Raw genomic sequence first — 55064 nt, 5'->3', positions numbered from 1 at the left:
AGGGACGTCCGGCAAGATCCTCTTGATCGCCCGGTTGCTCGCCGACAAACACGATCTCCGCGTCGGCGGGCCCCTCGCCGAACACGGTCTGCGTCGCCTTCGCATGTAGCGGGCATTGGCTGCAAGTGGCCGCTTCCTGTCGCAACGCCTCCAGCGTCCCGGCCGGCGCCAGCTTCGGAGCCGGAATGCGGGCAGCCGCTTCCTGTATCCTGCGGTGATACGGCAGCGGCGTTGTTGCCTCCCGCTCGGCCATAGAGAGCATCTTCGCCTCGGCATCGGCGATCAGCCCCGGAATGAGATCGGCCTCTGGCAGGTTCTTCCAGTATTTCTTCGGCATCTCGGCCTGCATCGCTTTCACTTTCAGCCGTGCAGGATTGAAGATGCTGGCATAGTAGATGCGCCAAAGATCGTCGGTCGCATCACTGATATCGGGCTTCTCACACGGCGCACTGCTTAGCGTCAGCCGCTCACCGTCCCAGGCAGCCGAGCCCTTGGGCGTTGCGATCAGCCAGTCCATATCGGTGAAGCGGCGCTGGAAGAAGGGCGCCTTGCGGGCGACGATATAGTGGTCCGGCTCGAACCACGCGATGAACTTTCGCCGCCCGCCAGCAGGAGCCGCGAGCTCCTTGAAACGCACGAAGGCCGTCATCTTGTGCGCATCGCGATGCACGCTCTTCTGCATCAGTCGCGCCCGCGATACTTCTTCGTCAGAGGCCAGATCCAGCAGGTCGCGGTTTTCCTGCAGCCGCCAGAGCAGGCTGTAGAGCAGCGAAAAGCGCCTGGGATCGCTATGGCAGATCACCGCCTCGGCCAATGCCATGAAATCAGCCGGAACGCTCATCTGCCCGGCGCCGGCGGACGGATCGGGCGGCAAGGCATCGCGCTGGAAGGCAAAGCCGGGCTCGCGGCTCTTTTCGTGCCAGTCGATCTCATCAGGCAGAATTCCGGCCGCAGCGAAGGCGCGGGCCGCCCTGCGCCACTCCTCAAAATTCCCCCTGCCCTCCAGAACCACGCGGCGCATCATAACAAGGACAATTGTTCGGGCTGCGGTTCGAACATGGCGCGCAAATCCGGCCGGTCGACAAGCCGATGCGGCGTCCAGCCCTCGGCGCTGACGAAGGCCTGCACTTTGCGGATGGAAACGCCAAGCCGCGACAGATCCTCGAGCCGTAGCCGGCGTTGCCGCCGCTCGGTCAGGATCGCCTTCACCGACTTCGTGCCAAGCCCTGGCACGCGCAACAGCTTCTCACGATCGGCGCGGTTGACGTCGACAGGAAAGTCGCCTCGATGGCCGAGCGCCCAGGCGAGCTTGGGATCGAGATTGAGATCCAGCATGCCTCCCTCCTGCGTTGCAGTGATCTCATCGATGCCGAACCCATAAAAACGATAGAGCCAGTCGGCCTGATAGAGCCGGTGCTCGCGCATCAGCGGTGGCCTGATGAGCGGCAGGTTCTTCGAACTGTCCGGTATCGGGCTGAAGGCGGAATAGTAGACTCGCTTCAAGCCATAGCTGCTGTAGAGCTGGCCGCTGGTCGACAAAATCGTTGCATCATTGGCCCCATCGGCACCCACGATCATCTGCGTGCTCTGGCCTGCCGGCACGAAGCGCTTACGCTTCTTCGTCTGCAGCGTCGGCTCCTGGGCCGCCTCGATCTTCAGCCGGAGATCGCCCATCGAGCGGCGGATGCTGGCCGGCTTTTTCTCGGGCGCGAACCGCCTGATGCCGCTGTCGGTGGGAAGTTCAATGTTGAGCGACAGACGGTCCGCATAAAGCCCCGCCTCTTCAATCAGATGCGGCGAAGCCTCGGGAATGGACTTCAGATGGATATAGCCGCGGAAATTATGCGAGATCCGCAGCTCCCGCACAATCCGCACCATCTCCTCCATCGTGTGATCGGAAGAGCGGATGATGCCGGAGGAGAGAAAAAGTCCCTCGATATAGTTGCGCCGGTAAAACTCCAGCGTCAACCAGACGACTTCCTCCGGCGTGAAACGGGCGCGTTCGACATTGCTCGACGATCGGTTGATGCAATAGGCACAATCGTAGATGCAGAAATTGGTGAGCAGGATTTTCAGAAGCGAGATGCATCGGCCATCCGGCGCATAGGCATGGCAGATGCCTGAACCCTCGGTCGAACCCAATCCGCCGGAGCCTGCCGAATCCCGTTTGATGGTACCGCTGGAGGCGCAGGAGGCATCATACTTTGCGGCGTCGGAGAGGATCGCCAATCGTTCCTTAAGCGACTTCTTCATAATATGTTCACTAAATGTTCACTTCGGCAAAATCAAGATGAAGAATTAGTTCTCCATGCAACTTTCCTTCAAAAGCAGGCACTTCAACGGGATGTAAAAAGCATCGTTACGAATTTTATGGAAATTGCGCGGGTCGATCTGCTATAAGCAACGAACTAGGATTGTAACACGGTTCCGAAGTTCCCCTTCGGGACCTGTTTTCTTTTGTGTCTGCGCGAACTGCGGATACAGGGAGAGAAGGACGAAAAAATGGTTGATAAGGTACCGATGACACAGGGTGGTTTCGTCAAGCTGCAGGAAGAACTGCGCTGGCGTCAGCAGGAAGAGCGCCCGCGAATCATCGAGGCAATTGCGGAAGCGCGTGCTCATGGCGACCTCTCCGAAAATGCCGAGTACCATGCCGCCAAGGAAGCGCAGAGCCACAATGAAGGCCGCATCACCGAGCTCGAAGACTTGACGGCACGCGCCGAAGTCATCGACCTCAGCAAAATGTCGGGCGACAAGGTCAAGTTCGGCGCCAAGGTGAAGCTCGTCGACGAGGACACCGAAGAGGAACGAACCTACCAGATCGTCGGCGATCAGGAAGCCGACGTGAAGCAGGGCCGCATCTCCATCTCCTCCCCGATCGCCCGTGCGCTGATCGGCAAGGAAGTCGGCGACTCCATCGAAGTCATCGCGCCCGGCGGTTCGAAGGCTTACGAAATCCTTTCCGTTTCCTGGGGCTGATCGCCCGCACCTCTCTTAAAAAGAGCAGCCAGTGCCGGATACCCGTGACGTCGAGATCATCGCGCCCAATCTGAAACGCCGGCTCTCCGGCGTCACGTCCACGATCGTCCAGCTTATCCCCTGTCAGATTCGGCTAGGGGTCAGGATCGCTGCCTTCGGCCCTGGCCTCCCGCCGGAACTTCCGCGCTTGAAATGGCCGCAGCTCGCCGGCCTCTGGCGCCCGCCGGCCGGACATCGCCATCGTGTCTGGCACGCGCGCCGCAACAATGAAATGGCGACGGGCATCCTTCTGCGCCAGGTGTTGCGCATGCCGCTGAAGCTCGTCTTCACCTCGGCTGCCCAGCGTCGTCACACGTCTTACACGCGCTGGCTCATCCGCCGGATGGATGCCGTGATCGCAACCAGCAGCCGCTCTGGCTCCTTCCTCAAGGTGCCGCATACGGTTATCCAGCACGGCGTCGATCTTGAGCTTTTTCATCCGCCCGAAGGGCCTGACGATACGATCGCCGCAACTGGCCTGCCTGGCCGCTATCTCGTCGGCTGCTTCGGCCGCGTCCGCCACCAGAAGGGCACCGACCTCTTCGTTCGGGCAATGATTGCGCTTTTGCCGCAGCATCCGGACTGGACCGCTGTCATTTCCGGTCGCGTCACGCCTGAACATACCGCATTTGCCGACAAGCTGAAGGCCGATATCGCTGCCGCCGGCCTCACCGATCGGATCGTCTTCATTGGCGAAGTACCCGATATCAAGATCTGGTACCGCCGCCTGACACTCTATGTCGCCCCATCTCGCAACGAGGGTTTCGGCCTGACACCGCTTGAGGCCATGGCCTCGAAAACACCGGTAGTGGCATCCGACGCCGGTGCCTATGCGGAAATGATAGTCACCGGAGAGAATGGAATTATTGTGCCGCCGGGCGATGGCGACGCGCTTACGGCAGCGATTGCTACCTATCTTGCCGATCCTGCGCTGACATCAGCACAGGGCGAAACGGCCCTGCGGCACGTGCGGGAAAATTTCGCGCTGGAAAAGGAAGCAATGGCGATCAACCGCATTTACCAGCAGCTCCTCGGAACGTAAGCCCGTTCGTCGGGCAATCGCGGCGGACCATACAGCGAAGGTAGAGACACATAGATGTCGACCGCAAACAACAACGAAAACTTGGTCAACGTGCTCTGCATGAAATGGGGAACGCTCTATGGCCCCGAATATGTCAACAACCTCTACCGAGGCGTCAAACGGCACCTGAAGCGCCCGCATCGTTTCGTCTGCTTCACCGACAACGCGGCAGGCCTTGACGAGGGTATCGAAACCCTCCCTCTGCCCGAGCTCGGTCTGCCGGCCGGATCCAAGGACCGTCGCTGGCAGAAACTTGCACTTTTCCGCCGCGAGCTTGCCGATCTCAAGGGCATTGGCCTCTTCCTCGATCTCGACCTCGTCATCGTCGATGATCTGGAACCGCTTTTCCAGCACCCCGGCAAGTTCCTCATCATCCGCGACGACGATCTCTTCCGCCCGAAGCCGCTGCGCAAGATCAACCCTTCTCGCGACAAATTCCTGGCCTCGGTCGGCAACAGTTCGGTCTTCCGCTATGAGATCGGCGCGCACGCCTATATTCTGGACGCCTATGTCGCCGATCCGATGGCCGCCATGTCAAAATACGAGATCTCCCAGCAGTTTCAGAGCGCGCAGCTGGAAGCGCATGGACACCTGCAATACTGGCCGCGCGAATGGTGCGTGAGCTTCAAGAACGCCTGCGTGCCCCGCCATATCAGGAGCTTCTGGCGCGATCCCGAACTGCCGCCGGAAGCAAAGATCGTGGTCTTCGCCGGCAATCCGAAAATGAGCGAGGTTTTCGAAGGCGGTGGGCAGAAATGGTATCGCCGCATCGGCAACACGGAATGGCTGAGCAAGGCCTGGCGCGAATAAACTGTCCTCACCAGCATTCCGGACGGAAAACTGCTTCACACTTTTCCTGGAAATGCTTCTAGAGTTCGACCAGCCCGAGCTTCTTCACCTGACGGATCGTCAGCATGGTGCGAACGGTATCGACATGCTCGTTGGCGGTCAGCACTTCGATGACGAAGTCCTGGAAGCGGGTAAGGTTCTGAGCCACGCAATGCAGCAGGAAATCGCTGTCGCCGGATACCATCCATGCCTGACGCACCAGCGGCCACTCGGCGGTGGCGGCGGCAAAGGCCTTCAGATTGGCTTCCGACTGGTGCTTCAGGCCGACCATGCAGAAGGCGACGAGATCGAGCCCGAGCTTCGGGCTGTTCAGCATCGCATGGTAGCCTTCGATGACGCCGGCCTCTTCGAGCTTGCGCACCCGGCGCAGGCAAGGGGGCGCAGAAATTCCCACCCGGTCGGCAAGCTCCACATTGGTCATGCGGCCGTCTGCCTGCAGTTCCCGCAATATCTTTATGTCGATAACGTCAAGTTCAGCGCGAACCACGCTTAGGCCTTTCTTTAATTCCCCGCGGGCAGCTTCTATATAAAGCCACGGAATACGCAAGAAAGTTTCAGTCGGATGACGGAATCTTGCACAGCGGCTGCATTTGCCTTGTTGGTAATGCAAGGCTGCCCTTGAATAAAAGCATTGGTCGTTCATAAATGGCGCAGGGATCGCGAAACGGCCTCATTCGCCTCTTAGCCGCCGCATCCTGCCAGTCGAAAGGAAATTCTATGTCTGCCCGCCATACCAAGGTGCTCATCGTCGGTTCCGGACCTGCCGGCTATACGGCAGCGGTCTATGCCGCGCGCGCCATGCTGAAACCGGTTTTGATCGCCGGTCTGGAGCAGGGCGGCCAGCTCATGATCACCACCGATGTCGAGAACTATCCGGGCTTTGCCGATCCGATTCAGGGCCCTTGGCTGATGGATCAGATGCTGCAGCAGGCCCAGCATGTCGGTGCCGAAATCGTCAACGACCTCGTGACCGAAGTCGACCTCAATCAGCGCCCCTTCATCGCCCGCACCGATAGCGGCCAGGTCTGGACCGCCGATACGCTGATTATCGCGACCGGCGCCAAGGCAAAGTGGCTAGGCATCGAAAGCGAGCAGCATTTCCAGGGGTTCGGTGTCTCTGCCTGCGCCACCTGCGACGGCTTCTTCTATCGTAACAAGGATGTGATCGTGGTCGGCGGCGGCAACAGCGCGGTCGAGGAAGCGCTTTATCTCTCCAACATCGCGAAGTCCGTCACCGTCGTGCATCGCCGAGATGAATTCCGCGCGGAAAAAATCCTGCAGGAACGTCTCTTCGCCAAGGAGAACGTCAAGGTTCTCTGGAACACTGAGGTCGCCGAAATCACGGGTACGCCGGCAAAGCCCCCCATGCCGCCGTCCGTTTCCGGCGCCCGCCTGCGCGATACGCGCACCGGCGCCTTCACCGATGTCGCCATTGACGGCGTCTTCGTGGCAATCGGCCACGCGCCGGCAACCGAACTTTTCAAGGGCAAGCTGAAGCTGAAGGACAATGGCTATCTCTGGACAGCACCGGATTCGACTGCGACCAGCCTGGAGGGAGTCTATGCCGCAGGCGACGTGACGGACGACACGTTCCGCCAGGCGATCACTGCCGCAGGCATGGGATGCATGGCCGCCCTCGAGGCAGAACGTTATCTGACGGGCCATATGCCCGTTGCCGTAGCAGCGGAGTAATCGTGGCATGAGGGGTGGGGGAATGCCATTGGACTGGGATAAGCTGCGTATTTTCCACGCAGCTGCCGAAGCCGGATCGTTTACGCATGCGGCCGACAAGCTGCATCTGTCCCAGTCGGCCATCAGCCGTCAGGTCAGCGCGCTCGAGCAGGATGTGGGCACAAAGCTCTTCCACCGCCATGCGCGCGGCCTGATCCTCACCGAGCAGGGTGAGCTGCTTTACCGTACCGCGCATGACGTGCTGCTGAAGCTCGAAACCGTGAAGATGCAGCTGACCGAGACGACGGAAACGCCGTCCGGCAAGCTGCGCGTCACAACCACCGTCGGCCTCGGCCAGGGCTGGCTGACCGACAAGATCCAGGAATTTCTGCAGCTCTATCCTGACGTCCAGATCCAGCTCATCCTCGACAACGAGGAAGTGGATGTGAACATGCGCCATGCCGATTGCGCCATTCGCCTTCGCCAGCCGCAGCAGTCCGACCTCATCCAGCGCAAGCTCTTCACCGTGCATATGCACGTCTACGCGGCTCCCTCCTACATCAACCGCCATGGCGAGCCGCAGACGATGGAGGATCTCGACAACCACCGCATCATCACCTTCGGCGAACCGGCGCCGAGTTATCTGCTCGACGTCAACTGGCTGGAAATCGCCGGCCGCTCGTCGGATAACAAGCGCATTCCACATCTGCAGATCAACAGCCAGACGTCGATCAAGCGCGCATGCCTGCTCGGCATCGGCATCGCCTGCCTGCCCGACTATATCGTCGGCCGCGACCCGGGTCTGATCCAGCTTGCGATCAACGCCGACGTCCCCTCCTTCGATACTTATTTCTGCTATCCGGACGAGATCAAGAATGCCGCCAAGCTGAAAGCCTTCCGCGATTTCATCGTCAGCAAGGCCCGCAATTGGAACTTCTGATTTCCATTTTTATAGAATGAATTTCAAATCATGCAGCCCATGCATGACTGACATGCACAAAAAAGGGTTGCCGTTTGCTCATTAAAGCACCATATCGCACATAGCTGATGCACACGGTGGCTTTTCCTCCCAGTTCCACCGCATTAGCTGTTCCCCTCTGGAGGTTTTTGACCTTCACACTTATAAGGGCCCTGGTTTTTCCGGTGGCCCTCTTTTTTTGCCCGAATTATGCTTCTTTGCCTGAACTTTATCGGCAGATACCGCAATGCGGAATATTTTTGTGCAGTGCATGGCTGACATGCACAAAAAACTATTGAAAGCTGCACAAAGAAGCACCATATCAACTTCAGCTGATGCATTTCGTGGCTTCTCTCCCAGTGCCACCGCGTTGGCTGTTCCCCTCTGGAGGTTTTTTTGACCTTCACACTTATAGGGCCCTGGTTTTCCAGCGGCCCTCTTTTTTTGCTTAAACTTTAAGCGGAATGAAAAGCGCCGCCCCTCACGCCTCCGTGATTTGCATATCGAAAATCTTCGAACCATATATCGAAAAAATTCGATTTATAGTTCGATGAAAGACGATGGACAAAGACGAGATTCTCAAAGCGCTGGCCAATCCAGCCCGAATGGACATCCTCAACTGGCTGAAGAACCCGGAAGAACATTTTCCGACGCAGGAGCATCCATTTGAGATGGGCGTCTGCGCCAGCCAGTTCGAACGCTGCGGCCTCTCCCAATCCACCGTTTCCGCCCATCTCGGCACCCTTCACCGCGCCGGCCTCGTCACCAGCAAGCGCGTCGGTCAGTGGATCTTCTACAAGCGTAACGAAGAAACGATCGCTGCCTTCCTCCAGCAGCTAACGCAGGATCTTTAAACCATGCCCCTTGCCCTGGTCGTTCTCGCCTTGAGCTCTTTTGCGATAGGCACCACCGAATTCGTCATCATGGGCCTCCTGCCCGAAGTCGCAGCCGATCTCTCCGTCACGATCCCTCAGGCGGGCTGGCTGGTCACAGGTTATGCGCTGGCTGTCGCGCTCGGCGCTCCCATCATGGCAGTCTCGACCGCCAAGCTGAAGCGTCGCTCCGCCCTTATCATGCTGATGGCCTTCTTCATTGCCGGCAACCTGCTTTGCGCCATCGCCCCGAACTACTGGGTACTGATGATCGCCCGCATTGTCACGGCCCTTTGCCATGGCGCCTTCTTCGGCATCGGCTCGGTTGTTGCCGCCAATCTCGTCAGCGAGGATCGCAAGGCCCGCGCCGTCGCCCTGATGTTCACCGGCCTGACGCTCGCAAACGTGCTCGGGGTGCCTCTCGGCACCGCCATCGGCCAGGCTTTCGGCTGGCGCTCCACCTTCTGGGTGGTCACTGCGATCGGCGTCATCACTATTGCGGGCCTGATCGCCATCCTGCCACGGGATAGACAGGAAAAGCCAAGCAGCATGCTGCGCGAGATCGCGGCATTGAGGAACGCACGCCTCTGGATGGCGCTGTCGGTCACCGTCTTCTTCTCAGCCTCGATGTTCACTCTCTTCACTTACATCGCCCCGCTGCTGCGTGATGTGACGGGCATCTCACCAGAAGGCGTCACCTGGACACTGTTCCTGATCGGCATCGGCCTCACGGTCGGAAACTTGATCGGCGGCAAGCTCGCCGACTGGCGCCTCGGCACGACACTCGCCGGCGTATTCGCAGCGATCGCGCTGACCTCGGCGATCTTCTTCTATACGAGCCGCTTCTTCATCCCCGCCGAGATCACCCTGTTCCTGTGGGCAGCCGCAACTTTCGCCGCGGTTCCCGCCCTGCAGGTCGGTGTCGTCAGCTTCGGCAAGGATGCTCCGAACCTCGTCTCGACCATCAACATCGGCGCGTTCAATACTGGCAATGCGCTGGGCGCCTGGGTCGGCGGCATAGTCATCGATGCCGGGTTCAATCTTGACCGCGTTCCCCTCGCCGGAGCTGCCATGGCCCTGATCGGCCTTGCCGCCACGGCACTCACCTATCTCTCCGGTCGGGTGCAGACTGCTCCCACTGCCGCCGAGTGATCCTCCAAGCAGAAAGGACCTTTTATGGGCAAGCTTTTCCAGCCAACGCAGATCGGCGATATCGCTCTGAAGAACCATATCGTCATGGCGCCGCTCACCCGGAATCGTTCACCGGGCGCGATCCCGAACGATCTCAACGTCGAATATTATCGCCAGCGCGCTACGGCCGGCCTCATCATCACCGAAGCAACCGCCATCACGCATCAGGGCCAAGGTTATGCCAACGTTCCCGGCCTCTACAGCAAGGAAGCCCTCGATGGCTGGAAGCGAGTGACGGACGCCGTTCACGCCGAAGGCGGCAAGATCGTCGTGCAGATGTGGCATGTCGGCCGTATCTCCCACACCGAATTGCAGCCGAACGGCGGTAAGCCGGTCTCCTCGACCAACCGCATCGCCAAGGCCAAGACCTATCTCGTCAACCCTGACGGCACTGGCGCCTTTACCGACACCTCCGAGCCGCGCGCGCTCGAAACTTTCGAGATTCCCGGGATCGTCGAGGATTACCGAAAGGCCGCACGCGCAGCGATCGACGCAGGCTTCGACGGTGTCGAAATCCACGGCGCCAATGGTTACCTGCTCGACCAGTTCATGCGCGACGGCGTCAACGACCGCACCGACGAATATGGCGGCTCGATCGAAAACCGCGCTCGCTTCACCTTCCAGGTCGTCGAAGCGGTAACAAGGGAAATCGGCGCCCGTCGCACCGCAATCCGCATTTCGCCGGTCACCCCCTCGGGCGAATCCTATGATTCCAACCCGCAGGCGCTCTTCACGCATGTCGTAGAAGGCCTCGCAAAGTACGATCTCGCTTATATTCACATCGTTGAAGGCCAGACCGGTGGCGAGCGCGATTATCGCCAGGGCGACAACCCGTCCTTCGATTACAAAGCACTGCGCGCAGCCTATGAGAAGGCAGGCGGCAAGGCTGCCTGGATGGTCAACAACGGCTACAACAGAGACATGGCGATCGAAGCCGTCGAAAGCGGCTGCGCCGATCTCGTTGCCTTCGGCAAGCCCTTCATCTCCAATCCGGATCTCGTCGAGCGACTGGAAAAGAACCTGGCGCTCAACACGCCGGATCAATCCACTTTCTATGGTGGTAACGCAAAAGGCTATGTCGATTATCCGACCCTCGAAAAGGTCGCCTGATCATTTTCAGCAAACAGAAATCCCGCCATCCGGCGGGATTTCCATTTCAGGGCATTGCCGCTAGCATAGGCCCATGTTCTCGCCCTATCTCGAACGCTGGTCGCTGACATCGGACGGCGAACCGATCATCACCCATTCAAGCCGCCTCCTGCCGGTCACCTGGCAGGACAAACCGGCCATGCTGAAAGTCGCAACCGACAGCAGCGAGCGCGAAGGCGCCTTGCTGATGAAATGGTGGGATGGCGACGGCGCCGCCCGCGTTTATGCGCAGGAAAATGACGCTATCCTTCTGGAGCGTGCAGTGGACAAATACTCACTGCTGGAAATGGCGCTGAACGGCGAGGACGATGAGGCAAGCCGCATCATGGTGCGCACTGCAGCAAGGTTGCACGCGCCACGCCCCACGCCTCTTCACGATTCGCCAACGCTTGAGCGCTGGTTCCGCGGTCTGGAGCCGGCAGCACGTAACCATGGCGGCACCTTTACCGATTGCTGGAAGATAGCAAGCACCCTGCTCGCTGCGCCACAGCAGCTCAGCATACTGCACGGCGACATCCATCACCGCAACATCCTCGATTTCGGCGACCGAGGCTGGCTGGCGATCGATCCCAAGCGGATCTATGGCGAACGCGGCTATGACTTTGCCAATATCTTCGCTAATGAAGATCTGCCGACGACGACGGATCCCAAACGCCTCCAGCGTCAGCTTCCGATCGTCTCCAAGGAAGCGGATATCGAGCCGTCAAGGCTGTTGAAGTGGATCGCCGCCTATTCCGGCCTCTCGTCCGCCTGGTTTCTTGAAGATGGCGACCATGCCTCCGCGGAAAAGCCTCTGACGGTCGCCCGTATCGCGCTCGCAGAGCTTGCCTAATCTGCATTTAGAGCCTTGGCGAGAGGCACTGCCGAGCCATGCATCTCCGGCAGCGAGTCCTGCGCTATCAAAGTCGCACGCACGGCCTCGTCGATCGGCGTATGCGGCTCGGTTCCGAGTTCGGCCACCAGCCTGTCATTCTTCATGCGCAACGGCACTTTCCAGAGATAGCGCATCTCTTTCATCTCCCGCATCAGCGTCATGAAAGGAGCAAGCAACGGCACGATGAACCAAGGGAAGAGGCCGATCTTCGCCTTGCCGCCGGAAACACGCCGGACCGCCTCGGCCATCTGCCGGCCATCGCCATCCCAGAAGCCGTTCATGTGATAGCAGGCGAACGCCGGCAGCCGCTCGGCCCGCTCGACGAGCTGCACCATCGTCTCGGCGACATCGGGCAGATAGGCCCAATGGTGCCCGATACCGGGCAGCGCCGGATTTCTGATCGTATCAACTGGCTTGCCCGGGGTGGCGAAAGCGGCTGAGAACCAGCTATTGCTGGTGGCGCCTGGTCCGAAGAAATCGCCTGCGCGGACGATGATAACGCCGGTTCCGGTCTCGGAAGCAGCCTTCAGGCGCTTCTCCATCTCGACACGGATGTTGCCCTTTTTCGTCACCGGACGCTGCGGACTATCTTCCGTCACGACTGGAAAGGCGTCTGGCCCGAAATTATAGACGGTACCCGGCAGCAGGATGCGCGCCCCGACGGCGCGAGCCGCGGCAATCGTATTATCCAGCATCGGCAGAACCAGCTTCTCCCAATCGCGATAGCCGGGTGGATTGACGGCGTGAACGACGAGATCGGCACCTTCCGCCGCCTTGCGGACATCGGCTGCATTCATCGCGTCTCCCCGCACCCACTCGAAGCCCTGCCCGCTCGCGGATGCCTTGGCAGCATTGCGATTGAGCGCCCTGATCGTCCAGCCGCGTGCCTGCAGCTTGCGGGCAACCGCGCCGCCGATGCCACCGGTCGCGCCGAGAACGAGCGCCTGTTTCTTGTCCTGATATTCGCTGCTCATGATCATCTCCTTGTTCGATGAGACGACTATGACCTGAGCGGGAGATAAACAAAATTGACGAAATAAGTTCCATCGCTATACATAAATATATGGATATAGAACCGAGTTGGGATTTCTACCGTTCCTTCCTCACCGTGCTGCGCCACGGATCGCTCTCTGCCGCCGCTCGCGAACTCGGCCTGACGCAGCCCACGATCGGGCGCCATATCGATGCGCTCGAAGAGGCTGTCAGAGCAGAGCTTTTCATCCGCTCTTCAAACGGCCTGCTGCCGACCGATGTGGCGCTCGATCTGCAGCCCTATGCCGAGACACTGGCAACGACGGCCGCGGCTTTCCTGCGCACGGCCTCCAGCCGGCGAGACAAGGTCGAAGGTACCGTGCGCATCAGCGCCAGCGAAGTGGTCGGCGTGGAAGTGCTGCCGCCGATCATTGCCGATCTGCAGGAGGCTCATCCCGGTTTGCAGGTGGAATTGTCTGCTTCCGATACGCTGGAAGATCTCATGAACCGGGAAGCGGATATTGCCGTGCGTATGACCGAGCCGCAGCAGGATGCGCTGGTCGTGCGTCGCCTCGGCGATATCCCGCTCGGCTTCCATGCCCATCGTCGCTATCTGGAACGCCACGGTACGCCACAAACCCTGGCCGATCTTGCCGCCCACCGCATCATCGGCTTTGACCGGCAGACGGCCTATATCCGCATGATGCGAAAACGCTACCCCGCCGTTGACGAACTCACTGCAACCTTCCGCACCAGCAATCATCTGGCCCATTACACGGCTATCCGTGCAGGCATAGGCATCGGAATCTGCCAGACCGGACTTGCTCGCCCGAATCCCGATCTCATCCACATTCTGGCAAATGAATTCGAAATCCCGCTCGGTACGTGGGTCGCCATGCACGAAAGCCTAAAGACCTCGCCGCGCTGCCGCGTCACCTTCGACGCACTCGTCAAGGGTCTGCTGAACTACATCAAATCATGCAAGGGAACGCGCGCCTGACGACGCGCTGAAGACGAAGGAAAGCCGGCGGAAATCAGGGCTCCGGGGAAACCTCGGGCGAACGGCCCTTGGTAAATCCGTCCACGACTTCGGTCTCGGGACGATCGCCACCTTCTGCATATTCCTCGTGCCACTTGCCTTGCGCATCCTGCCAGCTGATCTCGGCGGAATCGCCGCCAACCTGCTGTTCGGCTGCAACGATACGGGCTGCTTCGAGCGCTTCGGAGTGGGTCGGAAATGCCTCGGAATAAACGTCTCCAAGCTTGTAGGCCCAGCCGCCGTCATGCGGTACGACTTCGTAGACCACCTTGACCATGCAATATCTCCTCTTCTTCTCCTTGCGCATCCGTAGGCTTCCGGCTCATGTCCGGTTCAGCGCGGGCCGCTTGAGAAGATTTCGAGGACGCCGCGATCTGGGTTCCGGCTGCCGTATGAAAAGCAGTATTCCATTAATCGCCACAGACTGCAAATTTCATCAGCGGCGAGTCCGCTTGCACAGAAAAATCATCGGCTTAGAGTCCCGAAGGAATCAAAATCGCGGCTGGTAGCAGGTATGACATCGCATCTTAAGGAAGAAAAATTCTTGATCGTGGCGTTCGTCGTCGCGATCATCGCCTATTTGACGGAACATTCGGTCATGGAGGCCGGCCGGGGGATGGCCCTTGTCGCGGCCGCCGCCCTGATCGTGACCATCGTGCTCGCCTCCATGCGTGTCGCCCATCATGCCGAACTGCTGGCCGTCAAGGTTGGCGACCCCTATGGCACGATGATCCTGACACTTTCTGCCGTCGCCGTCGAAGTCATCATCCTCGCCATCATGATGGGCGGCGAGGAAACCTCGCCTACGCTGGTGCGCGACACCATCTATTCGGCGCTCATGCTCGACATCAACGGCATCCTCGGCCTCGCCGCCCTCCTCGGCGGCCTGAAACACGGTGAGCAGCCGTATAACGACAATTCCGGCAAGACCTATGGCGTGATGATCCTGACGGCCATGGGCATCTCGATGATCGTGCCGGAATTCGTGCCCAGGGACAAATGGCACTATTATTCCGGCTTCACCATCATCGCGATGATCGCCCTCTACGGCCTCTTCCTGCGCATGCAGGTCGGTCAGCACAGCTACTTCTTCTCCTACAGCTATCCGCGCTCGGAGCGGCAGAAGGAACATCCCGACAAACACCACCACGAGGAGGGATCGGTCTCGACCTCGATCGCAATCATTCTCATCGGCGTGGTCATCATCGGCGCGCTCGCCGAATTCATGTCAGGCTTCATGAGCGAGGGCCTGCGCGACAGTGGCGCTCCCGTAGCCGTGACCGCGATCGTGGTTGCCGCGATCTCTGCCGCACCGGAAATCCTGACCGCTCTGAGGGCAGCTTTGCGCAACCGCATGCAGGCAACCGTCAACATCGCCATGGGCGCCTCTCTCTCGACGGTCATTCTTACGGTGCCGGTCATGGAGGGTATCGCGCTCTATACCGGCCAACCGTTCATCATGGCCATGTCGCCGGTTCAGACGGTGATGGTTGCGATCACGCTGATTGCAGCAGCCATCAACCTCAATGACGGTGAGACGAACGCCATCGAGGGCATGACGCATTTCATCCTCTTCGCCACCTTCATCATGCTGACCGCGATCGGACTTTGAATCTGAAATCAGCGACTTGGCGGCAAAAGCGGAATCATTTTCGCAGCACGTTGAAGTGAAAACGAGACAACAAAAAAGCCCGCCATCTCTGGCGAGCTCTTCGAATGGGGCTGATGCCGCCGATTACTTGCAGGCTGCGCAGAAGCGCTGGATACGGCGGCAAGCTTCTTCGAGCAGCTCTTCAGACGTCGCATAGGAAATGCGGAAGTTCGGCCCAAGACCGAAGGCCGAGCCATGAACGACGGCTACGCCCTCCGATTCCAGGAGCTCCGTGACGAAGTCCTCATCATTCTCGATAACCTTGCCCGACGGAGCGGTCTTGCCGATCAGGCCCTTGCATGACGGATAGACGTAGAAGGCCCCTTCCGGGACCGGGCAGGAAATGCCCTTGGCCTGGTTCAGCATGGATACGACGAGATCGCGGCGGCCTTCGAAGATCTTCTTGTTCTTCGGAATGAAATCTTGCGTACCGTTGAGCGCTTCAACGGCTGCCCACTGGGCAATCGAGGTCGTACCCGAAGTCTGCTGGCCCTGGATCATGTCCATCGCCTTGATGAGCTGGATCGGGCCGGCCGCATAGCCGATACGCCAGCCGGTCATGGCATAGGCCTTGGACACGCCGTTCATCGTCAGCGTGCGGTCATACAGCGACGGCTCGACTTCGACCGGCGTGGCAAACTTGAAGTCGCCATAGGTCAGATGCTCGTACATGTCGTCGGTCAGCACCCAGACATGCGGATGCTTGACGAGCACGTCCGTCAGCCCCTTCAGCTCGTCATGCGTATAGGCAGCGCCCGACGGGTTGGACGGCGAGTTGAACATGAACCACTTGGTCTTCGGCGTGATCGCCTTTTCGAGATCGGCGGGCTGAAGCTTGAAATTATTCTCCTGCGTCGTCGCAACGAACACCGGCGTGCCGCCGCAAAGGGCGACGATCTCGGGATAGGAAACCCAATAGGGTGTCGGGATGATCACTTCGTCGCCGGCATTCAGCGTCGCCATGAAGGCGTTGAACAGAATGTGCTTGCCGCCGGTACCGACGATCGTCTGTTCCCAAGTGTAGTCGAGATTGTTCTCGCGCTTGAACTTGGCGGCAATCGCCTTACGCAGTTCCGGAATGCCGGAAATCGGCGTGTACTTGGTTTCGCCGCGGCGGATCGCATCGATTGCCGCTTCCTTGATATTATCCGGCGTATCGAAATCCGGCTCACCGGCACCTAGCCCGATCACGTCACGTCCTTTGGCTTTCAGCTCGCGCGCTTTCTGAGCGACGGCGATGGTGGCTGAAGGCTTCACACGGGAAAGGGCATCGGCAAGGAAGGCCATAATATCGGTCCTACAAGGTTGAAACGGGCAGAAGGCCGGGACCGGAGTTCTGCGCTAAGCTCTATGTCCAATGTATGACATCATTTCAAGCGCAAAGGCGTGATGGCGACAATGATTCTTATTGATCAATTGCCGCAGCTGCGCCTGGAATTTTGAACCAAGCTTCGACGGGGCAATGCAAGCAGCCGATCCAGCCTTACGGGAAGCTGAATCAGTTTCTGAAGCCGGCCTCATTTTATCCCTAAAAATCAAGGTTATCGCCCGTTTACCATTTGCCACGAATAAGCCGCAACAAATGCCGCGGCGTGCCGCAATTCGGTCGTCAGAGCGCCGAGATGGAAACGGTATTCTTCCGCCATCCGACACTGGTTATTGAGGGCATACCATGTTTCTGGAAGACGAGCGCGTGGCGGGACGCCTGCGCGCAGGCCGGATTTCTTTATCGCTGATGGTCGCAGTCGTGGCTTTTGCATGCTGCGTCGTGGTGACGTTTGGCCTCCTTTCGGTCGCCGAGGCGGGGCCGGCAATGGCTTCCAGCTCTCTCCAAACAACCCATGCCGACCAAAAGATCACGGACGGCGTAGCGATGCTTTTCGCCGCATTCGTCGCGGCAAATGGGCTTGCGATCTGGCTGCGCCGCATTAAGGGTCTCGTCCTCTCGGGAGGCCGGCGCGATGGCCGCTAAACCGCAAAGCTCCGGCTGGAGCGAGGAAACGGAAACCTACGAGCCGCTGCCGACCTACATGGAGCTTGCCATGGCCGCAGCGTCTGCCCATGACGCACCGCCGGCCACGCAAACACCTCGTCTGCCCGGGCTTTCGGTCGTCGAAAAAGTGGTCGCCGTCGGGATTGTCTGCCTCGCCTTTTACGGCATGGCACTGATCGGTTGCGGGCTCTTCTTGAAAGCCGAAGCAAAGCGCACAGGCTTCATGACCCGGCCGATGATGAGCGCTGGTCTGCAATATGCCGACTTCGACATTCGCACCCTCCCCGCAAGATCAACTGACGACCTCCTTTCAGCCTGAGAACACAAAACCGTTATGGAGCGCCGAACATGGTTGAAGCGCCCCATACCCGCGCCACCTTTCCCCGAAACTCACGATGGGGACTAGGATGGACGCCATTTCAACATTCCGTTTCGCCGCCCTGCTCGCAGGCGTAGGTGCTTTGGCAGGTCCCGCCCTTGCCCAAAGCGGGGGTATCATCAAGACGCAGGAAGTCTCGGTTCGTGTCGAGAAGCTCGCTGAGGGACTGGAGCACCCCTGGGCAGTCGAGGTCCTGCCTGATGGCAGTTATATCGTCACGGAGCGGCCGGGACGACTGCGCATTATCCGCGATGGCAAGATCTCCGATCCGGTTGGCGGCGTGCCCGAGGTCAACGCCCGCGGTCAGGGCGGCCTTATGGATATTGCGCTCGCTCCCGATTTTGCCACCAGCCGCAAACTCTATCTGACTGCCGCGACCACCAATAACAGGGGCTCTGGTACGGAAGCCTTCAGCGCCACGCTGTCATCAGATGAAAAGCGCCTCGAAAACGTCACGCCGATTTTCACCATGCGGCGTTTTACCCGCGGCAACATCCAGTACGGGTCGCGTATTGCCATCGCACCCGACGGCTCGCTGTTCATTAGTGTCGGTGACCGCGGCGATCGTGACCGTTCGCAGGACTGGAAGGATGATGCCGGCTCCATCGTCCATCTCAACGCCGATGGCAGCATCCCCGCCGATAATCCCTTCAAGCACGGCGGCAAGGCCCTGCCGGAAATCTGGTCCAAGGGTCATCGCAACCCGCAGGGCATCACCTTCGATAGCGCCGACGGCAAACTCTACACCGTCGAGCATGGCGCGCGCGGCGGCGATGAGATCAACAATCCCGAGCCCGGCAAAAATTACGGCTGGCCGATCATCACCTATGGCCGCGACTATTCCGGTGCCAAGATCGGAGAAGGAACCGCCAAGGAAGGCCTGGAACAGCCGCTGCATTATTGGGATCCGTCGATCGCTCCAGGCGCTCTCGTCGTCTATCGCGGCAAGATGTTCCCGGAATGGAACGGCAACTTCATGGTAGCAGCCCTGAAATTCCAATTGCTGTCGCGCATGCAGCGGGATTCAACTGGCGCCTTCACGACCGAGGAACGCATGTTCGAAGGCGATTATGGACGCATCCGCGATGTCATCGTCGCTCCCGACGGCGCGCTGCTGATGGTGACCGACGAGGATGACGGTGCGTTGCTTCGAGTTTCTCGCGCCGACGACAGCGCTGGCTAAAGTAAGCCTCGCAATTCCCTGCGGATCATGAATTTCAGCCCCGACCAAGTCTCGTCCACGGCGCAGACCTTGACGTCGACGAGACCGGTCGGCAGCAGGATCTCGCGCAATGCATCTTCGGTGATGCTGGTCGGCACCTTCGAACTCTTCTTCGGCCACGATATCCAGATCATGCCATCCGGCTTGATTGCGCAAAACAGGGCCGCCGCTATCTCTTCCAGCACCGCGCGCCGCGTTTCGAAGATATGGACGTAATCAAATTGCCGGGCAGAAACCGTCGGCAAGACGCGCTGAACCGAAGCAAAACCCTCGAATGTGCCGATGTAGCCAAGCGCAACGGGAACATTGACGAGCAAGGCCGTCTGCCCCGATTTAAGTCCCAGCTTCTTTGCGAGCGGAGTGCCGGAATATCCTGTCGTCATTGGCGCTTCCACACGAGCGGCCATGTTGCCGGACCGCCGTCGGCTCTGGCTTCGCATTCTTCCTTGATGCGCACTTCCTCAAGAACAAGGAAACCCATACGCCCCGGTTCGGCAGCACGCCACGCATAATAACTGCCGCAATCGCCCATGCCCCGCCCCTTTGCAAAGGAGGTGAAGCGCATTTCCAGCTCATCATAGCGGACGTTGAAAGCCGTATCGCCGATCGTTTCGGAAAACTTCAGTGGAAAGGCCGTTCGGGAAATCCGGCTGCCATAACCGCCATAGATCGCAAAGGGCATGTTGTAGGCACCGGTCTGGCCGCAGGGCACGATGATCAGTCGCATCCCTGTCTCACTGACGACCTCGAAGGCATCACCATCGGCAAGACGCTGTTCTTCGATATGGCAATCGCCGTTGTAAGGCTCGATGTCTGCCCGCACGGACTGCGGCAGATCGGCAAAACGCAAAATCGGACGGACGGAAGAGGCAGCCAGCGCCGAAGCGCACCCAAGCCCCACCAGAAGCCGCCACCGTGACAGCAATCAATCGCCTCCTCATCAGATACCTCCGGACCATTTGAGGAATCCTCATCCTTGCCGAAAAGAAATGCAACTGCTAACCCGTCAGCCTAACTCTTAGACGCTTCCCAACATCGAGGGTGAAATGACGCGCGTTCAGGCGAACCTCCTTCTATTGCTCGCTGCTGCCATTTGGGGCGGAGGCTTCGTCGCCCAGTCGACGGCAATGAAGGCGATTGGCCCCTTCTGGTTCATCGGCCTGCGTTTTGCCATCGCTGCGCTTGCCACCTTGCCCTTCACGCTCCTCGAAGCGCGCAAGGCACAGGCTGCAACCAGCCGCAGACATCTCGGCCTCTACCTGCTGATCGGCCTGGCGCTCTTCGGTGGCGCATCGACACAGCAGATCGGCCTGCAGACGACGACCGTCACGAATTCCAGCTTCATCACCGGCCTCTACGTCATCTTCGTGCCGCTAATCGCCGTCTTCGTGCTGCGCCGTTCGCCGCACTGGATCATCTGGCCGGGTGCAATCATGGCCGTGGCTGGCATCTATCTTCTCTCCGGCGGTCAGCTCTCGGCCCTCACGATCGGCGATCTGCTGACGGTCGTCTGCGCTGTCTTCTGGTCGGTACAGATCACGCTCGCCGGAACAACAGTAGGCGAAACCGGCCGGCCGCTTGCCCTGTCCAGCACCCAGTTCGCAATCACGGCGGCCTGCGCACTCATCGTCGCCGCCATATGCGAGCCGATCAGTCTGGCAGATATCCGCGCGGCAGCGCCCCAAATCCTCTACGTCGGCATCTTCTCTTCCGGCGTCGCTTTCGTGCTGCAGGTCGTCGCCCAGCGCTATACGACGCCGTCGCAGGCGGCGATCTTCCTGTCCGCCGAGGCCTTGTTCGGCGCCACGCTCGCAGCCCTTCTCCTCGGCGAAAGCATGCCGCCACTTGGTTACATCGGTTGCGCGCTTATGTTTACCGCTATGCTTGTAGTCGAGCTTGTCCCCGAAATGACCCGCCGACGTGCGCAGACAGTGTGAACACGCGTCCATTTGTGGGCTATTTAAGGCTTTTCAAAAATTTTTTTAAGCACGCGGAGGGACGCGCTATCGTTGCATTTTTGGTAAAATCTGCCCGGAACTTATATTGCAGACGATATAAAACGTTAATCATTTGCTACTGATGGAGGATTTTTTGCGTTTTCGCGAAAACAGGCCACATTTGCGAGTGTGTTCTTAGGAACACGTTAAAAAACTTTTGCTTGCCAAAATCCGCCAAACGCAGCACTCTTCGCGCGTTCGGGCATTTTGCGAGCATGGGAAGTCCTTAAGAATTTGCGCGCCGGAAACGCTAATATTCCGGTCAGCCGGTTCCAAAAAAATGCAGGTTTTAAATCCTGTCTGGAGCCGGCGGAGGTAGAGGGGACCTTTTTCTCACATTTCAAGATTTGCCTGTCGGAGTCTTCGCAAGAAGGCAATACTGTAATGCTGCCCGTGTGGATGGCGGGCGGAGACAAAAGGACCTGAGGCATGGCCGAGACTGGCACTGTAAAATTCTTCAATACCGACAAGGGCTTCGGCTTTATCAAGCCGGACAAGGGCGGCGCCGATATCTTCGTTCACATTTCTGCCGTTCAGGCTTCCGGCCTGGCCGGTCTGACGGAAAATCAGAAAGTAAGCTTCGACACGGAGCCGGATCGCCGCGGCAAGGGCCCGAAGGCCGTCAATCTGCAGATTTCAGGCTGAACCTTCGCATAGGCGTGGAATTCGAGTTGAAGCCCGGCAGTGATGCCGGGTTTTGTCGTTCAGCCTTCGTTCAGCATGACGCCGCTACCTTCAGAACCATAGAGAAGGGACCGCTTCCGGTTCCCGATACCGGGATTTTACGCGATGAACAGGCTTACAAAGACCATTCTTCTGACGGCAACCGCCGCTGCTCTGACCCTCTCGGCTATCGGCGAAGCTTCCGCCGACGACCGCTACTGGCGTCATGGGCACAGCCACCATGGCAACGACGCGTGGGTTGGTGGCGCTGTCGGCCTTGCCACCGGCCTAATCGTCGGGTCCGCCATCGCCAATGCCAATAACGGCCCGGTTTACGAAGAGCGCCGCTACATCGATCCGCCGGTCTATGAGCCGGAATATGCTCCGCCGCCGGTTTACCGTGCTCGTCCGGTATATTCCGAACCCGTCTATTCCGAGCCAGTCTATGGCCGTCCCGTCTATGGTCGTCCCGTCGGCGCCATGGAGCCCTGGAGCGCCCAATGGCAGCGCTATTGCTCCTACCGCTACCGTAGCTTCGATCCGCAGAGCGGTACCTACATCGGCAATGACGGCCGCGAGCACTTTTGCGTCGCGAGCTGATAGTCCGATAATACTTTGAATGAAAAGCGCCGCCTCCGAGCGGCGCTTTTCATTTGTGGCAGATAGTCTTAACCGGCTTTCTTATCCCACGGCATACGGACAGCCCCTCCGCCCGGCTCGAAATCAGTCGATAGGCTGACGGCACGCCAGGTACGATCGGCCTCCATTCGCGCAGCATCTGCCTTTTCCACCGCTGCGGCCGCATCACTGCCAAGCAGCAGGCGTAATGGTGGTACATCGAGTGAAGCAATGTGCAGCACCACGGCAGCGGCCTTATCCGGATCGCCGGGTTGGCGACCGTTGTAGTTGCGCTGGTACTCCGCCATGGCGCCGACCGTTTCGGCATATTCCGGGCGGCCTCCATAAATCGCCGTCGACGAACCGGCAAAATCCGTGCGGAAGCCGCCTGGTTCGATGACCGTCACCTTGATACCAAGCGGCCCAACCTCTTTGGACAGCACTTCGGAAAAGCCTTCGACGCCCCATTTCGCCGCGGCATAGGGCGCACGACCCACAGGCCCGATCCTTCCGCCGACGGAAGAGAATTGGATGATATGCCCTGCCCCCTGCCCGCGCATGATCGGGATCGCCGCCTTGGTCATGATAACGGTGCCGAAGAGATTGGTCTCGATCTGTGCACGGAAATCCGCAAGACTCGTATCCTCGATCGGCGCGACGTTGCCGTAGCCGGCATTGTTGACAAGCACATCGAGCCTGCCAAATGTTTCGACTGCCGTCTTCACCGCCGCGCTCGCGGCAGCCTCATCGGTCACGTCAAGCGGCAGCGCCAGAACGCGCGAACCAAATGCCTTGACAAGACCCGCAAGCTGCCCGGGATCGCGTGCCGTTGCCACCAGTCTGTCGCCAGCTTCGAGCACCGCAGTGGCCAGCGCCCGGCCGAGGCCGCGCGAACTTCCCGTAATCAACCAAACCTTCGACATGGAAACCTCCTTTTTCGGTTTCCGGTTCATCTAGGATCTGTTGTTTCAGATGGAAAGAAGGTACCTTAGAGATCTATACACACCTGAAAGTAACTACGATGAAAGATGATATCTTCGACTTCTGCTCCAATATGAGCGATGAGCAGGATGCCAGGGCACGCCAACTGCTGGAGCGCGCCGCGGCAAAATGGCCGCTGCGCGTCCTTCACGTGCTGTCGGAAGCCGATGGTCCCCTGCGGTTTTCAAGGGTGCTGGAACGGGTCGAGGATATCAGCCAGAAGGTGCTGACACAGACGCTGCGCACGCTCGAAAGCGACGGTCTCGTCATCCGTACGCTCTATCCGCAGGTACCGCCACGCGTCGAATATGCGCTGACCCCGCTTGGCCGCGAGCTCTTGACCCAGGTCGTCTCGCTCTGGCGCTGGATCGTCATCCATCTGAATGAATTCGACGCCAAACCGGCGAGCGAGCGCTAGGCCGGAATCCTCACCGTCGCCCTTAATCCGCCAAGCGGACTGTCGCTGAGCGTGATGTTTCCGCCATGGCTGCGCGCAATGTCTCTGACGATCGCAAGCCCGAGGCCAGTCCCGGACGCATCGAGATTGCGTGCGGTGTCCAGGCGGAAGAATGGCTTGAACACGTCTTCCCGATACTTCTCAGGGATGCCTGGGCCATCGTCGTCGAAGATAATGGTCAGCCACTTTGCCCCGTGCTTCGCCTCGATGTTCAGCGTGCCTGCATAGCGCCTTGCATTGGAGGCGAGATTTGTCACAAGCCGCGTGAAGGCATTCGGCCGCACCGAGATATCGTCCTCGCCGTCGATGGAATAGGTCAGCACCTTGCCGTGCAGTTCGAAATCGGCTTCGAGCTTCTCGAAAATCTCGCTGAGCTTCAGCTCGCCGACATCCTCCTCGACCTCGCCCTTGGCGAAAGCCATATAGGCTTCAAGCATCGTCTGCATGTCATTGACGTCTTCATTCAGACCGGCGAGATCGGGATTGTCGCCGGCAAGCGCCAGCTGCAGCTTGAAGCGCGTCAGGATAGTCCTGAGGTCATGGCTGACGCCTGAGAGCATCGCCGTTCGCTGCTCGATCTGCCGCTCGATGCGCTCGCGCATGAGGATGAAGGCAAGGCCAGCGCGACGAACTTCATCGGCGCCGCGCGGATAGAAATTGTCGGCCTTCTGCCCCTTGCCGAAACTCTCGGCTGCCCGCGCCAGATTGAGGATCGGCCGGATCTGGCCGCGCAGGAAGAGGATCGAGATTGCGATCAGCACCAGCGACGCGCCGACCATCCAGAGAATGAAGATATGCGTGTTCGACGCATAGGCCTGGCTGCGTTTTGTGATGACGCGCAGGATGCGGTTGTCGAGCTTGATGCGGATCTCGATGAGGTTGGAATTGCCGACCGTATCAATCCAGAACGGCCGGCGGATTTCATCAGTGATTTCGTCGCTCAGAATGCTATCGAGGATCGAGAAGAACGGCTTGTCTCGCGGCGGTGGCAAATCTCCATCCGGCTCGATCGAAATCTGCAGGTTGAGCTGATCGCGAGCAATGCGGATGATTTCGCTATAGTCCGCATCTTGCGGATAGGTATTGATGACCTCGATGATGGCGGCAATATCGCGGGTAACGCCAAGCGACAGCCGCTCGGTCACCATCTGCCAGTGACGCTCCATGAACACGGCAGCGACGACCGATTGCAGAAGCACCATCGGAATGATGATGATGAGGAGCGAACGCGTATAGAGGCCTGTCGGCAGCCGCCGCCGCAGCCAGCGGATGAACCAGCGCCAGCCCGGTGCCGGAGAGCGGTCTTCCCGCCGCAAGCTGTCGAATGTCACCATTTGCGCCGGTCCCGAACCTGTCCTTTCAGTCGATGCTCAGCCTGTATCCGATACCGCGCACGGTCTGCAGCCAGACCGGATTGGCAGGATCGTCTTCGATCTTGCGGCGCAGGCGGTTGATCTGAACGTCGATGGTGCGTTCACCGACTTCCGCGTCGTCTCCGATCAACTCGTGCCGGGGGATCGTATCGCCGGCCCGCCGGGCAAACAGGAGCATGATCTCCTGTTCGCGGTCCGTCAGACGGATCACTTCGGCCGCCTTCTTCAACTCCTTGCGGGTGAGCGAGAACGTGTAGGGGCCGAACATGATCTGCTCGATCTTCGGCGTATCACCGCCGCTGTTGCGGCGCAGGATGTTGTTGACGCGCAGGACCAGTTCACGCGGGTCGAAAGGCTTGGAAAGGTAATCGTCGGCACCCGCCTCGAGACCGGCGATGCGGTTGCCGGATTCGGCAAGCGCCGTCAGCATGATGATCGGCACGTTCTTCACGGCTCTGAGCCCGCGCGTGACGTCGATTCCGGATTCGCCTGGCATCATCACGTCCATGATGATGAGGTCAAAATCGAGCCCCGCGAGTTTGCGCTGCGCTTCGGCTCCATCGGAAGCGACGGTCACGCGAAAACCATTTTCCGTCAGGTAGCGGTTCAGGAGTGCGCGAATACGGGTGTCGTCATCGACAACGAGAAGGTGCGCCGCGTCATCGGAAATGCCTGTTTTCACCGCCATTTAATTCGCCTTCTGTCTGTTTCTCATGCCTCTGAGAAACGCCTTTACGCCCTCCCGCGCCTCCGGGGAAGCTCCTTCGAATGCCCGTTCAATACGGCGTGATTGCGGCTCGGCAAGCGCAAGCGCCAGCTCCCTGCCCGATTTGGTAGGATAGAGCTTGCGCTGACGGCGATCCTCCGGGCCTGCCACTTGCCGAATATAGCCTGAATCGATCAGTTGTTTCAGTACTCTTGCAAGGCTTTGCTTGGTGATCTTCAGCGTCTCGAGCAGATCCGCGACGGTCATGCCTGGATTGCGGTTGACGAAGTGCACGACGCGGTGATGCGCCCGCCCGAAACCGCTCTTTTCGAGAATGGCATCGGGGTCTGAAACGAAATCGCGATAAGCGAAGAAGAACAGCTCGATAATCTCGAAATCAATAGTGCCGACATCCTCCATCGGAGCGGTCAGCGGCTCAAGTTTGCCTGCTTTCGAGCTGGTCTGTCGTGGCACTCTGTTTCCTTTCTCTCGGCGCGCTGTCAGCGAAACCTAAGCAAAAATATGTCAGCTTGCTGACGTACTTTTTGCCAAGAACTTTCCGAATCTTGCGGAAGGCTGAAAGGACTGTTCCATCTGGAAACTAAAACCGGACCGGCAAATCTCCAGCGCAACGCGCAATTTCCCCTTGCGCCAGTGGATAGAACGTAATGAGGGCAACAATCAACAGACATGGCGCAAGCGCGCAGGAGAGGCAATGCCCAGCGATGCTCGCGGCCAGACGGCGGAGGCGATCGGCGCCGGTATCTTCTCTATCAAGGATGGCGTTATTCACACGCTCACGCGGGGATCGCTTCCTGAACGGCATCACCCGCAGACGGAAATCGAACCGGCCAAACGACGCAGTATCGAAGTCGCTCAACAAGCGCCCGGAAGAGCTGAAGAGCTTTTCCGAATGCCTTTTGAGCGGTTCGTCCGGGCAAATCACCTAGTTTCCGAAACCGGGCTTAATCGCTGCACAATGCGACAGCTTTTGACGCCAATGAACGACTACATGAGAGAACCGATCCGGCCGCTGCAATCGCCGCCGAATAAGACCTCAACCAGTCATGGCGCCGACCAGACGCTTGTGTCTGCCGCTCCGTTTCTTCGCCCAGCGCGCCTGAACCTTCAGCGTGCCTTGGCCATGACCAGGCCAGCAAGCGTCGAAAGAATGCCGCCACCGATCAGTCCGCCGATGCCGTCGGCAATCAGCCCAGTCATTGCGGCTTCACCGCCGACCATGCTGAGCAGCATACCGCCACCGATACCACCGATAGCACCCGCGATTGTGCGGGCAACGACGTTGATCGCCTGCTGCTTGAGCGCAGCGCTTGCGACATTGCCGCCAACAGCACCCGCAATCAATTGTGTGATGAGCGGAAGTAGCGCTTCCATAATTCCCTCCTCTGGCGATCTCCCCGATCACCGACTCATGCCATCGCCGGATGGCACATTTGGATATTAGCATATTTCAGAGGAGAAATAGAGAATTCTGGCAACCCACGCGGGAGCTTATGAAGACTGCCTCGGGCGAGCGTCGCTGCTCGTTCGGCGATCTGCCGCCACCGATAGGCAGCAGATACCAGGCATGAGATCGAACCGATGGAGACGCCGAGCGGCTGGCGTAGTTCTCAATAAGCCCAAGGCGGCCGCATGGCCGCCTCTCTACTGAGCTCATTGATAGACATAGACGATGCGGCGCGTGCCCGGGTCGACCAGCACCGGCCGATTGTTGATGCGGACATAGCGATACTGATAATCCGGAATCGTCTGGAAGGTCACATCCGCAGGAACTTCGGCACCGACGACCACATCGCCACCAAGCCGCACGGTTTGTGTCGGGGTCGTGTCGATATAGGTGAGCACTTCGTCCGGCGGCGTAATGGCCTCGACCGAGCCAACCGGGCCGATCAGTTCGTCGCCCGGCGCCGGCATTGGCTGTACCGGCACGACGCTGCCAGTCGTCTCATAGGTCACGACAGGCACGCCGAGTTCGGCGCGATGCTGCTCGACGATGACGGGCGAGCCGCCCTGATCGACCTGCAGATACTGGGCATAGACCCAGCCGCGCACGCCGCTCACGTCGACACGGCACCAGCGGCTGCCTTCGATGCAGCCATCAAGCACGGCAGTCGAGCCTCGCATGGCGACGCCGACGGAAGGATATTGCGGACCAGGGCCTGAGCGGATGTTCAGGTCGCTGATGGATGTCGCTACCATGTCCGCCTGGGCAAAGCCGGCGCTTACGGCCAGAAAGGCGCCTGCCAGCAGAAGGTTTCTCTTCAGGGTCATTGTAATATCTCCCTTGTTGCCATGGGCTGACAACGCGTGGGTTGCCAGGATGTTCCTCTCCGCACGGTCGAGCCGAAAACGGCATCGGGAAACCTTGGATAAGCCATTGAAAAAGCATCGCAAACGCGCCTGATAGCGTGGCGACCTGCCGCTTGAATGATCAATAAATTCCTGTTGCAGCCTGTCTTTTCCGCGTGAGCCTGCCGAAAATTCCGGCTGCCTTCGACTGCATTTGCGCCTATAGAGATAGGACATTGAAGACGCGAAGTGAGGCATTCATGGGCATGCTCCAGGCCGGAATCATTCCGGTGACACCCTTCCAGCAGAACTGCACCATTCTCTTCGATCCGGACACGAAGGAAGGCGTAGTCGTCGATCCCGGTGGCGATGTCTCTGTCATTGCAGGCGTGATCGAGGAGCACGGCCTCGAGATCAAGGAAATCTGGCTTACCCACGGCCATCTCGATCATGCCGGCGGCGCCAAGGAACTCAAGGAGAAGCTCGGAGTCGATATCGTTGGCCCGCATGAGGACGATCTGCCGCTCCTGCAGCGCATCGAAACCCAGGCCGAGAAATATGGCGTACAGGGCCTGCAGAACGTCACACCCGACCGCTGGCTGAAGGATGGCGACACGGTCTCGTTTGGTGCCCACAAATTCGAGGTCTACCACACACCAGGCCATGCGCCGGGCCACGTGATCTACTTCAACCGCGCGCAGAAATTCGCCCATCTCGGCGACGTGCTCTTCAATGGCTCGATCGGCCGGACCGACCTGCCCGGCGGAAACCATCGTCAACTTCTCGATTCCATCCGAGACAAGGTACTGCCGCTCGGCGACGACGTCGGCTTCATCTGCGGTCACGGGCCCGGCAGTCGCATCGGCGACGAACGCCGTGAAAATCCCTTCTTGCGAGAGACCTGAGCATGAAACACATGGCTTGGCTGAACGCACCGCCCTTCTTCGAGGAACGCGACGGCGCCCTTCACGTCCGCTCCGGCGAAAAGACCGATTTCTGGCAGGGCACCTATTACGGCTTCCACCGCGACGATGGCCACTTTCTGCATGAAAGCCGCAAGGGCGATTTCACCGCCGAAGTCACCTTCTCCGCCAATTACGAAGCGCTCTATGATCAAGCCGGCTTGATGATCCGCGTTGATGAAAAGCACTGGATGAAGTGTGGCATCGAATATACCGATGGGGCCAGACATTTCAGCACCGTGGTTACCAACGGCAATTCCGACTGGTCGGCCTTTCGCATCGGCCATGATTTCGATGCGATTTCGGTGCGCGCCACACGCAACGGCGACGCCCTGTTCATCCAGTACAGCACGGATACGATGGACGAATGGCGCATGGCCCGCCTCGCCTGGTTCGATCCGGCTTTCGAGGAGGTACTGGTCGGCCCCGTCTTCTGTTCGCCGCAACGCGCCGGTTTCGAAGCCGTCTTCCACGATTTTACATTGAGTGATCCGCTGTCGCGCGATATCCACTGAGACCCATCCGGGTTGGCCGACCCGGATAGGTCTGGCTGGCCTACATCAGCTTCTGTCCATTCGGAACCGGCCGCTCGACCGCCGCAAGCACGATGTCGCCCTTCTCGTCCGCAAAACCGAGTGTCAGCACTTCCGATCGAAACGGCCCGATCTGACGCGGCGGAAAGTTGACGACGGCCATCACCTGCCGTCCGACAAGCCGCTCCGGCGAATAATGCACCGTGATCTGCGCCGAGGATTTCTTGACGCCAATCTCTGATCCGAAATCGATCAAGAGCTTGATCGCCGGCTTGCGGGCTTCCGGAAACGGGCTGGCCTCGATGACGGTGCCGATACGAATATCGACGCGCTCGAAATCGGCAAAGGTAATCTCTTCGGCCATGATTGGCGTTCTCAGCTGGCGAGTTCTTCGGCACGCTTGCGGGCAGCCGCGAGCGCTCTGTCGAACAACGGCTGCATGCCCTCTTCGGCCATCAGAACGGAAAGTGCTGCCGCGGTCGTCCCGCCAGGAGAGGTCACGTTCTGGCGCAGGCGAGCCGCGTCATCGGGGGACTGGTGCAGCAACTCACCAGCCCCCGCGACAGTTTCCCGCGCAAGACGCATGGCAAGGTCCGCCTGCAGGCCAAGTTTACGGCCTGCTTCTGCCATACACTCGACGAGATAGAACACATAGGCAGGCCCGCTGCCCGAGAGCGCCGTGACGGAATCGATATCGGATTCTGCAGGTACCCATTCGACCGGGCCAGAGACACGAAGAAGGGCATTGACGCCGTCGCGTTGCGCAACGCTGACGCGCGTATTGGCATAGGCACCAGTTACACCACGTCCGATCATCGCAGGCGTGTTCGGCATAGCACGCACCATGGCCGCCTCGCCGAGATGTTTTTCGAGAAAGGCAAGCGTCTTGCCGGCAGCGACCGAAACAACCACCGTCTGCGATCCGACGACGCTCTTGATGGTGGGAAGCACGGCGTCCATCACCTGCGGCTTCACCGCAAGGAACAGAACACCGGCCTTGAGATCGGCAGGAGCCGCTGTGACATGCGTGGCACCGGCATCGGCGATAGTCGACATCATCGCTGACGACGGACCGGGATCGACCACCACCACTGCAGAACCCGGAACTCCGCTCTTCAGCCATCCGGAAAGCATGGCACCGCCCATATTGCCGGCACCGATGAGAACGACCGGATTGGCCGCCGAAAAAATGGTCGCAGGCATGTTATGCCTCACCGACGGTTTCAAAAAGGACCGCCTCCATCGCCTTGTTGGCTTCCATGCCGGACCATACGACGAATTGGAAAGCTTGATAATAGGCTTCGCAGGTATCGAGCGCACTGGACAGCAGCACTTCGACCTGGCGATTGGTCGGCTCGGCCCCGCCGGCAAGCAGCAGCGACTGACGGAAGATGACAACATCTTCCTGACGCCACAGGTCGAAGTGCCCCATCAGCACCTGCCCGTTGATCGCCGAGAGCAGCTTCACCACTTCGTTGACCCTGACTTCAGGAACCTTGATGTCGAAGGCGCAGCCGAGATGCAGCGCTTCAAATTCCTCCATCCAGGAAAAAGAGACATGATAGTCGGCCCAGCGGCCTTCTACAGTCATTGCAATTTCGTCTTCGCCGGAGCGCTCGAATGACCAGTCATTATTTGAGGCCACGTACTCGATCATGTCGACCGGGTTTGACTGGCGTTCGACTTCCAATTCCATAAGGCTCATGCAGCACCTTCTTGACCGGAATGAATGCGGCCCAACTTCGTGAAAAAACACAAAACAAGACACACGCAATACCGGAAACCACCACTCGGGATGATCGCTGAACCGCTGCCAGACTAACGCAGTGAACCTGCCCGGAGCTTACCATTCGCTTCGAATCATCATTTAAAATCAGTGTATAATGCCCCTGGCGGCCTGCCAGCCCCCCGAGCGGAAATTTGGCCGGGCCGGTTGTGGAAAGCACTTAGGGAATCAGATTCAACGGGGGAGGTAAAAGACTCTGCTCATTGGATTTTTTGGCAGTGTCCACAGGTGGAAAAGCATACCTGATTTTTTTATCGAAGATGCGGCATGTAGCACATGGGCCACGCCGCACCTTATACAGCAACTTATCTTTGCTGATATCACTTGCCCTTTGCGGCAAGCTTCGCTTCGAGCGCAGCAATACGGGCAGCGAGCACCTCGTTTTCGTCGCGGGCCTTGATAGCCATTTCGCGCACGGCTTCGAATTCCTCACGCTTGACGACATCCATGCTGTTCAGCCAGCGCTCGGCTTGCGCGTTGAACGCCGTCTCGATCTCCTTGCGCACGCCCTGCGCTGCACCGGCGGCATCGGTCATCAGCTTGGCGAATTCATCCATGATGCGGTTCGTTCCGGTCGTCATGGCGTATTTCTCCCTTCGCACGACGTGATTGTCAGGCCTTGCGGCCGCTGAAATGGAGGTAGGGCTTCGCCGTTAAGGATGCAAGCGCTTTGCGCGGGATAAGCCCTTACGCTAGGCCCCGTGACGAACAATGCACTTGACCGTCAGACATCGCGGAGCCATGTTCCGCGCATCTCAACGGGTGGGAAAACCTTGCCGATAGCCGCTGATCTTCTTGCTATAATGCCTTTCCCTAATATCGACCCGATCGCTTTTTCGATCGGCCCGCTGGCGATTCACTGGTATGGTCTGGCCTATGTCGCCGGCATCCTGCTCGGCTGGGCCTATGCCCGCCGCCTTGCCGCAAACGATGCGCTTTGGCCGAACGATAGCTCGCCCATTACAAGGACCCAGCTCGACGACTTCATCGTCTGGGCAGCCCTCGGCATCGTGCTGGGCGGTCGCATCGGCTACATTCTCTTCTATGATCTCGGCGCCATCGTCGAAAATCCGATCCGCGCCGTGCAGATCTGGAATGGCGGCATGTCCTTCCATGGCGGCCTGACCGGGACCACGATCGCCATGATCCTCTTTGCCCGCCGCAACCATATCCCGATCTGGAGCCTGTTCGACATCGTCGCAACAGTCGTACCCTGCGGCTTGTTCTTCGGCCGTATTGCCAACTTCATCAACGGCGAGCTCTGGGGCCGGCTGACGGACATGCCCTGGGCAGTCGTCTTCCCGACTGGCGGCCCCTTTGCCCGCCATCCGAGCCAGCTTTACGAAGCCGGTCTGGAAGGCATCGTCTTGCTGCTCGTTCTTGCTGCCCTCGTCTTTGGCGCCAAGGCTCTGAAGAGCCCGGGCCTCATCACTGGCGTCTTCGTCTGCGGCTATGCGCTGTCGCGCATCCTTGTGGAATTCTTCCGGGAGCCGGATGCGCAGCTCGGCTATCTGCTCGGCACAAGTTGGCTGACGATGGGCATGGTTCTGTCCTTCCCCATGATCCTGCTCGGCCTCTGGGCGATCTTCCGCGCCCGCCGTCAGGCTGCTGCTTTGCAGCAGCACTGAAGACACCGGGACTGCCGCCATGACCACCGCATTAGGCGAAAAGATCAAGACGATCATCCAGGCAAACGGACCGATCAGTGTCACCGACTATTTCTCGCTGTGCCTTGCTGATCCCGAATACGGCTATTACCGCACCCGCGAGCCCTTCGGCCGTTCGGGCGATTTCGTGACCGCGCCCGAGGTCAGCCAGCTCTTCGGCGAAATGATTGGCGTCTTCGTGGTCCACGCATGGCAGCGTCACGACATGGCCGCTGGCGTTCGCCTCGTCGAAATCGGCCCCGGCCGCGGCACGATGATGTCGGATATGTTGCGGGTGATTGCGCGCATCGCCCCGCCGCTCTTCGACAATATGACGATCCATCTGGTCGAAACGAGTGAACGCCTGCGCGATATCCAGGGCCAGACGCTCGAGCCGTATGACGGCAAGGTCAGCTGGCATTCCGGCTTCGACGAGGTACCGCCCGGCTTCACGCTGATCGTCGCCAACGAGCTCTTCGACGCGATCCCGATCCGACAGTTCATACGCACTCCGACCGGCTTTCGCGAGCGCATGGTCGGCCTCGATGCCGATGGCGAACTGATGTTTGCGGCTGGTGTCGCCGGCATAGATCCGGCGCTACTGCCTGAGCCCGCGCAGAACGTCCCTGTCGGCACACTGTTCGAGATCTCGCCCGCGCGCCAGGCAGTCATGAGTGCCATCTGCGAAAGGCTGCGGGCCTTCAGCGGCACCGCGCTCGTAATCGACTACGGACACCTCGTCACCGGTTTTGGCGACACGCTGCAAGCCGTGCGCATGCACGAATTCGATCCGCCGCTCGCCCATCCCGGCGAAGCGGACCTGACGAGCCATGTCGATTTCCAGCAGCTTGCGGAAACGGCGGCTTCTGCCGAGATCCACATCAACGGCGCGCTCCATCAAGGTGATTTCCTGACCGGCCTTGGCATTCTGGAACGCGCAGCCGCTCTTGGCCGCGACCGGGAACCGCATACGCAGCAGATCATCCAGAGCGCCGTCGATCGGTTGGCCGGCGCGGGAGAAGGTCGCATGGGCGAACTCTTCAAGGTGCTCGCCGTCTCTTATCCGGCGATCGACCTGATGCCGTTCCGTCCGGTGGATTGACAGGCGGCCCGACGCTCGCCAACATCCGCCGCAAAATGGCATGCTTCGCCGGACGAGATTCGGCGACGATGACGTCGATCCCCTCCAAAAAGACCCGGAATATCGCATGACAGATTCGGCCTCTCCAGCACCGATCGAAAGCGCGCTGCTGAACGAAGTGGCCGGCGGCGTGATCCGCCACGGCTATTTCACCCGCGCTGGCGGAGTATCCGAAGGCATCTATCGCGGCCTCAATGTCGGCCTCGGCTCAAATGACGAGCGTGAAAATGTACAGGAAAACCGCAGGCGCGTCGCCGCCTGGTTCGACCTGCCGGTCGACCGGCTGGCGACAGTCCATCAGGTCCACTCCCCCGACGTCGTCACCGTCGGGCCCGATTACGACGGTTCCAGGCCTCAGGCGGACGCGATGGTTACGACAACGCCTGGCATCGTATTGGGTGTGCTGGCCGCCGATTGCGGTCCGATCCTCTTTGCCGATCCGGAAAACCGCGTGATCGGCGCCGCCCATGCCGGTTGGAAAGGCGCCCTGACCGGTGTACTTGAAAACACTATCGGTGCGATGGAGGCGCTTGGCGCCAGCAAGGATAATATCGTCGCCTGCCTCGGCCCCTCGATCAGCCAGGCAAGTTATGAAGTCGGCCCTGAATTCATCGAGCGCTTTCTTGCCTACGATCCGGCCTATGAACGTTATTTCATCCCCTCCCGGACATCTGGCCATGCCATGTTTGATCTGCCGGGACTGACCGTCGAGCGACTGAAAAACGCAGGCGTGCGCGCCGAAAGCCTCGGCCTTTGCACCTATCCAGACAGCGAGCGCTTTTTTTCCTATCGCCGGACCACACATAAAAAAGAACCGGACTACGGCCGGCAGATTTCGGCGATCAGCATCAGGGAGATGTAACCGGTATGGCACTCCATTTCGAACGAGCTGAATTTGCGAGCCGGCTCGCACGCCTGACAGACAGGATGAAGGAAGAAAAGCTCGATGCCCTGCTGCTTTTCGCGCAAGAGAGCATGTACTGGCTGACCGGCTACGACAGCTTCGGCTACTGCTTCTTCCAGACGCTGGTCGTCAAGTCCGACGGAACCATGGCCCTCCTCACCCGTTCGGCCGACTTGCGTCAGGCCCGGCACACTTCCATTATTGAAGACATTCATATCTGGGTCGATCGCGTCAATGCCGATCCGACAATGGACCTCAAGAATCTGCTTGTCGAGATGGACCTGCTCGGCGCCCGCATCGGCGTCGAATATGACACACACGGCATGACGGGCCGGGTCGCACGGCTGCTTGATGCGCAACTGACGACTTTCGGCCAGATCAGTGACGCCTCCTACCTCGTCAGCCGACTACGCCTCATCAAGAGCCCGACCGAGGTCGCCTATATCGAGCATGCCGCCGTGCTGGCGGATGATGCGCTGGACGCGGCGATGCGATTGACCAAGCCCGGCGCCGACGAAGCCGATATTCTCGCCGCCATGCAGGGCGCCATCTTCGCCGGCGGAGGCGACTATCCGGCCAACGAATTTATCATTGGCTCCGGAGCCGATGCCCTGCTCTGCCGCTACAAGGCCGGCCGCCGCAAGCTCGACGCGAATGACCAACTGACCCTCGAATGGGCCGGCACCTATGCGCATTATCATGCCGCGATGATGCGTACGATCGTCCTCGGCGAGCCGACGCACCGTCAGCGTGAACTCTATAATGCTTGTCTCGAGACGATCCAGGCGATCGAGACCGTACTGAAACCCGGCCACACCTTCGGCGATGTCTTCGATATGCATGCCAGAATCATGGACGAACGCGGCCTCGCCCGCCATCGCCTCAATGCCTGCGGCTACTCTCTCGGCGCGCGCTTCTCCCCCTCCTGGATGGAACATCAGATGTTCCATGCCGGCAATCCTCAGCCGATCGAGCCGAACATGTCGCTCTTCGTGCATATGATCATTGCCGATTCCGATACCGGTACGGCAATGACCCTCGGCCAGACCTATCTGACCACGGGGGAAGCACCCCGTACGCTTTCGCGTCATCCACTGGATTTCATCGGCGTCTAAGCAGTGCAATCATCGGCAAGAATCCGGAATTGACAGACAGGTCCCCCCACCCGCATAAATTCGCTGGGGCTGATGCAATTGTGGGAAGGACGAACCGAGGGATGACGCGAGTTGCGACTGCGCCCACGCTCCTGATCTGTCTCGCCTTGCTTTCTGCCTGCAACACGACCGATGCGCTAAACCTGACACCGCCGATGGAGATCGGCGACTCCTCGGTGGCTCAACGCTCGTCCACGCCCGTGACGCAAAGCGAGGCGGAACGCATGGCCGGAGAGCCGCAGCAGACCTTTCCGGCCAGTCCCCGCCGGAACGGTTATACGCCGAGCTATAGCCAGCAAACGAGTCCGACCCGGCCGAACTATTCGGCACAGGCCTACCGGCCCGGCACTGGCGCTCCGCCGACGACGATGCAGGCTCAGGCCGATGCGCTCACCCGCAACGGCTCTTCGCCAGCCGCCTCGGGACCGATCGAGGGACAATCCTTGCCTCCGCCTTCCTCGGCAGCCGGGCAGCCGACCGCCCCGCAACAGCAGCCAACACAGACGGCCGCACTCGATCCCTCTATCTCTTCATCGACGTCGATCCGCGGCAATACCGTACGCTTCCTGCCGATCATTGGTGCGCCGGTCCAGGCTGTCACCCCGCTGTCACGCCAGCTGGGCGCGGAAGCCCGCGCGCACGGCCTCGCCATCAAGAGCTCCAACGACACAAGCAGCGATTACATTCTGAAGGGCTATCTCTCCGCTTTCAGCGACGAGGGCAAGGTTACCGTAGTCTATGTCTGGGATGTACTCGACAATGCCGGCGCTCGGCTGCATCGCATCCAAGGACAGGAAAGCGTGCCGACGGCAGCGGCGGATCCCTGGGCTGGCGTGCCTGCTTCCGTGATGCAGCAGATCGCCTCCAAGACGATCTCGGAATTTACATCCTGGCGGCAGAGCCAGGGCGGTTAGTCACAAGCTTTTTATAAATATAAAAGTATGTGACGCCTTAGCCCTTGCATTCACCGGGAAGCTGGCTAAAAAGCGCGGCTATCAGCGCATAACAGGCGGACCAAGATGAAGGTTTTCGCAGGCAATTCGAACCGGCAACTCGCCGAAGCGATCTGCAACTATCTCAATGTTCCCTTAGGGAAAGCCAGTGTCCGAAGGTTTGCCGACCAGGAAATCTTCGTGGAAATTCAGGAAAATGTGCGCGGCGAGGACGTTTTCCTCGTGCAGCCCACCTCCTTCCCGACCAATGACCACCTGATGGAATTGCTGATCATGATTGACGCCATGCGTCGTTCGTCAGCCCGCCGCATCACCGCCGTCCTTCCCTATTTCGGTTATGCCCGCCAGGACCGCCGCGCCTCCGGCCGCACACCGATCTCCGCCAAGCTCGTTGCAAACCTGATCACCGAAGCCGGCGCCGACCGCGTCATGACGCTCGATCTCCACGCCGGTCAGATCCAGGGATTCTTCGATATACCGACGGACAACCTCTTCGCCATGCCTGTGCTGACGCGCGACATCAAAAGCCACTATGACCTCAGCAACGTCATGGTCGTCTCGCCCGACGTCGGCGGCGTGGTTCGCGCCCGCGCGCTCGCCAAGCGCCTGGACTGTCTCCTGGCCATCGTCGACAAGCGTCGCGAGCGGCCCGGTGAATCCGAAGTCATGAACATCATCGGCGATGTCACAGGCAAGGACTGCCTGCTGATCGACGACATCGTCGATTCCGGCGGCACGCTCTGCAACGCAGCCGATGCGATGCTTGCAAAGGGCGCGTCCAGCGTCACCGCCTATATCACGCACGGCGTACTCTCCGGCGGCGCGGTTACGCGTGTCACCTCCTCAAAGCTGCGCGAACTCGTCATCACGGATTCGATCCAGCCGACGACCGCTGTGCTCTCCGCCCACAACATCCGCGTCGTGACGACGGCGCCGCTGATCGGCGAAGCCATCAGCCGCACGGCTCAGGAAGAGTCCGTCTCCAGTCTCTTCGACTAAAAGAGCCGGCATTTAACCGGCTCTTTCGATTTCAGACTACTTCTGGTTCTTCTATTCCGAATTATCGGGCCTCTGGAGTCGCGCGACAGGACCAAAAAGCCGGCGCAAGGCCGGCTTTTTTTTCCGATGCACGTGAGACGCTCAGGGCTGCTGCTGCGGCGCCTGGTCCTGATCCTGGTCCGGTTCCAGTCCCTGTTCCGGCTCCTGCCCTTGATCCTGATCCGGTTCCTCGGTATCCGGCCCCTTGATCTGCTGACCATTGATCGCCACCGAACCGTCGCCTGCCATGCTGATATCCCAGCGCGAGCGACCATCCGGGTCCGTCTTGGCAAAACCCTTGGCCATCATCATGCCGAAGGACACTTGCTGGAGGTTGGGGTCGCTCTTGGCAAGCTCCTGAATGGCAGCAATCGACTTGTCGAGATCGCGGGCCAAAATCGATGCCTGGAGTGAATAATCCTTCTGCGCATCGACGCGGCCCTGCAGCTTCCCGGTGACGTCGATATCGTAAACATCGGAGACAGCGGTGAACTTCGGAAGATCCACGACGAAGACACCGTCATGGAAGAGCTTCTCGGCAGCCTGCTTGCCGCTTTCTTCCGAATTGTCGCCGCTCGAGAAATCGATCTTCATGAATTCGTCGCTGAAAGCGGCGAAATCCATGTCGGGAACCGCAATCTGCAGATCGACACTCTTCGGTAGGAAGGCATGGTAGCTCGCCGGTACGATCGGGCTGTCGAGCGTCACTTCCTTGGTATTCATGCCGAAAGCAAACCGGACTGCGTCACTTGGACCGTCGATGGAAAAATTATAGCCGAAGGCCTTGGCTCCGCCGCTGCCGGTAACCGTGGCGATAGTGAGGTTATTCGCCGTAATTGTCTCGTTGGCCGACGAGAACAGCGGGAAGGATGCCTTGAGGACCGATTTCAGCTTGTCGCCATCTTCCTTGCTCAGATTCTTCTCATTGAGATGGTCGAGAACGAAGAAGACGATATCGCGGATTTCTTTCGCCGGCAGGCTGACGACACTGGCATTGAAGTCTATCGAATCCGCCTTGATGTTGACGGGTGGCATCTGCGGGCCGGTAACCGTCTCCGACATCGCCGAAAGCGACCCGTTCCCCTTGAAATCCAGCCGGCCGTTACCGCTGGCACTGTCGGCGGAATCAAGCCTGTAATACATGCCGGCAAAACTCGCATCGACCTGGTCTGTATCGGACTTCGAGGTGACCCGGATGTCGCTGGCCTTGAAATCGCCTGAACGCAGATAGGCGATCGCTGGATCGAAGACGCCGTTATAGACAAGCGATGCAATGGAATAGGTGAAATCCGTGGCCTTATCGTCCGGACCCTTGAAATTGCCGGAAATATTGAAGCTGTTGTTGCCTTCGAGGTTCCAGAACCCATTGTCGAGCGGCGTGGCGAAGACCGACCAGGGCGCCAGTCCGTTCACTACAACCTTGGTCGGGTCCACTTTCGAAAGCAGTTTAGCAAGATCATAAATGACCTCGTAGCGGTTGCCCGCCGGGTTGACGGTTACAAACCCGCTTTTGGCAATATCGTCTGGCAACACTTTCGCCAGACTATCGCGAAGCTTGTTCGCTCCGTCCTGATTGATCTCAGCCCCATGCGCTGCCCCGAACAGCGATAGGGCAACAAGGCTCGTCGTCGTTATAAGTTTGAGACGCATATCCGCACTCTCCTCAGCCGCTTTGGATGCGGCCATAGGAAGATCGGATAGCTTCCGGTGTCAACCCAGCACGCTTGAACGGATGTATTTTGCAATTCGGCCCCATGAGACCGGTCTGCCCTGCCGAAGTTTGCCGTGCCTCCGATCCTGATCGCGCCCTCCGGTCAAGCCGCTGTGTTGAGCGCAAGCCGTTGTTTTTCCATTCGTGCCGGACGGCCGAAATAGTAGCCTTGAGCCTCGTCGCAGCCTTCGGATGTCAGCAGTTCGAGTTGGCTCAGCGTTTCGACGCCTTCGGCAAGCACGGGGATCGACAAGCCGCGTCCTAGCGCCAGGATGGAGCGAATAACCGCCTTTGCTTCCTGGCTGGTCTCGACCTCATTCATGAAGCTGCGATCGAGCTTGATCTTGTCGAAGGGGAACGAGCGAAGGGTTTCAAGCGAAGAATAGCCCGTTCCGAAATCGTCTATGGCAATGGCAACGCCCTGCTGCTTCAGCGCACGCATAGCGACCAGCGCCTTGTTCTTGTCGACGATGATCGACGACTCGGTAATCTCCAGTTCGAGCCGTGATGCCGGCAGACCAGTTTCGTCAAGGACCGAGCGAACCAGCTCCGCGATGTTTGCATGGGCGATCTGGATGGGCGAAATATTGACGGCGATCTTGATGTCGTTCTTCCAGCTGACTGCCTCTCTGCATGCTTCACGAAGCACCCATTCGCCGATAGGCACAATCGCACCGCACTCCTCGGCAATCGGAATGAAATCGACAGGCGGAATGTTCCCGCGTTCGGGATGGTTCCATCTGAGCAGCACTTCGTAACCGGTCGTCTTGCCGGTCGGAACCGACTTCTGAACCTGATAATGAAGGTACATCTGATCGCGTTCGATCGCGGCCCACAGGTCACGGGCCAGTTTTCTCCTGTCCCGCGACGCTTCGTCCATGGATTCCTCGTAGAAACAGACGTTGTGCCCGACTTCATGCTTTGCCCGATACATAGCGAGATCAGCATTCGCGAGAAGCGTTTCCGCCTTGTCTCCGGCTTCGGGGTAAAGTGCAACGCCAAGACTCGCGCCGGGGACGATGTGATGCCCCTCGAAATCCATCTTCTCCGTGAGGACGGCTTCCAGCCGCGCAACGAAATCGTCAAGCTCAGCCCTGCCGTTGAACCGCTTTACAGCCGCGAATTCGTCTCCCCCCAGCCGAGCGACGAACTCCTCGTCACGCAGGATGCCATTCAATCGTGCGGCCAAGATGCTCAACACGAAATCGCCTGCCAGATGCCCCATCTGGTCATTGATTTCCTTAAATCTATCCAGATCGATGCCAATGACTGCAACCTTGCTGGACAGCCTTTTGGCGATTGCCAGCTGATGCGACAGATAGTCATTGAAGGTCGGACGGTTCGGTAGACCGGTCAAAGCATCGTGCTTGGCCATGAATGCGATTTTCTCTTCGCGCGCCAGCCGTTCGGTAATGTCTTCGAATGTCGTAACCCAGCCACCATCCGCCAGAACGTTGAACGTCGCAAGAATGGACCGGCCTTTCATCGTCTGATGCACCAGGGTCTTCTGACCTGAGCGCATGGTGGCCATATGCCGGCGGTAGTGATCCGTTGCCCTTGAATCGGCATTATCGTTGTCGCCAAGGATGATCTGATAGCCGCTGCGCACGATCTCGGAATAGGTAAGACCCGGGCGAATGAAATTCTCAGGAAAACCGAAAAGCTGGCTATAGCGAGCGTTTGCGAGGATCAGGCGCTCATTGCTGTCGAACATCGAGATGCCCTGGCTCATATTCTCCAGAGCCAGATCGAGGTTTCGCGATACTTCGTCGATGCGATCACGGTCGATCTTTGTCTGGGTGATATCCCGGATGATCTTCGCGTATCCGACAAGTTTGCGGCCGTCGTCATAGACGGGCTGGATGACGACATGGGCCCAGAACGAGGATCCGTCCTTGCGGAAACGAAGTCCCTCGGCCTCAAACCTGCCATTGGCGAGAGCGGATTGAAGAGCCTGCTGCGGAAGCGCCTTCTGCTGATCTTCGGCGGAATAAAACCGGGCGAAATTCTCTCCGACAATCTCAGCGGCGCTATAACCTTTCGCCCGTTCGGCTCCCGCATTCCAGTTCGTTACGACGCCTGTAGGATCGAGCATATAGATTGCGTAGTCCGTCACACCCTGCACGAGCAACTCAAACTTGGTCTCGCTCGCGCTCGTCTGCCTGGCTGCGCGAAACGCGATGATCGATGCCGAAATACCCGAGGCGAGCATTGAAATCGACACGACGAGAATGGTCACCAACAGGACCGGCTTCGACAGTGCCTGCGGTTCTATCGCTCTCCCACCCCCTTCGACAAAGGACAACGCACCCATTGCCGTGAAATGCATCAACACGATGCCAAGCGACAGCGCAGAGGCAGCGGCGAGAACGTTCCAGTTCGAACCTTTACAGTTCTTTGTGAGCGCAAATCCCCATGTCGCCATCACAACCGATATGATCAGCGCGGACGCAACAAGATGCTGGTCCCAGACGACCGTCCCGGGAACCTGCAGACCGGCCATGCCGGTGAAATGCATGGCTGCAACGCCGACACCGAAAACTAGGCCGGCGGCAATATTGGCCTGAGAACCCGAAAGGGACACGGCTGCCATGCCGGCGACAAAGGTGGAGGCAAAAGCTGCGCCAAGCGAAATCAGCGTCAAATCGCGATCATAGCCGACGATCATGCCAGGATCATAAGCCAGCATGGCGACGAAATGCGTCGACCAGATGCCGAAGCCGCCGGCCGCGCCCGCGACGGAGAGCCAGATCCAGCGCGGCGCGCCTTTCGACTTGCCGGCGCTTCTCAGGAACAGGATCGTTCCGAGATTGGACACTAGGCATAGCGCAGCAGCCAACAAAACGAGTGTCAGGTCATGTTGATATGTCAGGCAGGATACGATCGCGAACATGAGAAGCCCATTCTTTTCATGTCCGACATCGATCTGCCGACGTTAAAGAAGCGATAATCAGCGGCTTTGGCTGCTAAAGTGGAACCTTCTGTTCGACTTTGTGATTAACGCGCGAACAATGAAGGCTTATCAGCAGTTTTGACGCCACCTGAAGAGTACCAACGATTGCACTCCGCAAGATTTTGGGTGTAACGCCAACGAAGCGTGTAACTCCGCCTGTCCGATTGGTCTTTACGTGACGAGACGCCGGGTTTCGCTGCTTGCGTTTGGATGACACTTATATTATAGGCCACGCGTCCGCGTAGACACCCTTGGAGGCAACGCGGATGAGGACGGATACTACGATCCGCCTCCAGTCCGAGGCACAAGGCTTCAAGCCCGCCGCGGGCTCTCCAAATAACCTCGAAAGGACTAGCCATGAGCCACGAAACGTACGAGCTCAAGGCCGAGGCGCGCGAACGGGTTGGTAAGGGGTCCGCCCGTGAACTCCGCCGCAACGGCTTTATTCCCGCTATCATCTATGGTGACAAGCAGGCCCCGATTTCCATCGCTATCAACACCAATGAGGTGACGAAGCGTATTCATGCCGGTGGTTTCATGACCACCGTTGCGACCATCGACGTCGATGGCAAGAAGTACCAGGTTCTGCCGAAGGACTATCAGCTCGATCCGGTTCGCGACTTCACGATGCACGTCGATTTCCTGCGCGTATCCGGCAACACCCAGGTCACCGTTGAAATCCCGGTTCACTTCGTCAACGAAGAAAAGTCCCCGGGCCTCAAGGTCGGCGGCGTCCTGAACATCGTTCGCCACGAAGTCGAAGTTCACTGCCCGGCTAACGCGATCCCGGAATTCTTCACCGTTGACCTCTCCGGCCACAAGATCGGCGACAGCATCCATATTTCGGAAATCACGCTGCCGAAGGGCGTAACGCCCGTCATCGCTGATCGCGACTTCACGATCGCGACGATCATTGCTCCGGCCGCCGGTGTCGACGATGCCGCTGCCGAAGGTGAAGGCGAAGCAGAAGCCTGATAGCTTCTACCAATTTGTAAAGCATAAAGCCCGTTTTCATTTTTGGAGACGGGCTTTTTCATTGGCAAAAAAGGCTTATTTCAGCAACATTTAACACATTCATGGAAGCATGCTCCGGCTGGTTGCGAAGTTCCCGCGTTGCTGCGTGACCGCAAAATATTCCGACCCGATGGAGCAAACGGAACCATGAATAATTCCGTTGAGAACAGATTTTTTGCGATTGTTTGCGGCGCGCTACTTGTTTTTGTAGCCCCCCTATTTGTTCTTTTTCTTTTCCTTTCCTCTGAACGCGCCGACAAGGAAATACGTGACCATATTTCCGTTCTTCTTGTGGCAAATGCCCAGGCGCTCGCCAAGCCGCTTTGGGATCTTGATGCCGATAGCGTGACACAGATCAGCGCGACGGTCGTCTCGCAAGGCGCCATCGTCAAGGTGGAAGTTCGCGACCAGTCCGGCCAACTCGACGTCAGCCAGTCGACCATCCCGAGGTCGTTCAACGGCAAGCTGGTTCAGGTCTCCCGCGCCATCATCTACAACACCGTCGATGGCCCAAAAAACCTTGGCAGCATCTCCGTCTTCTATCCGGCACTCGGCCTGTTTTCCGGCCTGAAGCAGGAAGAGGTCGTCTTTATCTCGATCTTCATTTTCGCGGTGCTGGCTGTTTTTGCAACCGCGCTTATCGGCAATCGCATCTTCGTCATCAAGCCTCTGATGCGCCTGACGGCCGCAATCGAGGCGACGCGCCAGCTCGGCTCCCGCCACCATGTCGACTGGCAGTCGAACGACGAGATGGGCCGCCTTGCCCAGAGCTTCAACGAAATGCAGACGAAGCTGGAAAACGAGGAAACAGAACTGAAGCTTGCGCATCGGCGCACTACCGACATCTACAACCTGACGCCCGCCATGCTCTTCTCGCTCGACGAGGAAGACCGGATCACCGCCGTCAGCGACTATTGGCTGCTTGCGACCGGTTATCACCGCGTCGCCGTCATCGGCCGGAACTTCTCCGATCTGGTCACCCCCTCCACCCGTGAGAAGTTCATCAAGCGCAAGAGCCAGCGTGAGAACGGCACCGGAGATGTGACTGTCAAGTTCGTCTGCATGGACGGCCGCATCATGGACGTCCTCATCATGGAATCGGCGCTGACGACCCAGGGACAGGAAGGTCAGTCACTTTCCGTCATGACCGACGTGACGGAGCTGAAGGCCTCCGAAGACCGCAACCACCGTCTAGCGATTACTGACCACCTGACCGGTCTGCTGAATCGCCAGGGTTTTGAGGCCGTGCTCGACAACAAAATCGCGTCCGCCGACGCTGCCGGTCAGGAGCTAGCCTGCCTATTCGTCGACCTCGACCGCTTCAAATGGATCAACGACAACATGGGCCATGCCGCAGGTGACGCGGCCCTCATCGAACTTGTCGAACGGCTGAAGACCCTCCTTGCCCCTTCCGATGAAGCCGCTCGTCTCGGCGGCGATGAATTTGCTATCCTGCTACCGGCCAAAAATGCCGAAAAGCGCGCCCGCGCCATGTGCGACCAGATTGCCTCGATCTTCGAGACGCCGTTCGGCCCGGACATGCATCTCAGCGCCTCCGTCGGCATCGCCATCTATCCTCGCCATGCCGCAACCGCCGCGGAATTGCTGCAGAAGTCCGATATGGCCATGTACGCCAAAAAGCGCGACGGCAAGAACGGCGCGCAAATCTTCGATAACGGCATGCTCGATCATGCCCGTCGACGCGCCGAGATCGAAGCTCATATCGAGGCCGGCCTCGCCGACGATTGGTTCGAGGCCTATCTCCAGCCGATCGTCAATCTGAACGGCCGCAACGTTGCCGGCTTCGAAGCGCTGATGCGCCTCAACCACCCGCAGAAAGGCCTCATGCCGCCCGCCGAAATCATCAGTGTCGCCGAAGAGACCGCCAAGATCGTGCGTGTCGGCAACGTCATCATGGAAAAGGCAATCGCCAATCTGGCAAAGATCTCCCGCCTCCCAGGCATGCAGGACACCTATCTCGCGATCAATTTCTCGCCGCTTCAGTTTGAGCCGGCGCTCGCTGCCCGCCTCGCAGCCATCCTCGGCCGCCACGGCATCCTGCCGGATCGTATCGTCGTCGAGATCACCGAAGCGGTGCTGATGCACGATAACCCTCAGATCCGCATGGTCGTGACGGAACTGCGCCGTTTCGGCTGCCGCATTGCCCTCGACGATTTCGGGACCGGCTACTCGTCGCTGAGCTATCTCAATCGCTTCCCGGTCGACATCATCAAGATCGATCAATCCTTCACCCGCGCCATCAATGATGCTGACGATGACGTGCGCCAGAAGAGCCGCATGCTGATCGAAGGCATCACCACGCTGTCGCACAAGATGAACTGCACCGTGATCGCCGAAGGGATCGAAACGGAAGAGGAATGCGGAACGCTGTATCAAATGGGCCTCGACTATGGCCAGGGTTATCTGTTCCACCGTCCGCAAAATGCCGCCAAGCTGATCGAGGAACTGAGCAGCGCGCAACCGAACGTGACGCGCGCTTCATGAACTGACGAGATATGGGAGGTATCGCAATGAAAAAGCTGCTGCTTCTTGCTCTTCTTATCCTGCCCTGCTTAGCGACATCCGCCTCAGCCCAGACGGTAGCCTTCGTGACCGAGGAATACGCCCCCTTCAACTACCGCGAGGGAAAGGTCATCAAGGGCGCGACCGTCGAACAGGTGGAGAAGATCATGGCCGATATTGGTGTCGGTTATACGCTCGACGTGATGCCCTGGGCTCGCGCCTTCAGCCTCGCCCGCTCGACACCAATGACCTGTGTTTTTGCCACCGCACATAACGCTTCGCGTGACGGCCTGTTCAAATGGGTGGAACCGCTGCTCGTCGACCGCAACATCCTGATCGCTCGCAAGGGATCTGGCGTCTCGGCCGCAAATCTGGAAGAGGCAAAGAAATATGTGATCGGCGTGCAGCGCGACGACTATACCGAAGTGACGCTGAAGGAGAAGGGCTTCTCCAAACTCGATGTCGCCAGCGATTTCAACGCGACGCTGCGCAAGCTGCTCGGCGGACGCATCGACATGATGCCGATCTCCGAACTCTATTTCGACAAGCTGAAGACCGACAAGCCGCTGGAAATGGTGACCGTTCTCTCCTCTCAGCCGATGGGTATTGCCTGCGAGAAGAATTTTCCGGACGACCTTCTGGCACGTATGCAGACCTCGCTCGACAAGCTGATTGCAAGCGGCGAGCAGAAGCAGATATTCCTGAAATACGGGCTTCATCTGCAGAATTGATCAGCGGCCCGGTTTTCTTCCGAGGCTTTCCCACTTGACTTTGCCGCCGTTTCGCTGTCGTGAACGGCAACAGCTCTTGCAAGGAAGACAGGCCATGCTGATCATCGCGGGTCTCGGCAATCCCGGCGCAAAATATGCCGGCAACCGCCACAATGTCGGCTTCATGGCGGTGGATGCCATCTATCGCCGCCATAGCTTTTCGCCCTGGTCTAAGAAATTCAAAGCCGAGATATCAGAAGGCGAGCTTGCCGGCGAGAAAGTGCTGCTGATCAAGCCGCAGACCTTCATGAACCTCTCGGGCGAAGCGGTGGGGGAAGCCATGCGCTTCTATAAACTGCAGCCTTCCGATCTCGTGGCGATCTATGACGAGCTCGATCTACCCGCCGGCAAGACGCGGCTGAAGACCGGCGGCGGCCACGGCGGCCACAACGGCATCAAGTCGCTCGACGCCCATTGCGGCAAGGAATACCGCCGCCTGCGCATCGGCATCGGCCATCCCGGCGTCAAGGAGCTCGTGCATAACCACGTGCTCGGCGACTTCGCCAAGGCGGACAACGCGTGGCTGGAGCCGCTGCTGGATACGCTCGCAGACAATGCCGAGATGCTGGTCCGCAACGAGGATTCCCAGCTCATGAACAAGCTCGCACTGGCGCTCGGCAGCAAGGCGGACGAGGAGAAGCCGAAGTCGGAGAAGAAGCCAACAGGAAAGTCTCATATCCATCAGGCCCGCAACCACGGCCACCAGAAGCTTCCGGCAACCGGTCCCATGGCCGAGATGCTGAAGAAGATGTTCGGCAACAAGAGCGACTGAGTGCGATGGCAAGCGGGAATCTTAGCATCCGGCGAGCAGCTTCCGCCGACCTGCAGAACCTGCTTACCCTTTACGGCCACCTCAACTCCTCCGATCGGCCACTTGCTCCTGAACTCGCGGAGGAACGCTTCTCTGCCATTCTCGCCCAGCCGGGTATGACGGTTTTTATTGGCTTTATCGACGAGATCGCAGCGTCGACGGTAACGCTGATCGTCATACCCAACCTGACACGCAACGGCGCTTCCTATGCGCTTATAGAAAACGTCGTCACCCATGCCGATCATCGCAGACAGGGCTATGCCGGCAAGGTCATCCACCATGCGATTACGCAAGCGTGGGATACCGGCTGCTATAAAGTGATGCTGCTGACTGGATCGAAAGATCCGGCAACGCTGCGTTTCTATGAAAATTGCGGCTTCCTGCAGGACAAGACCGGTTACCAGATCCGCCGGCAATCCTAGATTTGGAACAGACCCTGTCCTATTCCTCGGGCTCAGTGGTGAACATCAGCGGAAAGCCCATCTCCTTGGCAAGATCGATGGCCTCCTTCGCCTTTGTCTCGGCGATATCCTTGGTGCAGACGACGACCACGCAAGAGCCGAGCTTGTGTGCCGTCATCATCACGCGGTAGCCCGCATCCTCGCTCATGCGGAACACGGCCCTCAGCACCATGATGACGAATTCCCGCGGTGTGTAATCGTCATTGACGAGAATCACCTTGTAAAGCTTCGGCTTGTCCAGCTTGGGCTTCGTTTTGGTCTTGGGTTTTAAGGCAATATCGTTGTCAACCATCGGAAATCCGCCCGTTGATGACATGGGAAGGGGTTTCGTACTAACTAAGCTTTTTCGATTGCAGAATTCCGACACCTCGCGCGGAGGGAAATTCCACTGCCGTAAGAATAGAACCACTACGCCCTATCGGCAAGGGAGCTGCAAGAAAAGGTCGCCGAGACTTGACCGCTCCCCTCCTTTATCCCATAGCCACGGCCAAGGAATTCCAGAGAACAGCAGGTTTCAGCCATGGGCTTCAAATGCGGTATCGTCGGCCTGCCGAATGTCGGCAAATCGACCCTTTTCAATGCGCTCACCAAGACGGCGGCAGCGCAGGCGGCAAACTATCCTTTCTGCACGATCGAACCGAACACAGGCGAAGTCGCTGTACCGGATGAACGCATGCGCAAGCTTGCGGATATCGCGAAGTCGAAAGAAATCATCCCGACCCGCATCAACTTCGTCGATATTGCCGGCCTCGTGCGCGGCGCGTCGAAGGGCGAAGGCCTCGGCAATCAGTTCCTTGCCAACATCCGCGAAGTCGATGCCATCGTGCATGTGCTGCGCTGCTTCGAAGACGGCGATATCACCCACGTGGAAGGCCGTATCGATCCCGTTGCAGATGCCGAAACGATCGAGACCGAACTAATGCTTGCCGATCTCGACAGCCTCGAGCGCCGCACCGAACAAACCCGCAAGCGCGCTACCGGCAAGGACAAGGATTCCATGGCCATGCTGCCGATCATGGAAGCCTCGCTGGCGCTGCTGCAGGACGGCAAGCCTGTCCGCACCCTGCTTTCCAAGCTCGACGCCGAAGAAACCCGTATCCTGAAGGGCCTCAACCTCCTGACCTCGCATCCGGTTCTCTATGTTTGTAACGTCGCGGAAGGCGACGCGGCGACGGGCAACAAATATACCGAGGCCGTTGCCGCCATGGCGAAGGCACAGGGTGCGGAAACAGTGATCATCTCGGCTGCGATCGAGTCGGAAGTCGCCCAGCTTCCCGATGAGGAAGCCAAGGAATTCCTCTCGGCTCTAGGTCTTGACGAAGCGGGACTCGATCGCCTGATCCGCGCTGGCTACAAGCTGCTCCACCTCATCACCTATTTCACCGTCGGCCCGAAGGAAACGCGCGCCTGGACGATCGAGCGCGGCACCAAGGCACCGCAGGCAGCCGGCGTGATCCACTCGGATTTCGAGCGCGGCTTCATCCGCGCCAACACCATCGCCTATGATGACTACATCCAGTTCGGCGGCGAAGTCGGTGCCAAGGAAGCCGGCAAGGCGCGCGACGAAGGCAAGGAATATGTCGTCCAGGACGGCGACGTCATCCATTTCCGCTTCAATACCTAACGCACAAAGCATGTCGCGCAAAAGTATGCAGCGGTTTTGCGATAACGACATGCATCAAACAAAAACCAAAGTTGCCGCTCACGCGGGCGGCAACCTTTCCACAACGATTGACGGCAAAGCGCCCAGCACGATGCGCCGAAGCGGTATCCAGCCCGTACCAATGACGAGCACGATCACGCCGACGATAATGAGCGTCCCGAAGATATAGGTATCGATGGTCGCGCTCCCCTGCCTGAATATCCCGTAGATCGCCAAGCCCAGCGTCAGCAGACCAGACGTAACGAAAGCACGCCTGTCGATGATCAGGCCGATCAGCATCAGCAGGCCGACGATGACAACGACGACTGGCGTCTTGAAGGAGTTGGGGTCCATGATCTCCAGCCAGCCCCCGTCGAGTGAGAGCAATATCCGGATGCTGTAAAGCAGCGCCGGCGCCGCAACAAGATGAAGCCAGAAGGCGACATCCGATCGCGTCGTCCGGCGGAACCTGTCGCTGAGATCGAAGCCGAGTGCAGCGATAAACAGACCGACGGCACAGGCAAACAGGATGAAGGAGACCAGCGTGGGATGGTTGAGGATGAAGGCATCGTCTCCGCTCACCCATTGCAACAGGCGGAAGACGAGCGCAAGGACAAGCGCGAGAGCCGCGAATATTGCGAGCGCGAGCGCAAGCGGCACACGGTAGCGCACATAGAAAAGCCCCATGACAACGGGGAATGCGACGATGAAACCGTCAATACCATCGCCCGTGACCCATAGATCGGCATTGGGTGGATAGATCGACAGCATCATCCGGAAAGTCCAGGCAAAGGCAGCCAGCGTCAGCACGACGGCCGGCAGTGCAAGGCGCTGACGCTTCACCAGGATTTCCGCCAGCACCAGGATTGCCGGCAGTACCGCATGAAGCGACGTGAGCCCCCAGAGGCCTGCAAGCGCAATCAGAATGGCCGATAGTGATCAGCACGTCGTGGAAGCCGCGCACGAAACGCGGCGTCTCGGTATCCGACCAGGCTGGCTCGGAACCTGCTGTCGTATGCTGCTCGACGACGACGCCACGCTCAGCAAGGAACTGCGCCAGCCGCTCGCCGGCTTCGACGGTGATCAACCCTTCGCGCGCAGCTTCGTCGAGTATCGCCCTTAGTTCAGCCATGCCGTTTACCCCCACGGAATCATTGAGCCCGCGCGGATGCTATTGTAAGCAATGGGGCCTGCCTATGATGGGAGACCATGATGCCTGCAGAAAAGCTCGCCTATGAGGATTTCCAGCCGGGTCGACGCTTTCCTCTCGGTCCGAAAGCTGTAACGGCACCCGAAATCATCGAATTTGCCGCGGAGTTCGACCCGCAGCCAATGCATCTGGATGAGGCTGCCGGCCGTGCCAGCATCCTCGGCGGGCTTGCGGCGTCTGGTTGGCACACTTCGGCGATGTTCATGCGCATGATGGCCGACAGCTATGTGCTGAATTCGCTATGTGAAGGTGCGCCCGGCGTCGACTTCATGGAGTGGCGTAAGCCGGTGCTGGCAGGCGACACGCTCTCCGGCCATTCGATGGTCCTGGAGGCGCGCCCGATGCGCTCGCGTCCCGGCCTCGGCATCGTCAAGTTTCGCCATGAGGTGGAAAACCAGCGCGGCGAACTGGTCTGCCTGTCGGAGAATTCCGTCATCTTCGGCATGCGTGACAAGCAGGAGCCTGGCATATGAGAATGTCCGAACTCTATGCCGTCGGCGAAAAGACCGAGATCGGCAGCTACGTTTTCACTGAGGAAAACATCCTCCGCTTCGCCAGGAAATACGACCCGCAGCGCTTCCATATCGACAAGGAAGCCGCTCGGGACACTATGTTCGGCGCGCTTTGCGCTTCCGGCTGGCATACGGTGGCGGCCTGGATGCGCTGCTTTCTGGATTATTGGATGGCAGAAACGCGCCGGCTATCGGAACAGGGCTTGGAGCCGCCAAATCTTGGCCCCTCGCCTGGCTTCCAGAAGCTGCAATGGCTGAAGCCAGTCTTCGTCGATGAGACGATCGCTTATACTGTGGCCTTTGTCTCCAGCCGGCCGCTTGTGTCACGACCGGGCTGGTATCTCAATGCCATCCTCTGTGAAGGTATCAATCAGGATGACGTTGCAGTCATCCGCTTCGAGAGCAGCGTACTGGAATTCGAATAGCTGGCACGCTCAATGGCCGGCGAATTCCACCAGTGTGTGAACATCGACGCCGAGATCCTCCAGTTTCTTGCGGCCGCCGAGATCCGGCAGGTCGATGACGAAGCAGGCGCCGACGACTTCCGCGCCGATCTGACGAAGAAGCCGCGTTGCGCCGATAGCCGTCCCGCCCGTGGCGATCAGATCGTCGACGAGGATCACCTTCTCGCCCGGCTTGACGGCGTCGCGGTGCATCTCCATCTCGTCCACGCCATATTCCAGGCTGTAGGCGATACGCACGGTCTCGTGCGGCAACTTGCCCTTCTTGCGGATAGGCACGAAGCCCGAGGATAGCTGATGCGCGACCGCGCCGCCGATGATGAAGCCGCGCGCTTCCATACCGGCGATCTTATCGACCTTCAGGCCCGCATAGGGCTGCACGAGCTCATCGACCGCACGGCGAAAGGCACGCGGATTGCCAAGCAATGTTGTGATGTCGCGAAAGATGATGCCGGGCTTGGGGTAATCCGGAATGGAGCGGATGCTGGCCGCAAGCTCAGAAAGCGTATGGTTCATCGAAAATCCGTATCTGCGAGCGTATTAAACCCGCGCACACTATCAATTGCGCCGCATCAAACCAAATAAAAAGGCGGCTAGGAAGCCGCCTTTTCCGTAGAGATATAAGGTCGCTTAGTGGTCGATTCGCGAGTAGATCGAACGCTTGGTCAGATAGATCAGCACCGTGAAGATCAGCAGGAAGACCATGACCATGAAGCCGGTCCGCTTGCGAGCTTCGAGATGCGGCTCCGACGCCCACATCAGGAACGAAGCGACGTCCTTGGCATACTGATCGACCGTCTGCGGCGAACCATCGTCATAGGTGACCTGACCGTCGGAGAGCGGCTTCGGCATGGCAAAAGCTGCAGCAGCGTGGAAATACGGATTGTAGTGAGCGCCTGCCGGAACCTGGAAACCGGCCGGTGCATCCTCATATCCGGTCAGCAGCGAGTAGATATAATCCGGACCGCTTTCCTGGTACTGAGTGAAAATATCAAAGACGAACCGTGGGAAGCCGCGCTCGACTTCGCGTGCCTTGGCGAGCAGCGACATATCCGGCGGAGCCGCACCGTTATTGGCGGCAGCAGCTGCTTCCGCATTCGGATAGGGTGATGGGAAGTGGTCGGACGGAACCGCCTTGCGGGTGAACATTTCGCCGCTCGCGTCCGGGCCGTCCTGGACTTCATAGTTGGCAGCGAACGCCTTGATCTGCGCATCCGAATAGCCGAGATCGCCCAGCGTGCGGAAGGGCACGAGGTTCATCGAGTGGCAGGCGGAACAGACTTCTGTATAGACCTTCAGGCCGCGCTGCAGCTGGCCCTTGTCGTAATGGCCGAACGGACCGGCAAAGGTCCAGTCGAGTTCCTTCGGCTCCTTTAGCGGATAGTGCGGGGTGGCACTTTCCTGATGAGCGGCCGGAGCCGCTGCTTCCTGGGCGAAAGCCACGCCGCTAAGGCCAACAACGACAGCGAGCGAGAGAATGCTTGTAACAAGCTTTTTCATATTTCTATCCTTCCCGTCCGCTCGCTCAGGCCTTGACCTCTGCAGTGGCCTTGGCCGCTGCCGTCCTGTTGCGCTTTTCGAGCACCGCGTCGGTGATCGAGTTCGGAATGCGGCGCGGCGTTTCCACCAGACCAAGAACCGGCATAGCAACCAGGAAGAAGGCGAAGTAGAGGAGCGTACAAAACTGCGAGATCATGACGTAGATGCCTTCAGCAGGCTGCGAACCGAGCCAGCCGAGGACGATCGCATTGATCACGAACAGCCAGTAGAACAGCTTGTACCAGGGACGGTAGACCGCCGAGCGGACCTTCGAAGTGTCGAGCCAGGGCAGGAAGAACAGCACGATGATGGCCCCGAACATGACCAGGACGCCGCCGAGCTTGGAGTCGATCGGGCCGACGTTGAAGGTGATCGAGCGCAACATGGCGTAGAACGGCAGGAAGTACCATTCCGGAACGATGTGAGCCGGGGTCTTCAGCGGATCAGCCGGAATGTAGTTGTCGGCGTGGCCGAGATAGTTCGGCAGGTAGAAGACGAAGTAAGCATAAACGATCAGGAAGACTGAAACGCCGAGCGCATCCTTGAGCGTTGCGTAAGGCGTGAAACGAACCGTATCCGTCTTCGTCTTGACCTCGACGCCCGTCGGGTTCGTCTGGCCGGTCACGTGCAGAGCCCAGATATGCAGGACGACGACGCCGGCGATCATGAAGGGCAGCAGGTAATGCAGCGAGAAGAAGCGGTTCAGCGTCGGCTGATCGACGGCAAAACCACCGAGCAGGAACTGCTGGACCCATTCGCCGACCAGCGGGAATGCCGAGAAGAAGCCGGTGATAACCGTCGCGCCCCAGAAGGACATCTGACCCCAGGGCAGAACGTAACCCATGAAGCCGGTCGCCATCATCAGGAGATAGATGACCACGCCGAGAATCCAGAGGATTTCGCGCGGCGCCTTGTAGGAGCCGTAGTAGAGGCCGCGGGCGATGTGAAGGTAGACGGCGACGAAGAAGAAGGATGCGCCGTTGGCATGCAGGTAGCGCAGCAGCCAACCATGATTGACATCGCGCATGATCTTTTCGACGGAATTGAAAGCGATCGTCGTGTCGGCGGCATAGTGCATGGCGAGCGTGACGCCCGTCAGGATCTGCACGATCAGCATGACCGCGAGCATGGCACCAAACGTGTATGCATAGTTCAGGTTCCGCGGAACCGGATAGGCAACGAAGCTGTCATAGACCATGCGCGGCAGCGGAAGGCGCGCATCGACCCATTTTTCCAAGCCGGTTGATGGTTCGTAGCTGGAATGGCCACTCATAAATCAGTCTCCCCTCAACCGATCTTGATCTTGGTATCGGACA

Annotated in this window: 59 protein-coding genes and 1 pseudogene (2 of these 60 cut by a window edge); 34 read left to right on the top strand and 26 right to left on the bottom strand. The window is 59.0% G+C overall.

The window, feature by feature from the left end:
• Both EV281_RS13985 and EV281_RS13980 read right to left on the bottom strand, forming a co-directional pair.
• On the bottom strand, window positions 1-1021 hold the 5' portion of the coding sequence (locus tag EV281_RS13985; RefSeq protein ID WP_132654302.1) for a UdgX family uracil-DNA binding protein. The gene continues 425 nt to the left of window position 1, outside the view; 1021 of the gene's 1446 nt are visible here — the first part of the coding sequence; its start codon is at window positions 1019-1021; the stop codon falls past the left edge of the window.
• Complete coding sequence (locus EV281_RS13980; RefSeq protein ID WP_132653692.1) at window positions 1021-2253, bottom strand: putative DNA modification/repair radical SAM protein; 1233 nt, start codon at window positions 2251-2253, stop codon at window positions 1021-1023. Before EV281_RS13980 ends, EV281_RS13985 begins: the two co-directional genes overlap by 1 nt.
• Before the next feature lie 249 nt (window positions 2254-2502).
• Between EV281_RS13980 and greA the strand changes: the two genes are divergently transcribed.
• The 3 genes from greA to EV281_RS13965 are packed head-to-tail and all read left to right on the top strand — an operon-like array spanning window position 2503 to window position 4909.
• Window positions 2503-2979: a transcription elongation factor GreA gene (greA, locus tag EV281_RS13975; protein ID WP_132653691.1), complete on the top strand. Its 477-nt coding sequence runs from the start codon at window positions 2503-2505 to the stop codon at window positions 2977-2979.
• Between the two features lie 31 nt (window positions 2980-3010).
• Window positions 3011-4060 carry a glycosyltransferase family 4 protein gene (locus EV281_RS13970; protein WP_132653690.1) on the top strand — a complete coding sequence of 350 codons (1050 nt, stop codon included), beginning with the start codon at window positions 3011-3013 and terminating at the stop codon, window positions 4058-4060.
• A 54-nt stretch (window positions 4061-4114) separates the two neighbouring features.
• Window positions 4115-4909 carry a hypothetical protein gene (locus EV281_RS13965; RefSeq protein ID WP_132653689.1) on the top strand — a complete coding sequence of 265 codons (795 nt, stop codon included), beginning with the start codon at window positions 4115-4117 and terminating at the stop codon, window positions 4907-4909.
• Window positions 4910-4967: 58 nt separating this feature from the next.
• Here EV281_RS13965 and EV281_RS13960 read toward each other — a convergent pair whose 3' ends face one another.
• Entirely contained in the window at window positions 4968-5435 is a 468-nt protein-coding gene (locus EV281_RS13960; RefSeq protein ID WP_112564538.1) for an Lrp/AsnC family transcriptional regulator, read from the bottom strand.
• Window positions 5436-5665: 230 nt separating this feature from the next.
• Between EV281_RS13960 and trxB the strand changes: the two genes are divergently transcribed.
• The 6 genes from trxB (at window position 5666) to EV281_RS13930 (ending at window position 11621) form a co-directional block, all read left to right on the top strand.
• On the top strand, window positions 5666-6640 hold the full coding sequence (trxB, locus tag EV281_RS13955; protein ID WP_132653688.1) for a thioredoxin-disulfide reductase: 975 nt from the start codon (window positions 5666-5668) through the stop codon (window positions 6638-6640).
• Window positions 6641-6662: 22 nt separating this feature from the next.
• Window positions 6663-7559 (top strand): LysR family transcriptional regulator VtlR, encoded by an 897-nt coding sequence (locus EV281_RS13950; RefSeq protein WP_132653687.1) that lies wholly within the window; start codon window positions 6663-6665, stop codon window positions 7557-7559.
• Between the two features lie 578 nt (window positions 7560-8137).
• Entirely contained in the window at window positions 8138-8431 is a 294-nt protein-coding gene (locus tag EV281_RS13945; RefSeq protein WP_113325116.1) for a metalloregulator ArsR/SmtB family transcription factor, read from the top strand.
• A gap of 3 nt (window positions 8432-8434) precedes the next feature.
• Window positions 8435-9601 carry an MFS transporter gene (locus EV281_RS13940; RefSeq protein ID WP_132653686.1) on the top strand — a complete coding sequence of 389 codons (1167 nt, stop codon included), beginning with the start codon at window positions 8435-8437 and terminating at the stop codon, window positions 9599-9601.
• Between the two features lie 24 nt (window positions 9602-9625).
• On the top strand, window positions 9626-10750 hold the full coding sequence (locus EV281_RS13935; RefSeq protein ID WP_132653685.1) for an alkene reductase: 1125 nt from the start codon (window positions 9626-9628) through the stop codon (window positions 10748-10750).
• Between the two features lie 73 nt (window positions 10751-10823).
• Window positions 10824-11621 (top strand): aminoglycoside phosphotransferase family protein, encoded by a 798-nt coding sequence (locus EV281_RS13930; RefSeq protein WP_132653684.1) that lies wholly within the window; start codon window positions 10824-10826, stop codon window positions 11619-11621.
• Here EV281_RS13930 and EV281_RS13925 read toward each other — a convergent pair.
• Window positions 11618-12637 carry an NAD(P)H-binding protein gene (locus tag EV281_RS13925; RefSeq protein WP_132653683.1) on the bottom strand — a complete coding sequence of 340 codons (1020 nt, stop codon included), beginning with the start codon at window positions 12635-12637 and terminating at the stop codon, window positions 11618-11620. The genes EV281_RS13930 and EV281_RS13925 overlap by 4 nt on opposite strands.
• A gap of 89 nt (window positions 12638-12726) precedes the next feature.
• Here EV281_RS13925 and EV281_RS13920 point away from each other — a divergent pair, with 89 nt between their 5' ends.
• Window positions 12727-13635: a LysR family transcriptional regulator gene (locus EV281_RS13920; RefSeq protein ID WP_132653682.1), complete on the top strand. Its 909-nt coding sequence runs from the start codon at window positions 12727-12729 to the stop codon at window positions 13633-13635.
• Window positions 13636-13669: 34 nt separating this feature from the next.
• On the opposite strand, the gene EV281_RS13915 is transcribed toward EV281_RS13920, so the two are convergent.
• Complete coding sequence (locus tag EV281_RS13915; RefSeq protein WP_132653681.1) at window positions 13670-13951, bottom strand: DUF2188 domain-containing protein; 282 nt, start codon at window positions 13949-13951, stop codon at window positions 13670-13672.
• Between the two features lie 237 nt (window positions 13952-14188).
• On the opposite strand from EV281_RS13915, the gene EV281_RS13910 reads away from it, so the two are divergent.
• Window positions 14189-15286: a calcium:proton antiporter gene (locus EV281_RS13910; RefSeq protein WP_132653680.1), complete on the top strand. Its 1098-nt coding sequence runs from the start codon at window positions 14189-14191 to the stop codon at window positions 15284-15286.
• Between the two features lie 123 nt (window positions 15287-15409).
• Here the strand turns inward: EV281_RS13910 and EV281_RS13905 are convergent, their stop codons facing one another.
• Window positions 15410-16612 carry a pyridoxal phosphate-dependent aminotransferase gene (locus EV281_RS13905; protein WP_132653679.1) on the bottom strand — a complete coding sequence of 401 codons (1203 nt, stop codon included), beginning with the start codon at window positions 16610-16612 and terminating at the stop codon, window positions 15410-15412.
• 385 nt (window positions 16613-16997) lie between these two features.
• On the opposite strand from EV281_RS13905, the gene EV281_RS13900 reads away from it, so the two are divergent.
• From EV281_RS13900 to EV281_RS13890, 3 genes are all read left to right on the top strand, one after another.
• The gene (locus EV281_RS13900) at window positions 16998-17297 is read left to right on the top strand and encodes a hypothetical protein (protein ID WP_132653678.1); all 300 of its coding nucleotides are present in this window, start codon (window positions 16998-17000) and stop codon (window positions 17295-17297) included.
• Window positions 17287-17637 (top strand): hypothetical protein, encoded by a 351-nt coding sequence (locus tag EV281_RS13895; RefSeq protein WP_132653677.1) that lies wholly within the window; start codon window positions 17287-17289, stop codon window positions 17635-17637. The genes EV281_RS13900 and EV281_RS13895 overlap by 11 nt, the downstream gene beginning before the upstream one ends.
• Before the next feature lie 88 nt (window positions 17638-17725).
• Window positions 17726-18880, top strand: a complete 1155-nt coding sequence (locus tag EV281_RS13890) for a PQQ-dependent sugar dehydrogenase (RefSeq protein WP_132653676.1) — start codon at window positions 17726-17728, stop codon at window positions 18878-18880.
• Here EV281_RS13890 and EV281_RS13885 read toward each other — a convergent pair.
• A complete protein-coding gene (locus EV281_RS13885; protein WP_132653675.1) occupies window positions 18877-19359 on the bottom strand; it encodes a DUF3052 domain-containing protein in 483 nt (160 codons plus the stop codon). The genes EV281_RS13890 and EV281_RS13885 overlap by 4 nt on opposite strands.
• Window positions 19299-19844: a DUF1176 domain-containing protein gene (locus EV281_RS13880; RefSeq protein WP_132653674.1), complete on the bottom strand. Its 546-nt coding sequence runs from the start codon at window positions 19842-19844 to the stop codon at window positions 19299-19301. The genes EV281_RS13885 and EV281_RS13880 overlap by 61 nt, the downstream gene beginning before the upstream one ends.
• A gap of 121 nt (window positions 19845-19965) precedes the next feature.
• Between EV281_RS13880 and EV281_RS13875 the strand changes: the two genes are divergently transcribed.
• The 3 genes from EV281_RS13875 (at window position 19966) to EV281_RS13865 (ending at window position 22179) form a co-directional block, all read left to right on the top strand.
• Window positions 19966-20856 carry a DMT family transporter gene (locus EV281_RS13875; protein WP_132653673.1) on the top strand — a complete coding sequence of 297 codons (891 nt, stop codon included), beginning with the start codon at window positions 19966-19968 and terminating at the stop codon, window positions 20854-20856.
• A 489-nt stretch (window positions 20857-21345) separates the two neighbouring features.
• Window positions 21346-21561: a cold-shock protein gene (locus EV281_RS13870; protein WP_007824341.1), complete on the top strand. Its 216-nt coding sequence runs from the start codon at window positions 21346-21348 to the stop codon at window positions 21559-21561.
• 144 nt (window positions 21562-21705) lie between these two features.
• Window positions 21706-22179: a BA14K family protein gene (locus EV281_RS13865; RefSeq protein WP_132653672.1), complete on the top strand. Its 474-nt coding sequence runs from the start codon at window positions 21706-21708 to the stop codon at window positions 22177-22179.
• A gap of 68 nt (window positions 22180-22247) precedes the next feature.
• Here the strand turns inward: EV281_RS13865 and EV281_RS13860 are convergent, their stop codons facing one another.
• A complete protein-coding gene (locus tag EV281_RS13860; RefSeq protein WP_132653671.1) occupies window positions 22248-23120 on the bottom strand; it encodes an oxidoreductase in 873 nt (290 codons plus the stop codon).
• A gap of 98 nt (window positions 23121-23218) precedes the next feature.
• Between EV281_RS13860 and EV281_RS13855 the strand changes: the two genes are divergently transcribed.
• Window positions 23219-23596 (top strand): helix-turn-helix domain-containing protein, encoded by a 378-nt coding sequence (locus EV281_RS13855; RefSeq protein ID WP_245508264.1) that lies wholly within the window; start codon window positions 23219-23221, stop codon window positions 23594-23596.
• Here the strand turns inward: EV281_RS13855 and EV281_RS13850 are convergent.
• From EV281_RS13850 to EV281_RS13830, 5 genes are all read right to left on the bottom strand, one after another.
• Entirely contained in the window at window positions 23593-24969 is a 1377-nt protein-coding gene (locus EV281_RS13850) for an ATP-binding protein (RefSeq protein WP_132653669.1), read from the bottom strand. The two genes, EV281_RS13855 and EV281_RS13850, sit on opposite strands and share 4 nt — an antisense overlap.
• A gap of 25 nt (window positions 24970-24994) precedes the next feature.
• On the bottom strand, window positions 24995-25696 hold the full coding sequence (locus EV281_RS13845; RefSeq protein ID WP_113428340.1) for a response regulator transcription factor: 702 nt from the start codon (window positions 25694-25696) through the stop codon (window positions 24995-24997).
• Window positions 25697-26188: a MarR family transcriptional regulator gene (locus tag EV281_RS13840; RefSeq protein WP_132653668.1), complete on the bottom strand. Its 492-nt coding sequence runs from the start codon at window positions 26186-26188 to the stop codon at window positions 25697-25699.
• 654 nt (window positions 26189-26842) lie between these two features.
• The gene (locus EV281_RS13835; protein ID WP_132653667.1) at window positions 26843-27109 is read right to left on the bottom strand and encodes a hypothetical protein; all 267 of its coding nucleotides are present in this window, start codon (window positions 27107-27109) and stop codon (window positions 26843-26845) included.
• Window positions 27110-27388: 279 nt separating this feature from the next.
• The gene (locus EV281_RS13830; RefSeq protein ID WP_132653666.1) at window positions 27389-28006 is read right to left on the bottom strand and encodes a DUF1236 domain-containing protein; all 618 of its coding nucleotides are present in this window, start codon (window positions 28004-28006) and stop codon (window positions 27389-27391) included.
• Window positions 28007-28284: 278 nt separating this feature from the next.
• Here EV281_RS13830 and EV281_RS13825 point away from each other — a divergent pair, with 278 nt between their 5' ends.
• The gene (locus EV281_RS13825) at window positions 28285-28929 is read left to right on the top strand and encodes an MBL fold metallo-hydrolase (RefSeq protein ID WP_132653665.1); all 645 of its coding nucleotides are present in this window, start codon (window positions 28285-28287) and stop codon (window positions 28927-28929) included.
• 2 nt (window positions 28930-28931) lie between these two features.
• Window positions 28932-29501 (top strand): DUF1349 domain-containing protein, encoded by a 570-nt coding sequence (locus tag EV281_RS13820; protein ID WP_132653664.1) that lies wholly within the window; start codon window positions 28932-28934, stop codon window positions 29499-29501.
• A 40-nt stretch (window positions 29502-29541) separates the two neighbouring features.
• On the opposite strand, the gene EV281_RS13815 is transcribed toward EV281_RS13820, so the two are convergent.
• From EV281_RS13815 to EV281_RS13800, 4 genes are all read right to left on the bottom strand, one after another.
• A complete protein-coding gene (locus EV281_RS13815; protein WP_132653663.1) occupies window positions 29542-29883 on the bottom strand; it encodes a tRNA-binding protein in 342 nt (113 codons plus the stop codon).
• 11 nt (window positions 29884-29894) lie between these two features.
• A complete protein-coding gene (gene proC, locus EV281_RS13810) occupies window positions 29895-30722 on the bottom strand; it encodes a pyrroline-5-carboxylate reductase (protein WP_132653662.1) in 828 nt (275 codons plus the stop codon).
• Window position 30723: 1 nt separating this feature from the next.
• Window positions 30724-31224: a YbjN domain-containing protein gene (locus EV281_RS13805; RefSeq protein WP_132653661.1), complete on the bottom strand. Its 501-nt coding sequence runs from the start codon at window positions 31222-31224 to the stop codon at window positions 30724-30726.
• 401 nt (window positions 31225-31625) lie between these two features.
• The gene (locus tag EV281_RS13800) at window positions 31626-31886 is read right to left on the bottom strand and encodes an accessory factor UbiK family protein (RefSeq protein WP_132653660.1); all 261 of its coding nucleotides are present in this window, start codon (window positions 31884-31886) and stop codon (window positions 31626-31628) included.
• A gap of 192 nt (window positions 31887-32078) precedes the next feature.
• Between EV281_RS13800 and lgt the strand changes: the two genes are divergently transcribed.
• The 6 genes from lgt to EV281_RS13770 all read left to right on the top strand — a co-directional run bounded on the left by lgt (window position 32079) and on the right by EV281_RS13770 (window position 38102).
• Window positions 32079-32933 carry a prolipoprotein diacylglyceryl transferase gene (gene lgt, locus EV281_RS13795; RefSeq protein ID WP_132653659.1) on the top strand — a complete coding sequence of 285 codons (855 nt, stop codon included), beginning with the start codon at window positions 32079-32081 and terminating at the stop codon, window positions 32931-32933.
• Between the two features lie 19 nt (window positions 32934-32952).
• Window positions 32953-34053 (top strand): class I SAM-dependent methyltransferase, encoded by a 1101-nt coding sequence (locus EV281_RS13790; RefSeq protein WP_132653658.1) that lies wholly within the window; start codon window positions 32953-32955, stop codon window positions 34051-34053.
• Window positions 34054-34159: 106 nt separating this feature from the next.
• Window positions 34160-34954, top strand: a complete 795-nt coding sequence (pgeF, locus tag EV281_RS13785; RefSeq protein WP_132653657.1) for a peptidoglycan editing factor PgeF — start codon at window positions 34160-34162, stop codon at window positions 34952-34954.
• 5 nt (window positions 34955-34959) lie between these two features.
• Complete coding sequence (locus EV281_RS13780; protein WP_132653656.1) at window positions 34960-36111, top strand: Xaa-Pro peptidase family protein; 1152 nt, start codon at window positions 34960-34962, stop codon at window positions 36109-36111.
• Between the two features lie 101 nt (window positions 36112-36212).
• Window positions 36213-37064 carry a hypothetical protein gene (locus tag EV281_RS13775; protein WP_132653655.1) on the top strand — a complete coding sequence of 284 codons (852 nt, stop codon included), beginning with the start codon at window positions 36213-36215 and terminating at the stop codon, window positions 37062-37064.
• 105 nt (window positions 37065-37169) lie between these two features.
• Window positions 37170-38102 (top strand): ribose-phosphate pyrophosphokinase, encoded by a 933-nt coding sequence (locus EV281_RS13770; protein ID WP_132653654.1) that lies wholly within the window; start codon window positions 37170-37172, stop codon window positions 38100-38102.
• A 141-nt stretch (window positions 38103-38243) separates the two neighbouring features.
• Here the strand turns inward: EV281_RS13770 and EV281_RS13765 are convergent, their stop codons facing one another.
• A complete protein-coding gene (locus tag EV281_RS13765; protein ID WP_132653653.1) occupies window positions 38244-39791 on the bottom strand; it encodes a hypothetical protein in 1548 nt (515 codons plus the stop codon).
• Between the two features lie 164 nt (window positions 39792-39955).
• Complete coding sequence (locus EV281_RS13760) at window positions 39956-42745, bottom strand: EAL domain-containing protein (protein WP_132653652.1); 2790 nt, start codon at window positions 42743-42745, stop codon at window positions 39956-39958.
• 417 nt (window positions 42746-43162) lie between these two features.
• Here EV281_RS13760 and EV281_RS13755 point away from each other — a divergent pair, with 417 nt between their 5' ends.
• The 5 genes from EV281_RS13755 (at window position 43163) to EV281_RS13735 (ending at window position 48345) form a co-directional block, all read left to right on the top strand.
• Window positions 43163-43780: a 50S ribosomal protein L25/general stress protein Ctc gene (locus EV281_RS13755; RefSeq protein ID WP_132653651.1), complete on the top strand. Its 618-nt coding sequence runs from the start codon at window positions 43163-43165 to the stop codon at window positions 43778-43780.
• 186 nt (window positions 43781-43966) lie between these two features.
• Window positions 43967-46324 (top strand): EAL domain-containing protein, encoded by a 2358-nt coding sequence (locus tag EV281_RS13750; RefSeq protein WP_132653650.1) that lies wholly within the window; start codon window positions 43967-43969, stop codon window positions 46322-46324.
• A gap of 26 nt (window positions 46325-46350) precedes the next feature.
• A complete protein-coding gene (locus EV281_RS13745; RefSeq protein WP_132653649.1) occupies window positions 46351-47073 on the top strand; it encodes a transporter substrate-binding domain-containing protein in 723 nt (240 codons plus the stop codon).
• Between the two features lie 94 nt (window positions 47074-47167).
• The gene (gene pth / locus EV281_RS13740) at window positions 47168-47884 is read left to right on the top strand and encodes an aminoacyl-tRNA hydrolase (RefSeq protein ID WP_132653648.1); all 717 of its coding nucleotides are present in this window, start codon (window positions 47168-47170) and stop codon (window positions 47882-47884) included.
• Window positions 47885-47889: 5 nt separating this feature from the next.
• Window positions 47890-48345 (top strand): GNAT family N-acetyltransferase, encoded by a 456-nt coding sequence (locus tag EV281_RS13735; RefSeq protein ID WP_132653647.1) that lies wholly within the window; start codon window positions 47890-47892, stop codon window positions 48343-48345.
• Between the two features lie 19 nt (window positions 48346-48364).
• On the opposite strand, the gene clpS is transcribed toward EV281_RS13735, so the two are convergent.
• Window positions 48365-48676 carry an ATP-dependent Clp protease adapter ClpS gene (gene clpS, locus EV281_RS13730; protein ID WP_132653646.1) on the bottom strand — a complete coding sequence of 104 codons (312 nt, stop codon included), beginning with the start codon at window positions 48674-48676 and terminating at the stop codon, window positions 48365-48367.
• Window positions 48677-48904: 228 nt separating this feature from the next.
• Between clpS and ychF the strand changes: the two genes are divergently transcribed.
• Window positions 48905-50008 (top strand): redox-regulated ATPase YchF, encoded by a 1104-nt coding sequence (ychF, locus tag EV281_RS13725; protein WP_132653645.1) that lies wholly within the window; start codon window positions 48905-48907, stop codon window positions 50006-50008.
• A gap of 78 nt (window positions 50009-50086) precedes the next feature.
• Here ychF and EV281_RS13720 read toward each other — a convergent pair.
• Window positions 50087-51158, bottom strand: a pseudogene (locus tag EV281_RS13720) (hypothetical protein).
• 80 nt (window positions 51159-51238) lie between these two features.
• Here EV281_RS13720 and EV281_RS13715 point away from each other — a divergent pair.
• Entirely contained in the window at window positions 51239-51709 is a 471-nt protein-coding gene (locus EV281_RS13715) for a MaoC family dehydratase (protein WP_132654300.1), read from the top strand.
• Window positions 51706-52173 (top strand): MaoC family dehydratase, encoded by a 468-nt coding sequence (locus EV281_RS13710; RefSeq protein WP_132653644.1) that lies wholly within the window; start codon window positions 51706-51708, stop codon window positions 52171-52173. Before EV281_RS13715 ends, EV281_RS13710 begins: the two co-directional genes overlap by 4 nt.
• A gap of 9 nt (window positions 52174-52182) precedes the next feature.
• Here EV281_RS13710 and EV281_RS13705 read toward each other — a convergent pair whose 3' ends face one another.
• The 4 genes from EV281_RS13705 to petA form a co-directional block, all read right to left on the bottom strand.
• Window positions 52183-52725, bottom strand: coding sequence for an adenine phosphoribosyltransferase (locus EV281_RS13705; RefSeq protein ID WP_132653643.1), 543 nt, complete (start codon window positions 52723-52725; stop codon window positions 52183-52185).
• Window positions 52726-52839: 114 nt separating this feature from the next.
• Complete coding sequence (locus tag EV281_RS13700) at window positions 52840-53709, bottom strand: cytochrome c1 (RefSeq protein WP_132653642.1); 870 nt, start codon at window positions 53707-53709, stop codon at window positions 52840-52842.
• Between the two features lie 25 nt (window positions 53710-53734).
• On the bottom strand, window positions 53735-55021 hold the full coding sequence (locus tag EV281_RS13695; protein WP_132653641.1) for a cytochrome b N-terminal domain-containing protein: 1287 nt from the start codon (window positions 55019-55021) through the stop codon (window positions 53735-53737).
• Between the two features lie 14 nt (window positions 55022-55035).
• Window positions 55036-55064, bottom strand: the end of a protein-coding gene (petA, locus tag EV281_RS13690; protein WP_132653640.1) for a ubiquinol-cytochrome c reductase iron-sulfur subunit. Its footprint extends 547 nt past the window's final position; the window shows 29 of its 576 coding nt (coding positions 548-576); its start codon lies beyond the right edge, outside the window; the stop codon is at window positions 55036-55038.

Origin of the sequence: Rhizobium sp. BK418, assembly GCF_004341105.1 — a bacterium.
In the GTDB taxonomy this organism is placed as follows: domain Bacteria; phylum Pseudomonadota; class Alphaproteobacteria; order Rhizobiales; family Rhizobiaceae; genus Rhizobium.
Note: the sequence above shows the minus strand (reverse complement) of the source record. Positions and strands in the feature narration are given on the sequence as shown.

Bases quoted from the DNA above. Each gene is read 5' to 3' on its own strand.
- EV281_RS13980 (WP_132653692.1), bottom strand. From the start codon at position 2,253: ATGAAGAAGTCGCTTAAGGAACGATTGGCGATCCTCTCCGACGCCGCA.
- greA (WP_132653691.1), top strand. From the start codon at position 2,503: ATGGTTGATAAGGTACCGATGACACAGGGTGGTTTCGTCAAGCTGCAG.
- EV281_RS13965 (WP_132653689.1), top strand. From the start codon at position 4,115: ATGTCGACCGCAAACAACAACGAAAACTTGGTCAACGTGCTCTGCATG.
- trxB (WP_132653688.1), top strand. From the start codon at position 5,666: ATGTCTGCCCGCCATACCAAGGTGCTCATCGTCGGTTCCGGACCTGCC.
- EV281_RS13950 (WP_132653687.1), top strand. From the start codon at position 6,663: ATGCCATTGGACTGGGATAAGCTGCGTATTTTCCACGCAGCTGCCGAA.
- EV281_RS13945 (WP_113325116.1), top strand. From the start codon at position 8,138: ATGGACAAAGACGAGATTCTCAAAGCGCTGGCCAATCCAGCCCGAATG.
- EV281_RS13940 (WP_132653686.1), top strand. From the start codon at position 8,435: ATGCCCCTTGCCCTGGTCGTTCTCGCCTTGAGCTCTTTTGCGATAGGC.
- EV281_RS13935 (WP_132653685.1), top strand. From the start codon at position 9,626: ATGGGCAAGCTTTTCCAGCCAACGCAGATCGGCGATATCGCTCTGAAG.
- EV281_RS13930 (WP_132653684.1), top strand. From the start codon at position 10,824: ATGTTCTCGCCCTATCTCGAACGCTGGTCGCTGACATCGGACGGCGAA.
- EV281_RS13925 (WP_132653683.1), bottom strand. From the start codon at position 12,637: ATGAGCAGCGAATATCAGGACAAGAAACAGGCGCTCGTTCTCGGCGCG.
- EV281_RS13920 (WP_132653682.1), top strand. From the start codon at position 12,727: ATGGATATAGAACCGAGTTGGGATTTCTACCGTTCCTTCCTCACCGTG.
- EV281_RS13915 (WP_132653681.1), bottom strand. From the start codon at position 13,951: ATGGTCAAGGTGGTCTACGAAGTCGTACCGCATGACGGCGGCTGGGCC.
- EV281_RS13910 (WP_132653680.1), top strand. From the start codon at position 14,189: ATGACATCGCATCTTAAGGAAGAAAAATTCTTGATCGTGGCGTTCGTC.
- EV281_RS13905 (WP_132653679.1), bottom strand. From the start codon at position 16,612: ATGGCCTTCCTTGCCGATGCCCTTTCCCGTGTGAAGCCTTCAGCCACC.
- EV281_RS13900 (WP_132653678.1), top strand. From the start codon at position 16,998: ATGTTTCTGGAAGACGAGCGCGTGGCGGGACGCCTGCGCGCAGGCCGG.
- EV281_RS13895 (WP_132653677.1), top strand. From the start codon at position 17,287: ATGGCCGCTAAACCGCAAAGCTCCGGCTGGAGCGAGGAAACGGAAACC.
- EV281_RS13890 (WP_132653676.1), top strand. From the start codon at position 17,726: ATGGACGCCATTTCAACATTCCGTTTCGCCGCCCTGCTCGCAGGCGTA.
- EV281_RS13885 (WP_132653675.1), bottom strand. From the start codon at position 19,359: ATGCGAAGCCAGAGCCGACGGCGGTCCGGCAACATGGCCGCTCGTGTG.
- EV281_RS13875 (WP_132653673.1), top strand. From the start codon at position 19,966: ATGACGCGCGTTCAGGCGAACCTCCTTCTATTGCTCGCTGCTGCCATT.
- EV281_RS13870 (WP_007824341.1), top strand. From the start codon at position 21,346: ATGGCCGAGACTGGCACTGTAAAATTCTTCAATACCGACAAGGGCTTC.
- EV281_RS13865 (WP_132653672.1), top strand. From the start codon at position 21,706: ATGAACAGGCTTACAAAGACCATTCTTCTGACGGCAACCGCCGCTGCT.
- EV281_RS13860 (WP_132653671.1), bottom strand. From the start codon at position 23,120: ATGTCGAAGGTTTGGTTGATTACGGGAAGTTCGCGCGGCCTCGGCCGG.
- EV281_RS13855 (WP_245508264.1), top strand. From the start codon at position 23,219: ATGAAAGATGATATCTTCGACTTCTGCTCCAATATGAGCGATGAGCAG.
- EV281_RS13850 (WP_132653669.1), bottom strand. From the start codon at position 24,969: ATGGTGACATTCGACAGCTTGCGGCGGGAAGACCGCTCTCCGGCACCG.
- EV281_RS13845 (WP_113428340.1), bottom strand. From the start codon at position 25,696: ATGGCGGTGAAAACAGGCATTTCCGATGACGCGGCGCACCTTCTCGTT.
- EV281_RS13835 (WP_132653667.1), bottom strand. From the start codon at position 27,109: ATGGAAGCGCTACTTCCGCTCATCACACAATTGATTGCGGGTGCTGTT.
- EV281_RS13830 (WP_132653666.1), bottom strand. From the start codon at position 28,006: ATGACCCTGAAGAGAAACCTTCTGCTGGCAGGCGCCTTTCTGGCCGTA.
- EV281_RS13825 (WP_132653665.1), top strand. From the start codon at position 28,285: ATGGGCATGCTCCAGGCCGGAATCATTCCGGTGACACCCTTCCAGCAG.
- EV281_RS13820 (WP_132653664.1), top strand. From the start codon at position 28,932: ATGAAACACATGGCTTGGCTGAACGCACCGCCCTTCTTCGAGGAACGC.
- EV281_RS13815 (WP_132653663.1), bottom strand. From the start codon at position 29,883: ATGGCCGAAGAGATTACCTTTGCCGATTTCGAGCGCGTCGATATTCGT.
- proC (WP_132653662.1), bottom strand. From the start codon at position 30,722: ATGCCTGCGACCATTTTTTCGGCGGCCAATCCGGTCGTTCTCATCGGT.
- EV281_RS13805 (WP_132653661.1), bottom strand. From the start codon at position 31,224: ATGAGCCTTATGGAATTGGAAGTCGAACGCCAGTCAAACCCGGTCGAC.
- EV281_RS13800 (WP_132653660.1), bottom strand. From the start codon at position 31,886: ATGACGACCGGAACGAACCGCATCATGGATGAATTCGCCAAGCTGATG.
- EV281_RS13790 (WP_132653658.1), top strand. From the start codon at position 32,953: ATGACCACCGCATTAGGCGAAAAGATCAAGACGATCATCCAGGCAAAC.
- pgeF (WP_132653657.1), top strand. From the start codon at position 34,160: ATGACAGATTCGGCCTCTCCAGCACCGATCGAAAGCGCGCTGCTGAAC.
- EV281_RS13780 (WP_132653656.1), top strand. From the start codon at position 34,960: ATGGCACTCCATTTCGAACGAGCTGAATTTGCGAGCCGGCTCGCACGC.
- EV281_RS13775 (WP_132653655.1), top strand. From the start codon at position 36,213: ATGACGCGAGTTGCGACTGCGCCCACGCTCCTGATCTGTCTCGCCTTG.
- EV281_RS13770 (WP_132653654.1), top strand. From the start codon at position 37,170: ATGAAGGTTTTCGCAGGCAATTCGAACCGGCAACTCGCCGAAGCGATC.
- EV281_RS13765 (WP_132653653.1), bottom strand. From the start codon at position 39,791: ATGCGTCTCAAACTTATAACGACGACGAGCCTTGTTGCCCTATCGCTG.
- EV281_RS13760 (WP_132653652.1), bottom strand. From the start codon at position 42,745: ATGTTCGCGATCGTATCCTGCCTGACATATCAACATGACCTGACACTC.
- EV281_RS13755 (WP_132653651.1), top strand. From the start codon at position 43,163: ATGAGCCACGAAACGTACGAGCTCAAGGCCGAGGCGCGCGAACGGGTT.
- EV281_RS13750 (WP_132653650.1), top strand. From the start codon at position 43,967: ATGAATAATTCCGTTGAGAACAGATTTTTTGCGATTGTTTGCGGCGCG.
- EV281_RS13745 (WP_132653649.1), top strand. From the start codon at position 46,351: ATGAAAAAGCTGCTGCTTCTTGCTCTTCTTATCCTGCCCTGCTTAGCG.
- pth (WP_132653648.1), top strand. From the start codon at position 47,168: ATGCTGATCATCGCGGGTCTCGGCAATCCCGGCGCAAAATATGCCGGC.
- EV281_RS13735 (WP_132653647.1), top strand. From the start codon at position 47,890: ATGGCAAGCGGGAATCTTAGCATCCGGCGAGCAGCTTCCGCCGACCTG.
- clpS (WP_132653646.1), bottom strand. From the start codon at position 48,676: ATGGTTGACAACGATATTGCCTTAAAACCCAAGACCAAAACGAAGCCC.
- ychF (WP_132653645.1), top strand. From the start codon at position 48,905: ATGGGCTTCAAATGCGGTATCGTCGGCCTGCCGAATGTCGGCAAATCG.
- EV281_RS13715 (WP_132654300.1), top strand. From the start codon at position 51,239: ATGCCTGCAGAAAAGCTCGCCTATGAGGATTTCCAGCCGGGTCGACGC.
- EV281_RS13710 (WP_132653644.1), top strand. From the start codon at position 51,706: ATGAGAATGTCCGAACTCTATGCCGTCGGCGAAAAGACCGAGATCGGC.
- EV281_RS13705 (WP_132653643.1), bottom strand. From the start codon at position 52,725: ATGAACCATACGCTTTCTGAGCTTGCGGCCAGCATCCGCTCCATTCCG.
- EV281_RS13700 (WP_132653642.1), bottom strand. From the start codon at position 53,709: ATGAAAAAGCTTGTTACAAGCATTCTCTCGCTCGCTGTCGTTGTTGGC.
- EV281_RS13695 (WP_132653641.1), bottom strand. From the start codon at position 55,021: ATGAGTGGCCATTCCAGCTACGAACCATCAACCGGCTTGGAAAAATGG.